Source organism: Bradyrhizobium sp. 142, from assembly GCF_023074015.1.
Taxonomy (GTDB): domain Bacteria; phylum Pseudomonadota; class Alphaproteobacteria; order Rhizobiales; family Xanthobacteraceae; genus Bradyrhizobium.
Map to the genome: position 1 here is coordinate 57,463 of NZ_JADPKQ010000051.1, position 49,372 is coordinate 106,834.

Sequence of the window (49,372 nt, forward strand, 5' to 3'; positions counted from 1 at the left end):
TAACGCCGACCCGATCTCGATCTGGCTCGCCAACCAGAAGACCATGGATCCGAAGCTCCCGGCCGTGATCAAGATGGTTGGCGAGGAGTTCGACAAGATCAGGCCGGGAGTCGCCATCCGCTCGGCCCATGTCGGCATCGGCGCGTCCAACACCTACGTCTTCATGGCCGACGTGCTGCCGCGCGCGATCAAGAAGTATGGCGGGGTCGATCCCGACGCGCTGCGCAAGGCCGCGCTCGATATCGACATTCCCGAGGGCGGCACGATGCTCGGCTTCGGCGTCAAGTTCTACGGCGAGGGCACGCCAATGGCGGGCCAAAACGAGCGCTCGTTCCCGGTCGTGATCCAGTATCTCGACGACAAGTCCCATGTGGTGTGGCCCAAGAGCCAGGCGCAGCGCGAGGCCGTGCTGCCGCTGCCGAAGGGCACCACCTACAGCAACCAGTAGCGGCGGAGAGCGGCTGTGCTGGAAGTCAGCGGATTGGTGAAGCGATTCGGCGGCTTCACCGCCGTCAACAACGTGTCATTCAGGGTCGATCAGGGCGAGATCCTCGGCCTGATCGGCCCGAATGGTTCGGGCAAGAGCACGATCTTCAACATGCTCTCCGGCACGCTGGCCCCCACTTCCGGATCGATCCTGTTCGCCGGGCACGAGATCGCGGGTCTCGCGCCGCACCGAATCATCAACCGCGGCATCGGCCGCACCTTCCAGATTCCGCGGCCGTTCCGCCGCCTGACCATCTTCGAGAACGTCGCGCTCGCCGGATTCTACGGTCAGGGGCGCCACAGCCGCGCCAAAGCCGAGGAGGCCGCCGAGCGGTCGCTGGCGATGGTGGGCTTGCCGGCGGATCGCCATGCCAGTGTTGATGGCCTGGGTGCGGCCGGCCTGAAGAAGCTCGAACTGGCAAAGGCGCTTGCGACTGCGCCGAAACTATTGCTCGCCGACGAGAGTCTCGGCGGCCTCGACGACGCCGAGATGGACCAGGCGGCCGATATGCTGCGCAACATCCGCGACGAGCTCGGCATCACCATCATCTGGGTCGAGCACATCATGGGCGTGTTGATGCGCGTCGTCGATCGCGTCATGGTGCTCGACCACGGCGAGAAGATCTCCGAGGGGCTGCCGAGCGCGGTCGCCGGCGATCCGCGCGTCATCGAGGTCTATCTCGGCACCGATGCCGAGACGACGCAAGCTGCGGCCGCCGAAGCGCGCCGCCGCGCCGGAGGCTAGCGATGCTGGAGCTTCGGTCCATCAACGCCGGTTACGGCACATTCCAGGCGCTGTTCAACGTCGATCTCGACGTGAAGGCCGGCGAGGCCGTTGGCGTCATCGGTCCGAACGGCGCCGGCAAGACAACCCTGATGCGCGTCATTTCCGGCCTGATTCGTCCATCGCGCGGGTCGATCGCCATGGAAGGCGTCGACGTCGTCGCAACACCACCGCACAAGATCGTCAGCCTGGGCATCGCGCATGTGCCGGAGAACCGCCGGTTGTTTCCGCAGCTCTCCGTCGACGACAATCTGAAGATGGGCGCCTTCATGAAGGAGGCGCGCGACCACTATGTCGAGCGGCTGGAGGTCGTGTTCGATCTGTTCCCGCGCCTGAAGGAACGCCGCCAGCAGATGGCCGGCACCATGTCCGGGGGCGAGCAGCAGATGTGCGCGATCGGCCGCGCCTTGATGTCGAATCCAAAGCTCTTGCTGCTCGACGAGCCATCCGCAGGGCTGGCGCCCGTCGTGGTGCAGCAGGTGTTCGAACTCGTCAAGCGCATCCGCGCGCGCGGGCTGACGGTGCTGATCGTCGAGCAGAACGTGCAGCAGGTGCTGCGTGTGGTCGATCGCGCTTATCTGATCGAGGCCGGCACGATCAGGGCGACCGGCACCTCGGCCGAGATGCTGGCGAGCGACACCGTCAAGGAAGCTTATCTCGGGGTATGAGGGAACGGACGCGAGCATGCAGGCATACCTGGAGATTTTCGACGTCTACCTGCTGGAGGCCGTGATCAACGGCATCCTGCTCGGTGGCGTGCTGGCGCTGCTCGCGCTCGGGCTCAATCTGATCTTCGGCGTCATCGACGTGACCTGGATCTGTTATGCCGAGCTCGTCATGATCGGCATGTACGCCATGTATTTCATGGTGCAGTACTACGGCCTCAGCTATTTCATTGCGGCGCCGTTCACCATCATGCTCGTCGCGATCCTCGGCGCCGCGCTGCACTACCTCGTGATCGCACCATTGCTGACCGCGCCGCCGATCAATCAGCTGCTCGCGACGGGTGGAGTGCTGTTCGTGCTCCAGAGCTTTGCCACCGTTGCCTTCGGCATCGACTTCCGCAATCTCGGCATCCGCCTGCCGGTGCTGGCCTTCGGCGAGATGAATTTCAGCTACGCGCGGCTGCTGTCCTTTCTGGCCGCGCTGGTCGGCATGATCGCGGTCTATCTGTTCATGACCCGCACCTTCACCGGCACCGCGATCCGCGCCATTTCCCAGGACCGGCAGATCATGGCGCTGATGGGCGTCGACACCAGGCGCATTTATCTCGTCACGTCCGCGCTCGGCGGCGCGCTCGCCGGGCTCGCAGCGTGCCTGCTGGTGCTGCAATATGACGTGCATCCCTTCGTCGGCCTCTCATTCGGCCCGATCACCTTCCTGATCTGCGTGCTCGGCGGACTCGGCAATTTCATCGGAGGCTTCATCGCCGCGTTCGTCTTTGCCGAGATCATCTCGCTCGGCGGCCTGTTCTCCGACCTCGAATGGGGCTACGTGCTCGCCTTCGCCTTCTTCATCGTCATGATGTTCATCCGGCCCGCGGGCCTGTTTGCGAGGCGCCGATGATGGGGCAGGGCCGGCTTGCGGCGTGGACGGTAGGATTGGCGGCGCTCGTCGCGCTGCCTTTCGTTTATCGCGATCCCTATCACCTGCACATCCTGGTGCTGATCCTGATCTGGTCGTTCGCCTATACATCGTGGTCGATGATGGGACGGTTCGGCCTCGTCTCGCTCGGCCATGGCGGCTTCATGGGGATCGGTGCCTATGTCACCGCGCTGCTGTGGAACCACGTGGGCTTGTCGCCCTGGATCGGCATCCCGGTCAGCATGGTTGCCGCCGGCGTGCTGGCGCTGATCGTCGGCTATCCCTGCTTCCGCTTCCGCATCACCGGGCACTATTTCGTGCTGGTGACGCTGGCGCTCTCCGGCATCGTGCTCCAGGTCATCACGGCGACGCGCGACTATACCGGCGGCTCGCTCGGCTACACGCCAAGCCGCACGTCGGGCAACAAGCTGCTGGCGCTGCAATTCGACGACAAGACGACCTGGTACCTGATCGCGCTTGGTGTATGGCTCGTGGGCATCGTTGTCTGGCACTTGATCGACCGCAGCATGAGCCGTTACGCGCTGGAAGCGATCTCGGAGGATGAGGATGCTGCGGCGGCCGCGGGCGTCAACGTCACGGCGGAGAAGCTGAAGATCACGCTGATCAGCGCGCTGATGACGGCGCTGGCGGGCGCGATCTACTGCCAGTACCAGATGTTCATCACGCCCGACACCGTCAGCGGCATCGCTGTGTCGCTCCAGATGGTGTTCGCCGCCATTGTCGGCGGCCTGTTCGTTTCGCTGGGGCCGACTGTTGGGGCGGTCATCACCATTTTGCTGGCTGAGACCTTGCGGATCGGCTTCGGCACCAGGGCGGTCGGCTGGGACAACCTCGTCTATGGCGTGTTGCTCGTCATTTTCATCATATTCCTTCCCAAGGGTATCCTTGGTAGCGTGCTCGACCGATTGAAGCCGCAACGCAAGGTGCCCCGCGCTCATGAGCAAGAAGCCGTCCAAATCGCTCGCCCAGGAGCTTGACCGTTACATCACGCCATTCCGCTACGATGGATCCGGCAAGTTTCATCTCAAGGCGCACAAGACCGACGCGAAGGGCGATCTCGACAAGGAAGAGGCGCGGGGGATTCTCGAGGCCAACAAGAAGCGCCTCGCGGAGTTTCAGGAGAAGCTGTACGCCCAGGATCGCTGGTCGCTGCTGATCGTGCTCCAGGGCATGGATGCGGGCGGCAAGGACTCCGCGATCAAGGCGATCTTCGAAGGCATCAACCCGCAGGGCTGCGAGGTCCACGCATTCAAGCAGCCGAGCAGCAACGAACTCGATCACGATTTCCTTTGGCGCCATGTGCTCGCACTGCCCGAGCGCGGCCATATCGGCATCTTCAACCGCTCCCATTACGAGGAATGCCTGGTGACACGCGTGCACCCGGAGATCCTCGCCAAGGAGAAGCTGCCGCAAAAGCTCGTGACAAAGAACATCTGGAAAGAGCGGTTCGAGGACATCTCCGCCTTCGAGCGCTATCTCGCGCGCAACGGCACCGCGGTGCTGAAGTTCTTCCTCAACCTCTCGAAGGAGGAGCAGCGCGAGCGTTTCCTCGGCCGGCTGGAAGATCCGTCCAAGCAGTGGAAGTTCTCTCTGGGCGACATCAAGGAGCGCGCGCTGTGGCCGCGCTATCAGGCGGTGTACCAGGACATCGTGCGCCACACAGCCACGCCTCATGCACCGTGGTATGTCGTGCCCGCCGACCACAAATGGTTCGCGCGCGTCGTAATCGGCTCGGTGATCGTCGCGGCGCTCGAGCGGCTCGATCTGCGCTTTCCGCGCGCCGACAAGGCCTCGCTGGAGGAGTTCAATGAAGTGCGAAAGGCGCTGGAGCGGGAAGGGAAGGCGAGCGAAAAGCAGTGATGCGGCTGCGTTCGCTTGATTGCGGGCGTTTCACCTCGTCCCGCTTGCCGGGAGATCGGATTGCGACATCCGGGTGAGGGGAACCTTCCGCGATGGCCAATCTGTCGCTGCAGGGATGGAATGTTCAAATGTGATTTCAAGGCCATTGATCCCGCTTGACAGTTTTGTGTCACGGGAGGACCATCCAGGCGGTCGCAACTATGCGACACCTAACGTCCACTACAAGAGCAAGGGGAGGTCTATGACGCCACCTCCGCAAATCCAGCCGCGTTAAGTGCGATGGAGCTCGTTCGGACTATCGCATAGCGGCAAAAACCGCGAACGGCACGCCGGGTCAAGGTTTAGAGGGCTGCATCAGTCAGGCAGAGCCCCTACCTGCCCGGCGCTGTTTTTTTGCAACGCGCTTATCGTCCGGGATGCCCTGACGTGGCAGCGGGCATGAATGCCATGATATCCGCGTTCCCTCTTCTCCTCCTCGCCGTCATTCCGGGCCGACTCCCGGAGTGAGGGAGATGTCTGTGCGCGCACCGCAACCCAATTCGCTCTTCTCCATGACACTTTGACTGAACATCCTCCCAGTTCCCGATCCGCATCGCGCGGCAAATGCCAAGAGAATGTCGCCGCATCGGCAAACTTCCGACACAGCAGCCGGGCGAATAGCCGCATCCGACATGACGCATGCGCTTCGGTGGTGACGATTCCGATTCCGCCGGCGCATCTTCTTTTTCCAAGGAATCCTCGTGTCGCATAAGCTTGCCCCGGCGCTTCTCGCTGCCATCTTCTTCCTCGCAATCTCATCTCTCTCCGGCGCCCGTGCCGAGCCGCCTGCGCCGCCCACCAGCCGTGCTACCGCGCTGTCCCCGGACGAGGCAAAGCGCGCGCTCGAAACCCTCCAGGACGATCAGAAGCGCGCGCAGATGATCGACACGTTGCGTGCGATCGCAAATGCGTCTGGTCAACCGCAGCCTGCGCCGCCGCCAGAGCAGAAATCGCCGATCCCGCTCTCGGCCGACGGGCTCGGCGCGCAGCTTCTGCTTACCGTGTCGGAGGAGATTGGCGAGATCTCGCGCGAGATCGCGGGCATGGCGCGGACGCTTACGCACTTTCCGGCCTTCTATTACTGGTTCGTGCGGACCGCCAATGATCCCGCGGCCTACAATCTCCTGATCGAGATTGCCTGGAAGCTGGCGCTGGTGTTTGGCTGCGCGCTCTGCGCGGAGTGGGTGATCTTCCGGCTGATCCGGCGTCCGGTTCTGTTCCTTGAAGCGCGCGTGCCGCAGACTGCGGGCCTGCCGCCGGAGGCGCTGCCCGTTGCCGATCCGCCGTCATCCGTAGCCGATGTCACCCCCGAGCCGGAATTGCACAAGCGCCGCAAGAGTCTGGCGCGGGCTTGGCAGGTGTTGCTCCGGCTGCCCTTCGTGCTCGGCCGTCTCGTACTCGAACTTCTGCCCGTGTTCGCCTTCGTCGGCGCGGCGATGGCGCTGCTCGGAACGGAGATCGGCGATCCCGCCACCGTCCGCCTCGTGATCCTCGCTGTCGTCAACGCCTATGTGTTCTCGCGCGGGCTGATCTGCGTCGTCCGCGCGCTGGCGGGGCCGTTCGGCCTAATTCCGGTGCGCGCTGAGACAGCGGCCTATATCGAGATCTGGGCGCGCCGTATCGTCGGCGTCGGCGTAACAGGCATCGCCTTCGCCAATGTGGCGCTGCTGCTCGGCCTGCATCGCGCCGGGTATGCGGCGCTGCTGCGTATGGTAATGCTGGTGGTGCACCTCTTCATTGCGGTCATCATCCTGCAATGCCGCCGCCAGGTCGCCGAGGCCATTCGCGCGTCCGCTGGCCAGCAGGGGATTGCGGCGCGCCTGCGCAACCGCATCGCGGGCGGCTGGCACTATCTTGCAATCGCCCTCGTCGTCGCGCTGTGGGCGGTCTGGGCGCTGAACATCCGCAACGGCTATTCGCTGCTGCTGCAATATTTCGTCGGCACCATCGTGGTGGTGCTGATTACGCGCGTCGCCATCATGGTGACGCTGAGCTTGATCGACCGCGGTTTCCGTATCAAGCCGGAGATCCTGCAGCGCTTTCCGGGCCTGGAAATCCGTGCCAACCGCTATCTGCCGCTGCTGCGCAAAATCGTCTCGGGCGTCATTGCCTTCGTCGGTTTCGTGGCCGTGCTCGAAGTCTGGGGTGTCGACGCCATCGTCTGGTTCTATGGCGGCCAGATCGGCAGCCGCCTGCTTTCGGCCGTGGTGACGATCGCGCTCGCCGCAGGCATCGCTGCCGCGATCTGGGAAGCCAGCAACGCGCTGCTGGATCGCCAGATCAATACGCTGTCGCGGGACGGACACTATGCCCGTGCCGCGCGGCTGCGCACCTTCCAGCCGATGCTGCGGACGGCGCTGCTGTGCCTGATCGCCACCATCGTCGGCCTCACGGCGCTGAGCGAGATTGGCGTCAATGTCGCTCCGCTGCTGGCTGGCGCGGGCATCGTCGGTATCGCCATTGGCTTCGGCTCGCAGAAGCTGGTGCAGGATCTCATCACCGGTCTGTTCCTGCTTTTGGAGAACACGGTGCAGGTCGGCGACAACGTCAGCGTCTCTGGACTGTCCGGGGTCGTGGAGAATGTCTCGATCCGCACCATCCGCCTGCGCGCCGGCGACGGCGCGGTGCACATCGTGCCGTTCAGCGCGGTCACCACCATCACCAATGCCAGCCGCGGCGCCGGCAACGCCTCTGTCAGCGTCAACGTCGCCTACAAGGAAGATACCGACCGCGCCGGTCAGATCCTCAAGGACATCGTCGAGGAGATGCGCCGCGAGCCTGAATTCCGTGGCGTGATCCGGGGCGACCTCGAACTCTGGGGTATCGACAAGGTCGACGGCGCCATGGTGTCGATCGTCGGCCAGATCCGCTGTACCGAGGCAGGTCGCTGGCCGGTGCAGCGCGAATTCAACCGGCGTATGAAGCTGCGCTTCCAGCAGAACGGGATCGAGGTCGCATCCCCCGTCCAGACCATCTTGATGCAGATCGCGCCGCCGGCTGATGGCGCCGCAAATACGGCGCCACGGCGTGCAGCTGGGTAGCCGCTCAAAAACATCTGGGCGCCGAAGGAGATCGTCACTAAGCTCAACGCGGCCATCGTCACGGCGCTTGCCGATCCGTCCGTCAAGCAGCGCTTTGCCGAATTGGGGCAGGAGCTTCCGCCACTGCAGAAGGCCGAGACGGAAAAATGGTGGCCAATCGTGAAGGCCACCGATATCAAGCCGGAATAACGTTGCCGCCGTTAACTTTTGCGCCGCGCGCGCCTGCGATCTGCGCGATAATCTCGCTGCGGTGCGAGATCACAATCGAAGTACGAGTTCTACGTCCTTGATCTCCAGGGAGCGCTGGCCGACAATGTTTGCCGGTTCAATAAGAAACTCCTTGGGGGATTCGTGAATAGACCTGCCCGCGTCGTTGCCCAATCGACATCATCGAATCCGCCGCACGGCATGACGCTGCTGCGCGATCCCTTGCTCAACAAGGGTACTGCCTTCACGGAAGCGGAGCGTGAGACGCTCGGCTTGCGCGGCCTGCTGCCGCCTTGCCTGCTGACGATGCAGACGCAGGTCGAGCGCGTGCTGATCAATCTGCGGATGCTGCCGACGGACCTCGAAAAATATGTCGCGCTGAATGCGCTGCATGATCGCAATGAGGCGCTGTTCTTCCGCGTCGTCGTCGACAATATCGACGAGATCCAGCCGATCATCTACACGCCGACCGTCGGACTCGCCTGCCAGAAATACGGGCTGATCTTCCAGCGGCCCCGTGGCATGTTCATCTCCTCGCGCGATCGCGGCCAGATCGCGGAAATTTTGAAGAACTGGCCTTATCCTGCAAAGCTCATCGTCGTGACCGATGGCGAACGCATCCTTGGCCTCGGCGATCTCGGCGCCAACGGCATGGGCATTCCGGTCGGAAAGCTCTCGCTCTATTCGGCCTGCGCCGGCGTGCATCCCGAGCTGTGCCTGCCGATCGTGCTCGACGTCGGCACCAACAATGAAGAGCTCTTGAACGATCCCTATTATCTCGGTCTGCGCGAGCGGCGGCTCACGGGTGAGTCCTACGACAGCTTCGTCGACGAATTCATAGTCGCCGCGCGAAAGACGTATCCGGGCGTGCTGATCCAGTTCGAGGATTTCGCCAACCACACGGCGTTCAAGCTGCTGCACAAATATCGCGACGAGGCCTGCGTCTTCAACGACGACATCCAGGGCACGGCGGCGGTGGCGCTTGCCGGCCTGTTCTCGGCGCTGCGCATCAGCGGCGGCAAGCTCCGGGATCAGCGCATCCTGTTCCTGGGCGCTGGCGAGGCGGCGACCGGCATCGCCGATCTCGTGGTCTCCGCCATGATGGCGGAGGGCGCCACCGAGGCCGAGGCGCTCCGCCGCAATTGGTTGGTGGATTCCCGTGGCCTCGTTGTGAGTGGCCGGGCGAATCTTTCCGGCCACAAGCTCCGTTATGCTCATACCGATCATGCGCCGATTGCCGATTTCCTGACTGCGATCAACACGCTGAAGCCGACGGCGATCATCGGCGTCGCCGCGGTCGGCGGCGCCTTCACGCCCGACGTGCTCAAGGCTATGGCCGCGCTCAACGAGCATCCGATCGTGTTCGCGCTCTCCAACCCGACCTCGAAGGCCGAATGCTCGGCGGAGGATGCCTACCGCTACACCGGGGGCCGCGCGCTGTTCGCCTGCGGCAGCCCGTATGACCCGGTCAAGCTCAACGGACGCACCTTTGTGCCGCGCCAGGGCAACAACTCCTACATTTTCCCCGGCGTCGGTCTCGGTGTCATTGCCAGCTGCTCGCGCCTCGTGACGAACGAGATGTTCATGGCGGCGGCCCATACGCTCGCCGATTGCGTCGGCAAGGAGGACCTTGGGCAGGGCAGCCTCTATCCGGCGTTGCCCCGCATCCGCGAAGTCTCGGTCCGCATCGCGGCCGCGGTCGCAGATGTCGCCTATCAGCGCGGGCTCGCGGATGGACCCGCGCCAAACGACATGAAGGGGCTGGTCCAATCGCAGATGTACGAGCCGCGGTACTGAGCCAGAAGCCCGGCCCGACGGCGGTTACCCAGCGCGGCGACACCATTTCAGGTAGAATCGCCGTTGCGCGGCGCGGGCGTAAATGCGACGCTCTGTAGCGTTACAAGCTCTCAATACGCAAGGTCAGATGCCATGGACGATCGTTTGCCCGAGTTGGGCGACCTCGAGCATGAGGTCATGCAATTGGTTTGGGCCCATGGTCCGGTGACAGCCGAAATCGTGCGCGAGCGGCTGTCGCGGCGTCTGAAGGAATCGACGGTACGCACGGTGCTGCGTCGGCTGGAAGAAAAGGGCTACGCCAACCACACCGTCGACGGACGAACCTACGTCTACCACGCCGCCGAGCCCCGCGCGCGCGTCGCGGCCAAGGCGGTGCAGCGCATCGTCGATTGGTTCTGCAACGGCTCGATGGAGGAAGTCCTCGTCGGCATGGTGGACAATGCGATGCTCGACCAGCAGCAGCTGCGCACGCTGGCGGATCAGGTGGCCAAGGCAAAGAAGGCGAGGGGAGTGAAGGAAGAATGATCGCAACTCTGGCGGAGGCGGCGCTACGCTCCTTCGTGCTGGGAGGCGTCGTCTGGTTCGGTCTCAACCTGTTTCGCGTGCGCAATCCGCACGTCCACATGACGGCTTGGGTCATCGTACTGCTGGTATCGCTGGCAATGCCCTTCGTGATGCATTGGCCGACGCTCACCATCGCCCGGCTGCCTCTCTCCGTGCCAGTGCCGGACGAGCTTTGGCCGGCCGATATCTCAATGCTCGAGACGCCGCAGCCGGCTTTGCCGATCACGCCCGGCGCTACCATCGAGTCGCCGGCCAGGAGTGCTGTGTCGATCGATTGGCGGCTGGCGATCACGATCGTTTATGCTGGCGTCGCCGGCCTGCTGCTGTTGCGGCTCGCCATCGGCCTCTGCCTGACCTGGCGCCTTGCGCGGGCCGCGCAGCCGATGCGCGACTCGATAATGATCGATGCCGACGTGCGCATCAGCCGCGACGTCGGCGGTCCCGTCACCTTCGGCTCAACCATTCTGGTGCCGCCGCAATTCGCGGGCTGGGACGCGAAGAAGCGCCTCGCAGTGCTCGCGCATGAGGGCGCCCATGTCGCCGATCGCGACTTCTACGTCCTGCTGCTTGCTTCCCTCAACCGCGCGGTGTTCTGGTTCAGCCCATTCTCGTGGTGGCAGCTGGCGCGCCTTGCCGAGCTTGCCGAGATCATCAGCGACGCCCAGGCGATCGAAGTCATCGACGACCGACTGTCCTATGCGGAGATCCTGCTGGACGTGGCGACCTCTGTAAACCCGCGGCCAATGGAGCTCGCAATGGCGCGGGCCTCGACGGTCCGCGCCCGCGTCGAGCGCATCATCGCAGCTGCAGCCATGCCCGCTGCGGTCGGCTGGCGCAAGCGGCTGTAGATCGCGGCTGCAATTGTGCCGGCCGTGATCGTATCGGCGGGCATGATCGCCTATCGGACGCCGGACCCGGCGCCTTTCGCTGGAGACCTCGACAAGGCGCCGGCCCCGCACTATCACCCATTCGTCAATTTCTATGCCATGGGCCCGGCCTCGGTGTTCGCGGTCTTCCGCGAGGGCGACGACCTCTACGGCCAGCTCACTGGGCAGCGCAGGCTGCGCCTGACGGTTGGCAATGACGGCACCGCGTCCTACGCGGCCTCGTCCGGCGAGATCACGTTCCCGCTTGATGCCGAGCGCCGCTGCTCCGAGCTGATCCTGCGCATGAACGGCCGCGACGTGCGTGCGGTTCGCGTCGTCGAGATGCCGACGGCGGCTGCCAAATCCGCCTCGCTCGATCAGTATGTCGGTTGGTACAGGATTGCGCCGAACCGTGTGCTGGCGGTGCGGCGCGATGGCGATCGGCTTCAGGTACAGGAAACCGTGCAGGGCCGGGCCACGCTCCTCGCCGAGGGTGCCGACGTCTTCTCGATCCATGGCGAGAATCTGCTGATCTTCCTGCGCGACGAGCAGGCCAAAGTCGCGCGCGTTCTGGTCCAGAACGCAGTTTTCGGCGCGCGCTTGGCATCGAGGATCGACTCGGCGGTGGCGCAGGCGGTCGAGGCCGACTTCGCGCGCCGCCTCGCGGAAGTGCCTGACCGATTCAGGGAGCAGGTCCCGGCTGACGGCGGCAAGGAGATGATCCTGCGCGGGATCGAAGATCTGCGCCGCGGCACGCCGAACTACGAGCGCGTGAGCGCGCCGCTGGCGGCCAAGGTCCACAGGCAGCTCAATGAAATGCGCGCGTCGTTCGTGGCGCTCGGTGCGGTGGAATCGCTCTTCTTCCGTGGCGTCGGCCCCGGCGGCTATGACATCTATGGCGCGAAGTTCGAGAACGGCACGGCCGAATTCCGCCTGATGCTCGAGCCCGACGGCAAGGCCGGCGACGTGCTGTTCCGGCCCGACGGCAATGACGAACTCGGCGGCATCGTGCCTTGTTCGGAGGAGGCGAGTGTGCGCGGCCATGCCGGCACCTCGCCGATCAGGATCATGGTCTACAACGAGCTGGCCGACGACATCCAAGTCTTCAATATCGAGGCCGATGGCAGCCGCAAGACGCAGAGCCTCGTCAGACCCAACATGACGTGGGCCTCCACGACCACCGTCAACAGTCCCTGGATGATCGCCGACAAGTCGGGACGGTGTCTCGAGATCCTGGTGCCGGGCCGGCAGACGCGCTTTCACAATGTCGAGGTGTCGAACCTTGGGGCACGGCCGGGGCGAGCCGCGCGGCGCGCCGTTCCGATCGCCAATGGCGAGGAGATGCTGCGCCGCTATATCGAAGGTGTTGGCAAAGGGCAGCCGGACTATGACCGCATGACGTCAGAGGTCGCCGACATCACGCGCCAGCAGCTTGCATTCGATCAGGCGATCCTCGCGCGGCTCGGCGCGTTGCGCGCGGTCTCCTTCCGCGGCGTCACCGCGCTCGACAGCGACATCTACATCGCCCAGTTCGCCAATGGTTCGGCGGAATGGCGCATCGGCGTCAGGAATGGCACGATCACCAAGATCGCGCTTGGGCCGAATTTCTAGACTCCTCGCCCGGGTCCGCTGTCTGGCGGGTGCGTGCTCGCCCCGTCGGTAGAGCGCGGCCGCGCTCAATCTCAGCTTGCACCAGCTCAAGTGTTACCGCATGTAGCATTACAATTCGTAACTTGCCGCTGCGCACTGCGGCGTGTCCCGTGGGCTCGGAGAATTGGGCGTTCGCCATGAACAGTTCTGCAAGGGCTGAGTCCGTGCTGGCGCTTCATCGTTTCGGGATGGGGCCGCGACCGGGATCTATCGCCGTGGTCGGCACTGATCCGCGCGGCGCGCTGATCGCCGAACTCGACCGGCCGCTCGCGTTGACTGCTGCTGCCAGCCTTCCTTCCAGTGCAAAAGCCTATCGCGCCGTGGCCGATGCCAACGCGCGGCGAACGGCACGCGCCAAGCAGGCGCAACAGCAGGCGAAGAAGCAGCAGATGGCCGCCGTTCCCGCCGCGTCGAATGACCAGGCGCAAGGGCAGGCACAAGGGCAAGCGGAGGGCCAGGGCGCCGAGAAGGACGCAGTCGAGATGGCGGCCAAGCAAGCCGCCGAAGCGGTACCCGATCCTGGACGCCCGATATACCTGCAGGAGGCCAAGCTGCGTACGGAAGCCGCGCTCGCCGCCGATATCGGCTTCGCCGAGCGGCTGGTGTGGTTCTGGTCCAACCATTTCTGCGTTTCGGCCAACCGGATTCAGAGCATGTCCGGTGCCTATGAACGCGAAGCCGTTCGCGCTCACGCGCTCGGCCGCTTCGTCGATCTCCTGCTGGCCGCCGAAGGCCATCCGGCGATGCTGGTTTATCTCGACAATCTCGGTTCGATGGGGGCGAACTCAATCGCCGGCATCAACCGCAGCAGCGGCCTCAACGAGAATTTTGCGCGCGAGATCATGGAGCTGCATACGCTTGGTGTGCGCACCGGCTCCACCCAGGACGACGTGATCAGCTTCGCCAACGTCCTGACCGGCTGGACACTGGTGCCACCGGGTGCCGATCCCCAGCATGGCGGCGAGTTCATTTTCAATCCGCGGCTGCACGAGCCCGGCGGGCGGACCGTGCTCGGCAAGCGCTACGAGCATGAGGATGTGGAGCAGGGCCGCGCCGTGCTGCGTGACCTTGCCGCGCATCCGGCGACCGCGACCCATAGCGCGACCAAGCTCGCCCGCCATTTCGTCGCCGACGAGCCGCCGCCGGCCCTCGCCGCGCAGATGGCGAAAACGTTTCGCGACACTGAGGGCGATCTCAAGCAGGTTGCGATCGCGATAGTGTCGTCGGACGAGGCGTGGCGCGGGCCACCTTCGAAACTCAAGCGTCCCGGCGAATGGGTCGTCGGCATGGCGCGTGCGACCGGCATCACACAGGTTGATCCGGTGCGCTACACCGGAGGCCAGGAGCTGCTCGGCGAGGCGCTGTGGCGTCCGCCCGCGCCCAAGGGCTATCCGGACGATGAAGCGAGCTTGATCGACGGTGTTGGCCGGCGGCTCGACGTCGCCAACAATTTTGCCGAGCGCATCACGGGCATGGCCGATCCGCAAGTCATTATCGAGGATGTCTTCGCATCCGAGATCGCGGCCGAGGTGAAGCAGTCGGTCGGACGCGCCGAGAGCCGGCAGCAGGCGCTGGCGCTGTTGTTCATGTCGGCTGATTTTCAGAGGAGGTGAGCATGGGTTTTATCGATCACCTGCCCACGCGGCGCGAGCTTCTGGTCGGCTCCGGTGCGCTGTTCGCATGGAGCCAGATGCCGCGGCTCGCGCGCGCCGAGCGGCGCGATCCGCGTCTGCTCGTCATCGTCCTGCGCGGCGCGCTCGACGGCCTCGGCGCGGTTGCGCCGGTCGGCGATCCCGACTGGATATCGCTGCGCGGCGATCGTGCGCTGGTGCTGGACGGCAAGACGCCGGCGCTGCCGCTCGATTCGTTCTTCGCGCTCAATCCGGCAATGCCGAACCTGCATCGGCTCTACAAGACCGGAAAGGCCTCGATCGTCCACGCCGCCGCGACGCCTTATCGCGAGCGCTCGCATTTCGACGGCCAGGATGTGCTGGAGAGCGGGCTCGCCAAGCCCGGCATGACAGGTTCGGGATGGCTCAATCGCGCGCTGGTCGCGCTGGAGGCGGGCGGGCGCGTCGATCCGCGCGGTAGCCGTGCGCTCGGCATCGGCTCCGTCACCCCGCTCGTCGTGCGCGGCTCGGCCCCGGTGATGACATGGGTGCAGCAGAAACTGCTGCCGGCAAGCGCGGACACGCAGAGCCGCCTGCTCGATCTCTACCAGCACACCGATCCGAAGCTCGCGACCGTGCTTCAGGCGCGCATGAAGCTCGCCTCGCTCGATGGCGGGATGCCTAGCGGGGATCCTATGTCGGACGATCCGACGCTGGCGCCGCCCGGCATCGCGCGCGTACGCGCCTACTTCGCTGAGGCTGCCGGCACCGCCGCCCGCTATCTCGCCAAGCCCGACGGCCCGCGGGTCGGCGCCATGGGCTTCGTCGGCTGGGACACGCATATCGCGGAAGGCGCGGCCTCGGGCCAGCTCTACAATTTGCTCGGAGCTCTCGACGGTGCGTTTGCTGCGATCGAGAGCAACATGGGCAAGGTCTGGCACGAGACTGTGGTTGCCGTCGTAACCGAGTTTGGCCGCACTGCGCGTATCAACGGAACGCAAGGTACGGACCACGGCACGGGTACGGTCGCCTTCCTCATCGGTGGTGCGCTCGCCGGCGGCCGCGTGATCGCGGATTGGCCGGGACTGAAGCCCGCTCAGCTCTTCGAGGATCGCGACCTCATGCCAACCACGGATCTGCGTGCGGTGCTGAAGGGCCTGCTGAGGGATCATCTGCGCGTCGAAGAGAAGGTCCTCGCCGAGGCGGTCTTCCCTGGTAGCACGGACGTCAAACCAATGGGAAGCCTCGTCGGCTGACGGCGCTTCTCGCAACCTGACCGGGTTCATGATGTGCACATTGACGCAACGGGAGCTCGACTTTCTCGTCGGCCTGAAAACCGGCTGGCTGCGGCTCTATCGGCGCGAGTTTGCGCGGCTCCTGAGAGGTGAGGTTGGGCCCGGCGAGGCTCAGCCGGATGCGCGCCTGGTCCTCTGGCGCGAAGTATCGAGCTAGTTTTACGCGACTGTCCCGATTCAGAACACGGCACTGTGGTGGAATCGTCACAGCCGCTGCGAAACGGCCGTAGCCGCACGCCTGCTTTTGTTCTGACAAGGTTCTGCCCTCATTGCCCACCGAACTTGAGGCCGTTCGGAGGGGCGCATCATGTCTCGCTTTGCACGTGCCGAAAGTGTCCGGATTTCCCTCGCAGCCTCGTGCCGCCAGCCGGCCCGCCTGCTGCTCGTAATCGTCGGCGCCGCCTCGCTGGCCGCTTGCGCGCAATCGCCGGTAGGCCGCCAGAAAGCCGATCTTGCCGGCGCCGGCCGACAGGCCGCGGTCGAGCGTCCGCACAGGCTGCGTGAGGTGGCGGCGCTGCATCCGCGGCCTGTCAGCCGGGCGCGTGTGCCTGATGGCGGTGCAAGCGCGGCGCAGACGGCCGGGCACGGTGTTGCCAGCTTCTATTCGGATACGGAGACCGCGAGCGGCGAGAAGTTCGACAAGAACGAATTGACCGCGGCGCATCCGACTCTGCCGTTCGGCACGCGCCTGCGCGTGACGGATGTTTCCTCCGGCCGCTCCGTGACCGTCAAGGTCAACGATCGCGGGCCGTATGTCCGCGGACGCGTCGTCGATGTCTCGCCTTCGGCTGCCGAAGCGCTCGGCATGGTCGACAGGGGCATCGTCAATGTCCGGCTCGACGTCGTGCAATAAGCACGGTCGATCGACGTCGACGCGCCGCGCTTAACCGGCTGTTAGCCGCTCTGACGCACCATGGTTGCCCGAAACCAATCGGGACTCCAGTTTGGGGTGCTTTTGGGGAGGCGGGGCTTGAACACGATCCAGTATCTCGAAGATCAGGCCGCGCGCGCCGAGCGGCTCGCCAAACGGATCACGGATACGCTGACGGTCGAAAAGTTGCTGACCTTCGCGGGCGAGCGCCGCCGCGAGATCGAGGTCATCGCCGGCAGGCGTCGGCACGCTTAACTTCCGCAAGCGATCATCCCGCGCCTTCGCGTCGACGAGGATGATGCGCGATCAGGTATGGCTCTCGACGAAATCGCTGAGATAGTCGGGCAGCGCTATGCCGTCGATATCGCAGCGAGCCCGAATTTCACCGGCAACCTCGGTCGAGATATCCTTCATCCAATGTTCGAGCGTGTTGAAGGAGACTACCTTGATGGGATCGTTGAAGCAGCCGGCGACGAGATCGCGGATGGTCACTTCGATGTCGCTTCGCTCAATGGGGATCTCAGTCGCCTGATCGCGACGATCGATCACGACGAACAGGGTCTGGTCCGCGCCATAGGGCACCGTCGGGTCGGGCGCGCTGGTTTCGATCATCTCAGGCACTCACGCCTTTGGCTTCCGATCTCCAATAACGAAAAAATCCGCGAGATGGTTCCTGCCTTGCTGTGAATCTGGTCGTGCGCGTGCGTGCAGATATGGCGTCTGCGGTGTAATCAGAGAAATTCTCTCAAGCGCGATAATTCGATGATGTGCTCGGGCGACAGGATATCCGTCACCAGCGGTGGCTGCGGCGCCGTGTGAATCTCATAGAGATGCCTTGTCGCCTCTGGCTTGCCCATGAATGCCGAGATGCACTCGTCGAGCGTCCCTTCGCTCACCTGGTAAGGCTCCCGGTCCGGCCTACGTTGGTTTGCGAGCGACGGCCATTTATGCAGCGCGGCGAGCGCGCCGAAGTTGACCTTGGAATCTGTAACTAACGCATTCCCCATCGTCCCGCCTCACGCAAAAAAAAGAACCCCAGCACGCGTACTTGCGTGCCGGGGCCCACACATATCGCTGCATCTCAATGCCACAACCACATAACGCGACGGCCGCGAAATAGTTCCCGGCCGTTTCGTCACTGTCAGCTCGCGGCGGCCGCTATATTGTCTCCCGGGTTGGCGTGACCCTGGCCGGTCTCTTCGTCCCGCCGTACCCCCGGCGGAAGCCCGGCAAAGCGACGCATTGCTTCAGCCATCTGCACCCGGCCCTGGACGCCAGTGATCACCACGTCCACCATTGTGAAGGACGAGTGGAAATGGCCGCGCGCCTTGAGCTGCTCGACCGGAACACCCGCGGATGCCATTGCTTCGGCATAGGCGATGCCCTCGTCGCGCAACGGATCGAACTCGCAGGTGACGACGAAGGCCGGCGGCAGGCTCGCGACCTTGCCGCGGAGCGGCGAGACACGTGGGTCGGTGCGGTCGGCCGGTGAGCAGTAGAGGTCCCAGAACCAGTACATCAGCGAGCGCGTCAGGAAATACCCGGTCTCATTCTCGTTGTAGGAGCCACGATCGAAGGTGCAGTCGGTGACCGGGCAGACCAGGAGCTGGCCGGCGATCTCCGGCCCGCCGCGGTCGCGCGCGAGCTGGCAGGTGACGGCGGCGATGTTGCCGCCGGCGCTCCAGCCCGCGACCAGTAGAGGGCCAGGCTTGCCGCCGAGCTCGACCGCATGCTCGGCGATCCAGCGCGTTGCCGTGTAGCCATCCTCGGCCGCCGCCGGGAAGCGATATTCGGGCGCATGGCGGTAGCCGACGCTGACGAAGATCATATCGGTGCGCCGCGCCATGTCGCGGCAGAACGGATCGTCGGACTGTTCGTCGCCAAGCACCCAACCGCCGCCATGGAAATAGACCACGACCGGATGTGGTCCCGGCGTCGTCGGCCGGTACAGGCGATAGGGCAGGGGTCCGTCGCTGCCGGGCAAAGTGCCATCGACGACGGCGCCGACCGGCCGTCCCGCAGGGCGGCTCTTGTTGAATTCGTTGACGAAGGCGCGCGCGCCCAGCGCACCCATTGACTCGATCGGCGGCAGGTTCAGTTGCGCGAGCAGGTTCAGCACCAACCGCACATCCGGTTGCAGGCGCACCACCTCGCCGTCATTGCACTGTGCGGTGACATCGGGGCCGGTGAGCTTGAAGCCGAGCATGCCGCGGCCCACGACCTCGTCGCAGATGCTGCGATAGGGGCCGACGCCGCCGGTATAGGGCATCAGCGCGTGCACCTTGCCGGGCACGTTGGCGCCCGTGTACCAGGTGTTGGCGAGCCGGTGCAGCGTCAGCGTCGCGCAGTCGGCCATGTGCCGGCCCCAGCCGGCCTGCGCCGTCTCGGTGGCCTCGATCGTGGTGAAGCCGGCGTCACGCAGTGCGGCAAGCCGGTCGACGACCCAGTCGACATGCTGCTCGATCGATACCGCCATGTTCGACAGCACCGACGGGCTGCCGGGACCGGTGATCATGAAGAAGTTCGGAAAGCCCGCGACGGTGAGACCGAGATAGGTCTGCGGCCCTTGCGCCCAGACGTCGGAGAGTGACTTGCCGGCGCGCCCCGTGATCGGATGCACGGCCCGGATCGCGCCGGTCATGGCATCGAAACCCGTGGCGAACACGATGACGTCGACGTCGAAGCTGCGCTTGCCGGTGGTGATGCCGCTTGGGGTGATCGCCTTGATCGGCTCCTGCCGCAGATTGACCAGCGTGACGTTCGGCCGGTTGTAGGTGGCATAATAGTTGGTGTCGAGGCACGGCCGCTTGGCGCCGAACGGATGGTCGTGCGGCATCAGCGCCGCGGCCGTTTCCGGATCCTTCACCACCATGCTGATCTTCTCGCGGATCAGCTCGCAGATCAGTGCGTTGCCGTCGACATCGACGCCCTGATCGGCCCAGAGCTGGGTCAGGATATAGACCAGATCGCCCTTGCCCCAAGCCTCTTCGAACCGCGCGCGACGTTCGGCATCGCTCAGTTGCCAGCTCACGGCCGTCTGCTGAGGATAGGGCACGCCCGTCATCGACCGGCGCGCCTGCTCGCGATAGGCCGCACGGTCGCCTTGCAACAGGCTCATGCGATTGGACGGCGCAGGACCATTTTGCGCGGGCAACGCGAAATTCGGCGTGCGCTGGAATACGGTCAGATGCGCCGCCTGTTCGGCGATCAGCGGGATCGACTGGATGCCGGACGAACCGGTGCCGATCACTGCGACGCGCTTGTCGGCGAGATTGACGCCGTCATGCGGCCAGCGCCCGGTGAAATAGATCTCGCCCGTAAAATCCTTGACGCCGTCGATCTCCGGCGGCTTTGGCGCGGAAAGGCAACCCGTTGCCATGATGTAATAGCGGCAGGAGACCGGCGCGCCGTTGTCGGTGGCAAGCTGCCAGCGCCCGGTCGCTTCATCCCATGTGGCTTCCGTCACCTTGGTCTTGAAGCGGATGTCGCGGCGCAGATCATAACGGTCGGCGACGAAACCGAGGTAGCGCAGGATCTCGGGCTGGGTCGCGTATTTTTCCGACCAGGTCCAGGCCGTCTCGAGCTCCGGATCGAAGGTGTAGCTGTAGTCGATAGTCTGGATGTCGCAGCGCGCGCCGGGATAGCGGTTCCAGTACCATGTGCCGCCAACGTCGCCGGCCTCTTCGAGAGCGACCGCCGTGAAGCCGGCCTTGCGCAGGCGATGCAGAATGTAGAGGCCGGCAAATCCGGCGCCGACGACGGCAACGTCAACCTGCTGGCCGGTTCCACGCGCCGCCTCAGAGCTACGTGCAGCAACCATTGCGTCAGGCATGGCATTCCTCCCGTATGTTTTGTTTTGCCGGGCAGGCTATCGCCGCAGGCGCGGCTTGTCATCAAAGCAAGTGCAATCTTCGGTAGCCGTTTGCGGCGCCCGTGGGGCGGCGCGAAGGTTGCGCCGATGCACGCATCGCGATGCACAATGGCCGTGATTTTCCGGGCTAATCAGGCCCGACCCGTCTGTGTATGCTGGCGTTTCCTTGCTGCCGTTTCCTTGCCACGCGTACCGACCGGGCGTCATGACAGAGTTGAGTGAGCGAACCAAAGCGAACATGGACGTCGTGCTGGAGGAGACATGCCGCCAGTTGCCGCATGGCGGCGATCACGACAGCCGCAGGTTCATCGCCCAACGCCTGATCGAGGCGGCGCAATCCGGCCATTCCACACTCGGTGAGCTCGGCATCGTCGCGCGTCACGCGCTGGCGGAGCTGACCGGCAAGTCCGGTTGAGCACGGCCGGCAAGGCTTGCCTCGCCACCGGCCGCGGACGTAACCTCCCAAGGAACCTTTCCGGGCATCGAGATCCCCGAGATGCGGCCCTTGCTTGCGCTTGTTGCGGCCTCCGCATGCCTCTGCTGCGCCGGCCCGGCCTTGGCACAGCCGGTCGGCCAGTTTCCGTTTGCCCTCACGCGGGAGGGACAGCTGCTCGGCGCCGTCGAGGGCGAGGTCGCGTCCTTCAAGGGGCTTGCCTACGCCGCGCCCCCGATCGGACCGCTGCGCTGGCGTTCACCGCAGGCAACGCCCGAAAACTCGGAGATGCGTACCGCGTACGATTATGGTGCGCCCTGTCTTCAGCCGTTGATGCCGAGCGCGAGTGAGGATTGTCTCACGCTGAACGTGTTTCGTCCCTTCGGTGTCGATGGGCCGCTGCCGGTCATGGTGTTCATCCATGGTGGCGGCTTCGTCAGAGGCACCGCCAACGATCTGCTGTTCGACGGCGCAAAGCTTGCGCAGGCCGGCCTCATCGTGGTCACCCTGAATTATCGCCTGGGCGCGCTCGGCTGGCTTGCCCATCCTGCCTTGTCGGACGTCGGGTCCGGCAATTACGGCTTGATGGACCAGATCGCAGCGCTGCATTGGATCCATGACAACATCGCGGCCTTCGGCGGCGATCCGAACAATGTCACCCTGTTCGGCAATGGTTCAGGCGCCACATCGATCGCGCTACTGATACTGTGCGCGCAATCGCGCGATCTGTTTCAGAAAGCCATTCTGCAATCCGTGCCCGGCCGGGCGCAGCTGCGCTCTGCGCAAGAGGCACAGTCGGCCGGGCGGCAATTCGTGACGGCGCTTGGGCAGGAGACGGATTTGCGCACAGCTAAGCCTGCGAGGCTGCTTGCCGCCGAAAAACGTCTGCTCGAAAAATCGTGGCGCAGCTTCACACCTTCGGTGGATGGAAGTCTGGTGACGGAGAACGTTGCCGCGGGATTTGCGGCGGGACACCAGAGCCGCATTCCCCTGATCATCGGCTCGAATGACGACGAGACGCGCTTTGACGGTGAGCTCGAGATCAAGCAAGAGCTTGCGTCCTCGGGCGAGAGCATCGACGCGCTGCGCGAGCTCTATCCCGACGTCGCGCGGCCGTCGGACCTTGCGGCAAGGTTCTACACCGACAAGGTCTTCTCCGAGCCGGTGAGACTGCTGGCCCGGCTTCACGCCGCAACCGGCGCGCCGACCTTCCGCTATCGCTTCGCCTATGTGCCCGAAGCGCGGCGTGGAAGTTCGGACGAAGGGCACGGCCGGGAATTGCAGTTCATCTTCGGCGTCGAGGGCGTGCCGGGCGCCGGCATCTTTTCGCGGCGGGATCGCGAGGTCGCAAGCCGCATCCGCGCCTACTGGATCAACTTCGCCAGGACGGGTGATCCCAACGGTGCCGACCTGCCGCATTGGGATGCGGTTGCGGATCGCGATCGCCTGCTGCTGATCGCCAACGATCGCATCGTGAGCGGCGACGATCCGTGGTCGGAGCGACTCGACCGGCTCGCGGGTGAGAGCAAGAAATGAGTTGGATTTACGCCGCGAGTTCGACGCGGGGCGCCGGCGTCAGCCGGTCTTCCTCCAGATAGTCCATCGCGCCGTCCTTTTCGACGGCATAGAACCACTGGCCGTCCTTTGATCTGAAGGCGGCGCGGACGACGCCGCGGCGGCCCTTATCACTGTTGACCACGTCCCCCAGCGCAAACTTCTTCATCTCACGTCTCGCTCGTCTTCTGGCCGACTGCTTCGGCCACGGCCGCGATTGTGGAAGGCAAATCGTTAACGGCTTGCTAACCATGCTGGTTTGCCTATGCTCGCCGCCGACCGCGCGGCAGCTACGCGCAAATTGCCAACGAAACGAGTCCCATGACGCGATTGCCGACCTTCTTTCTGTCGCATGGCGGCGGCCCCTGGCCGTTCATGGAGGATAGGCGCGTGCAATATGCCAAGACCGCGGAGGCGTTCGGCCGGCTGCCGCAGCTCCTGCCGGCGAAGCCGAAGGCCGTACTCGTCATCACCGGCCATTGGGAGGCCGAGGCGTTCACGGTATCGACGTCCGCGCATCCGCCGATGGTGTACGATTATTACGGTTTCCCCGAGCACACCTATCAACTCAAATATCCGGCGCCTGGCAGGCCCGAACTCGCGGCGGAGGTGAAGGCGCTGCTCATGCGCGCCGGCCTCGATGGCCGGGAGGATGCCAATCAGGGCTTTGATCACGGCACATTCGTGCCGCTCGGCCTGATGTATCCGAATGCCGACATGCCGATCGTGCTGCTGTCGCTGAAGTCGAGCTACGATCCGGGCGAACACATCAAGGCCGGGCAGGCGATCGCCTCGCTTCGCGATGAAGGCATTCTGATCATCGGCAGCGGGCTCACCTATCACAACATGCGCGGCTTCGAGCGGGCGGAGTCCAAGCCCGTGTCCTACGATTTCGAAGCCTATCTGAACGAAGCCATCAGCCATAAGGATGCGGCGCGCCGCAACGCGATGTTGATCGACTGGGAGAACGCGCCGAGCGCGCGCCTTGCCCATCCGCGCGAGGACCATCTGCTGCCGCTGATGGTGGCCGCTGGCGCCGCCGGCAGCGATGTCGGACGTCGCGTTTTCGTCGACGAGGTCGCGAACGTTGCGATGGCGTCGTACGTGTTTGGTGGTTGATCTTCTTCACGCCCGCGCGTCAGGGCCATCCCCAAAAGGGCGAAAACAACCCATGCACAGTAGAACGGCAAATAGAATGGCTTAGCACAATGCTTTTGCCGGGCAGGATGATCGTGCGCCATTTCGGGCACGTTTGACACGTCGGGCAAAACACCGGCAAAATGCAACCATGGCGAAATTCGGAGAGCGGTTTGGCGTAGCTTGATCCGCCCCACCGAGCTTCGAGCTCACCGGTATTTCAGCTTCATGCACAGGATGCCGCCGGCGAGCACCATGGTGATCGCATTGGCGGCGACCAGCGGAGCGTCGCCGGAGAGCAGCCCGTAGACCAGCCAGAGCGCCAGGCCCAGCACCATGACCAGGAACATGCCGAGCGAAATGTCCTCGGTCGAGCGGGTCTTCCAGACCTTAATGAATTGCGGCGCGTAGGCCGCAGTGGTGCAGGTTGCGGCGGCAAAGCCGAGCAGCTTGATTGCGAAGGGGTCCATGCCGGCTCTATAGCACTGGATTCGGCGAGGTCATGCCGTGTGACGGGCCGCCATGAGGCCTCGATACAGGGCCGCATAGTCGCCCGCCCGGTTGCGCCACGACACGTCCGTCGACAGCCCACTCAACTGCAGCCGGCGCCAGGTCACCTTGTCGTGGAAGGTGAGGTTGGCCTTGCGTAGCGTGCGCGCGAAAGCGTCCGCCGTTACCGGGCCGAACTTGAAGCCGGTAGCATCGCGGCCCGATCTGTCGGCCTCGCCGATATCGACGATGGTATCCTCGAGGCCTCCGACGCGGGCTACGATCGGCACGGCGCCATAGCGCAGCGCGCAGAGCTGGGTCAGTCCGCACGGCTCGAACCGCGACGGCACCAGCAGCGCATCCGAGCCGGCCTGGAGCAGGTGCGCCAGAATCTCGTCATAGCCGATCACGACCCCGATCCGTCCCGGATTCGCGCGCGCCGCCGCCCGATAGCGATCCTGGAGATCACGATCACCGCTGCCGAGCAGTGCGAGCTGCATGCCTTCCCCGAGGATGGTCGGAATGGCATCGAGCAAGAGATCAAGCCCCTTCTGCCAGGACAGCCGGCTGATGACGCCGAGCAGCGGGGCTTCGTCCGAGGAATCGAGATTGAACTGTTGCTGAAGCACCGCCTTGTTCGCGGCTCGGAACGTAAGGTCCTCCGCGCCGAAGCGATAGGCAATGTGCGGATCGGTCTGCGGATTCCAGACTGAAACGTCGATGCCGTTGAGGATGCCGCTCAGCACGCTCGCGCGTGCGCGCAAGAGGCCGCCGAAGCCCATCCCGCCTTCATCGGTCTGGATTTCCTGCGCGTAAGTCGGCGACACGGTGGTGATGCGGTCGGCGAATTGCAGGCTCGCCTTCAAAAAGCTGATCCCGCCGAAATATTCGAGACCGTTGACGTTGAAGGCATCCCAAGGCAAGCCGATTGCGCCGATCAGCTCGCGCGCGAACTTGCCCTGATAGGCCATGTTGTGAATGGTCATCACGGTGCCCGGTCGCGGCCGATTGTCATAGTGCAGATAGGCCGGTGCGAGTCCCGCCTGCCAGTCATGGGCATGCACGATGTCGGGTACGAAAGCGGGGATGAGGCCGTGGCCAATGTCGGCCGCCACGCGCGACAACGCGGCGAAGCGCACGCCATTGTCCGGCCAGTCGATGCCTTCCTGGGTGACGTAAGGATTGCCCGGTCGTGCATAGAGATGCGGCACGTCGAGCACGAACAGATCGAGCCCGCTATGCGAGCCTGCGAGCAGGCGGCCCGGTCCGCCAAAATAATCCGGCCAGCGCCGGATTTCATCGGCGTCCGAGAGCTGCCGCATCACGTCGGGATAGCCCGGCATCAGCGTGCGCATCTCGACGCCGTGGGCCTTCAGCGCGATCGGCAGCGCGCCGGCGACATCTGCGAGGCCGCCGGTCTTGACGATGGGGTAGACTTCGGAAGCGACCGCGAGGACGCGAACAGGCGTCATGTATTGAGCCTGTCGATCATCGGCTGGGTGATCAGCGAGATGCCCTGCTCGGTGGTGCGGAAGCGCTTGGCGTCGAGCTCGGGATCCTCGCCGATGACGAGCCCCTCCGGGATCTCCACGCCGCGGTCGATCACGACGTTCTTGAGGCGCGCGCCGCGGCCGACATTCACGTACGGCATGATCACTGCGTTCTCGACAGTGGCGTAGGAGTTGACGCGCACACCGGTGAACAGCAGCGAGCGGCGCAGCGAAGCGCCGGAGATGATGCAGCCGCCCGAGACCAGCGAGCTCACGGCCTGGCCGCGCCGGCTTTCCTCGTCGTGGACGAACTTGGCGGGCGGGGTTATCTCGGAGTAGGACCAGATCGGCCAGGCGCGGTCGAACAAATCCAGCTCCGGCACCACGTCGGTGAGGTCGATATTGGCCGCCCAATATGCATCGACCGTGCCGACGTCGCGCCAGTAGGAGCCGTTGTCGTTACCGGATCGCACGCAGGAGCTGGAGAATTGGTGCGCGATGGCGCGGCCGTTCTTCACGATGTAGGGGATGATGTCCTTGCCGAAATCATGGTTCGAGTTCGGATCGCTAGCGTCGCGTTTGAGTTCCTCGAACAGGAATTTCGCGTCGAACACGTAGATGCCCATGCTGGCGAGCGAGACGTCCGGCCTGCCCGGCATCGGCGGCGGATCGGCGGGCTTCTCGAGGAATGACTGGATCCAGCCGTTCTCGTCGACATGGATGATGCCGAAGCCCGAGGATTCCGCGCGCGGCATTTCGAGGCAGCCGACCGTGACGTCGGCGCCGCTGTCGACGTGCTGACGCAGCATCAGCTCGTAGTCCATCTTGTAGATGTGGTCGCCGGCGAGCACCACGATGAAGCGGCAGGCATGCGACTCGATGATGTCGATGTTCTGGTAGATCGCATCGGCCGTGCCGACATACCACATGTTCTCCGACACGCGCTGGCTGGCCGGGAGAATGTCAAAGCTCTCGTTGCGCTCGGGGCGGAAGAAGTTCCAGCCCATCTGCAGATGCCGGATCAGGCTGTGGGCCTTGTACTGGGTGGCAACCGCGATGCGGCGGATGCCCGAGTTCACCGCGTTCGACAGTGCGAAATCGATGATGCGGGATTTGCCGCCGAAATAGACTGCAGGCTTGGCGCGGCGGTCGGTCAGCTCCAGGAGCCGGCTGCCGCGGCCGCCGGCCAGGACGAATGCCAACGCTTGGCGGGCAAGGGGCTCAGGTCTCGCGGCATTCATGTCATCCTCCCACTCACGTCTGGCTCGGGCCGAGGCTATTTGTCGCGAGAAACCCGTTCGGCGCGCGGCATTGGAACCGATAGTAATGCTACGAATAGTAAATCGGGAAGATGGTTGTTGGTTGCGCACGCGGGAAGCTTAATGCTTTGCGGGTGTCCCCGCGCCTCATGCCGGTGTCATTTCGGCGAAGAGACGCGTCGATCCCGCTGCATGCCCGCCCAACCGGTAACCCAACGATCGAGCCGTGGACAGGTGCCTTGTGCGCTGCACGCAGATTCGAGGCTTTGACTTAGCGCTGGGATGCCTGATCATGGGCTTTGCGATCTTTTTTCGAATGAAACGTCAGACAGGGAGCAAGACGATGACGATCTGGAAAGCGGCAATTACCTGTTCGCTGGCCGGCGCGGTCATGGCCGGCCAAATCGAGCGGGCAGCGGCGGCCCCGATGCCCACCAATGTCGCGACCATGAAAGCCGCGGCCGGCGATGACGTCACGCAGGTGCGTTGGCGCGGTGGAGGTTGGGGCTGGGGCCTGGGCCTGGGCGGCCTTGCGGCCGGCGCGATCATCGGCAGCGCCATCGCCGGCGCGCCTTATGGCTATTACGGCGGACCGTATTACGGTGGCCCCTACGGCTATGGTTACGGCTATGCGCCGGCATATTATGGATACGGGCCGGCCTATGCATATCCGGGCTACGGCTACCGCCGGTACTACCGGCCCTATCGCCCCTATTATGGATACTATCGGCCGTATCCCAGCCCGTACTATCGCGCCTATTGGTGAGCGCGCGGCTCCAGCATGATCCGGAAAGTGTGCAGCAGTTTTCCGAAAAGGTCATGCGCGAATCACAACCAAAAACGCGATGACGATTCACCCCAATCTCATCGCGCCTTAGAGCGAGAACCACACGATCAGGCTCATGCAGGCGAAATGCGCGAGCACGATCGCGGCGAGATGAAGTGGGCCGGCCTTGAGGCGAAGCTCGCGCATCTCGCCGCCCTTTGCCCTACCGGATTTGCCTATTGCCGCGAACACAGTGCGCTTCCTCTCCCGCTTGCGGGCAGGGCGATCGCATATGAGTGCACGATGCGGCGACATCGGCGGTGGGCTCCCTCTCCCGCTTGCGGGGAGGGTTGGGGTGGGGGTTCTCCGCGTCGGGATTGTTGAGATTGAGCAGGATATCCCCCCGTGGCGAGAGCCCTCACCCGTCGCGCTCTGCGAGCGCGTCGGCCTCTCCCGCAAGCGGGAGAGGCGGAGCAAGCCGCGGACAATCCTCGTCAAATCCATATACGATCGCCCTGCGCTTGCGGGGGGTGGGGTGGGGGTGTCTCCGCGGCCGAGACCCCCCAGAGGAGAAAGCCCTCACCCGGCGCGCTGCGCTCAATCTCTCCCGCTTGCGGGAGAGATTGAGCGAGCCCGCGGCTCGGTCCGAACGTTATCTCGTCTAGTTCGACCCGGCGGCCGCGGCCGTGAAGGTGCGGTCGACGGCCTGGCTGACGTCGAGCTTCTTCGGCAGGATGCTGTAGCGCGTCGAGCGGTCGGATGCATCCTGCACCTCCTTCACCACGTTCGCGTCGATCACGATCGGGCTGGTGCGCTGCGCCGTGTAGGCCGAGAGCAGGACGTCTTCGGGCAGCTTGGTCAGCTCGGCCGTGTTCTTCGCGTACTCGCCCAAGTGATCCAGCGACCACAGCCGCGCCTTGTTCAGCCGCTGCACGAGGTCCTGCACCGCCCCGCGCTTGGTGGCGATGGCGTTGTCGGAGGCGACGATGAAGGTGATGGTGGGCGTGAGGCCTTCGCCGTCGGCGATCACGCGGGCCTTGTCCTTGAGCGTCGCGAACGAGACGTAGGGCTCCCACACCGCCCAGGCGTCGATCGAGCCTGCGACCAGCGCGATCTTGGCATCGACCGGGCCGAGCGGGGCGAAGATCGCGTCCTCGAGCTTGATCTGTGCCTTCTCCAGCGTCGCATCGATCAGGAACTGGCCCCAGCCGCCGCGGGTGCCGGCGAGGCGCTTGCCCTTGAGGTCGGCCGCCGACTTGATCGACGAATCCTGGCGCACCAGGATCGCTTGCGTCTTCGCCTCCGATCTCGTGCCGCCGATCGCTTTGATCGGCGCGCCGGCCGCGTAGACTGAGAGGAACGAGAGGTCGCCGGTATAGCCGACGTCGAGCGCCCCGGCGTTGAGCGCTTCCAGGATCGGTGCCGCAGCGGGGAATTCCGACCATTCGATCTTGTACGGCAGGTCCTTCGCATAGCCTGAAATCTCGAGCAGCGAGCGGTTGCCGCCCTTCTGGTCGCCGACGCGGAGCACGACCGTGTCGGCCGCGAACGACGCGGCGGCCGTCGACAAGGTGATGGCTGCAGCGAACAGCGATGCCGCGAGCCGGCGCGTGATGGGATGGTCGTGGGAGTTGATGCTCATGTGCTTTGTCTTGCTTGATCTGTCTTGTTGCTTTGCTCACGACGCGTGAGCGAACGATGCAGCGAGACGATCAAGTCTATGGGCACGCAAAGTGCAGTCAATGAAATGGCTGACCGTATTGCGCGCGCGATGAGCAAGGACCTTTCAACGAATCCGTGCTTTCGAGAAAGCCCGGCGCGAGCAGCCGGCAATGCGCAAGAATGATGCAGATGCTGGAGTCGCCGCGAGGATCGCGAGTCGACGCACCCGGTGGAAATCGTTTCATCGTTCCCGTGCGTGCCGATGGAGAGAATGACTTCGCTCCGCGCAACATTCGAAATTCCATTTCATTGACGACATGACGAGCGCGCCGCATGATTTGCGCATCGCATCAACGCGGCGCGTGATCGCCGACGGACAGATTTTCTCTCAACGCAGCTCCGCACGGAACATGCGCAACGCCGGGTGTTGCGCAGTCGGCGAAGCCGTGCCAGCGCAGGAGCAAGAAGCGGATGAACAACGAGACCAAGCGCGGCGGATCGAGCCTCGATCGGCGCCATCTGCTCCAGGCGGGGCTCGCGGCGGCTTTCGCCGCGCCGCTTGGCGCGTTGGGCGCACAGGCCTTCGTGCCGCGCGAGATCGCGCCCGGTGTCGACTTCTCGGAATTTCCGCTGTGTCAGACGGCGGCAGATAGCCCCGCGCTCACCGGTGCACCGCGCAAGCTGAAGCTGTCGTGGAACGCCGGCGCGGTCTGCCTTGCGCCGGTGCCCATCGCCATCGAGCACGGCTTCTTCAGGAAGCACAATCTCGACGTCGAACTGGTCAACTATTCGGGTTCGACCGACCAGCTGCTCGAGGCAATCGCCACCGGCAAGAGCGACGCGGGACTCGGCATGGCGCTGCGCTGGTTGAAGCCGCTGGAGCAGGGCTTTGACGTCAAGATCGCCGCCGGCACCCATGGCGGTTGCATGCGCGTCTTGTCGCGCACCGACTCCGGCGTCAGCAAGCTCGCCGATCTCAAGGGCAAGACCGTCGCGGTCGGCGATCTCGCCGGCCCCGACAAGAACTTCTTCTCGATCCAGCTCGCTAAGCTCGGCATCGATCCCAACAAGGACGTCGACTGGCGCGCCTATCCCGGCAACCTCCTCAACGTCGCGGTGGAGAAGGGCGAGGTCCAAGCTTTCCTCTCGTCCGATCCGCTCGGTTATCTCTGGCTCAAGGACAGCCAGTACAAGGAAGTTGCCTCCAATCTCGACGGCGAGTATCGCGAAAAAAGCTGCTGCATCCTTGGCCTGCGCGGCAGCCTGGTGCGCGAGGAGCCGCAGGTCGCGCGCGCCATCACGCAGGCGCTGCTCGATGCTGCGATGTTCACCTCGCAGAATTCGGTCGTGGCGGCGAAGTCGTTCCAGCCCTACGCTCCGAAGGCAGCCACGCTCGCCGATATCGAGGGCATGGTGCGCTACCACACGCACCACCATCACCCCGTGGGCGAGGTGCTGAAGCGCGAGCTCAAGGCCTATGCCGACGATCTGAAGAGCGTACAGGTCTTCAAGCAGAGCACCGACACCGCCAAATTCGCGGAGCGCATCTATGTCGACGTATTCGCTGTCTGACGGCCTCGCCACCGGCGCGCCGCGGGTCTCGCGCACACCGCTGCTTGCGATCTGGGTGCGGGAATCCGGCGTCGGCATCCTCGCTTGCGTCGTCTGGATTGCGTTCGGCCTCTCCTGCCTGTGGTGGGAGGACGTCGGCGACTGGTCGCGGACGCACTCCCTCGGGATTGCCGCCTTCATCGTCGCCGCGGTCGCCCTGTTCGGAACCGTCGGCGCCGATTATCTCGGATCGGCGGGTCGCGGCTTGCGCAAGCGCGCGCCGTGGCTGGTGGCGCTCGGTGCGTTCTTGACATTATGGGAGGTGGCGACTGCAAAATTCGCCTGGCTGCCGCTGCCGTTCTTCCCGCCGCCGCAGTCGATCATCGAAGTCTATACCGATGACCTGCCAAAGCTGCTCGACAGCGTGTTTGCCTCGGTCAAGCTTCAGCTCGGCGGCTATCTGATCGGCGCCACGATCGGCTTTCTGACCGGTGTCTCGATCGGCTGGTCGCGCGCGGTCGGCTATTGGGTGCATCCGGTGCTGCGCTTCATCGGTCCGCTGCCGGCGACCGCGTGGCTGCCGATCGCCTTCTTTGCCTTTCCGTCGAGCTGGAGCGCTTCGACGTTCCTGATTGCGCTGGCAACCGGATTCCCTGTCACCGTGCTGACCTGGTCGGGAGTCGCGAGCGTCAGCAACGCCTATTACGATGTCGCGCGCACGCTGGGGGCAAAGCCGGCCTTCCTGGTGCTGAAGGTCGCAATCCCTGCGGCATTGCCGCATGTGTTCGTCGGGCTGTTCATGGGCCTAGGCTCGTCCTTTGCCGTGCTGGTCGTCGCCGAGATGATCGGCGTCAAGGCCGGGCTCGGCTGGTACCTGCAATGGGCTCAGGGCTGGGCCGCCTACGCCAACATGTATGCTGCGCTGATCGTGATGTCGCTGCTCTGCTCCGGCGCGATTACGCTGCTGTTTGCGATCCGCGATCGCCTGCTGGTGTGGCAGAAGGGGACCGTGAAATGGTAGCCGCAGCACTCGCCGAATCCATCACACACCCGGCCGCAGGCGCCGCGCTCGACATCGAGCAGGTCAGCCACGCCTTCGACATCGACGGTGCCGAGCTGCCGGTGCTCGACGACGTCACCATCTCCGTCGAGCCCGGCGAGTTCGTCGCGCTGCTCGGCCCCTCCGGCTGCGGCAAATCGACCTTGCTGCGTCTCGTCGCGGGCCTCGACAAACCCAGGTCCGGAACGCTGCGCGAGGACGAGAGCCGCATCAAAAGTCCGCATCCCTCGCGCGTCGTCGTGTTCCAGGACCCGACGCTGTTTCCCTGGCGCTCGGTCTGGGACAATGTCGCGCTGGGGCTGGAAGCGCAGGGCATCCTTACGAGTCAGCGCCACCGCGTCGATGCCGCGCTCGATCTCGTTGGCCTCGCGTCTTTTCGCAATGCCTATCCGCATCAGCTCTCCGGCGGCATGGCGCAGCGCGTCGCACTCGCCCGCGCGCTGGTCAACGATCCCAAAATCCTGATCCTGGACGAGCCGCTCGGCAAGCTCGACTCGCTCACTCGCATCACCATGCAGGCCGAGCTGCTCTCGCTCTGGCAGCGCAAGGGCTTTACCACGCTGCTGGTAACGCATGATGCCGAAGAGGCCCTGGTGCTCGCCAACCGCGTCATCGTCTTCAGCGACCGTCCGGCGCGGGTCAAGGCCGACATCCGGGTCGACCGACCCTATCCGCGTCATCGCGGCGATCCTTATCTTGCGGACCTGCGTCGCCAGATTCTTGGTCTCTTGGGGCTGGATGCCACATGGTAACTTCCGCAGCCAAGGGGCGCATGGCCCACAGCGAGCCCGACTACATTGCGCGAGCCAAGGCGCTGGCCGGAACATTTGCGGCGCGTGCGGCCGAACACGACCGCACCGCGAGCTTTCCGTTCGAGAACTTTCGCGAGCTCTCCGAGGCGGGCCTGCTGTCGCTGACGGTGCCCGCGGCCTATGGCGGAGCCGGTGCCGGCGCAAGACACACCGCGCGCGTCATCGGCATCGTCGGCAAGGCCGATCCGTCGACCGCGCTGGTGCTGTCGATGCACTACATCAACCATCTGGTGATGGCGCGGAGCCAGACTTGGCCGGCGCGGCTGTCGCGCAAGCTCGCGCGCGAGACTGTAGAGGGCCTTGCACTGGTCAACGCGCTGCGCGTCGAGCCGGAGCTCGGCTCGCCGGCGCGCGGCGGCCTGCCGGCGACTATGGCACGGCGCACCGAGACCGGATGGCGCCTCACCGGCCACAAGATCTATTCGACGGGGTCGCCGATCCTGAAATGGTATCTGGTCTGGGCGCGGACCGACGAGGTCGAGCCGCGGATCGGACAGTTCCTGGTGCCTGCGGGACTGCCGGGGACGCGCATCGTCGAGACCTGGGACCATCACGGCCTGCGCGCGAGCGGCAGCCACGACGTCATCTTCGACGATGTCGTCATCCCGCTCGATTCCGAAGTCGATGTCCGCAAGCCTGCGGACTGGCGGGTGCCCGACGTCACGCAGGCGATCGTCCATACGGTCTTCGTCGCCGCGATCTATGACGGTGTCGCGCGCGCGGCGCGTGACTGGCTGATCGCGTTCCTGAAGCAGCGCGCCCCCGCCAGCCTCGGCGCGCCGCTGGCGACCTTGCCTCGGGCCCAGGAAATCCTCGGCGCCATCGAGGCCCGGCTCGCGGTGAATGCACGGCTGATCAACTCCTTCGCGGGCGATTTCGATGACGGCTTCGAACTTTCTGCCACGGAGTCCAACGTCGTCAAGCTGACCGTGACCAACAATGCCGTTGCGGTGGTCGAGGACGCGCTGTCGCTGACCGGCAATCACGGCCTGTCCCGTGCCAACCCGCTGGAGCGGCATTATCGCGACGTGCTGTGCGGACGCGTGCACACACCGCAGGACGATTCCACACGCATCGGCCTCGGCCGTGCTGCGTTGGGACTTTAGGTTTCCGCCAAACATCAGGGAGACGATCATGTCGATCGAGTTCATCGGCTTTATCAGCAACAACAATTCGTCCGAGACTGTGGTCCGCGAGGGTCCGATCCTCAATCCCACCCACATCGAGACGGTGGCGAAGGCGCATGAGAATGCCGGGTTTGATCGTGCGCTGCTGGCGTTCCACTCCACCGCACCGGACGCCCTCCAGGTCGCTCAGCATGTTCTGGGCGTCACGGGCCGGCTCAACGTGCTGATCGCGCAGCGGCCCGGCTTCACCGCACCGACGCTGCTGGCGCGGCAGTTCGCCGTGCTCGACCAGTTCTCGCGCGGCCGCGTCGCACTCCACGTCATCACCGGCGGCAACGCCACGGAGCTGCGGCAGGACGGCAACACGCTCGACGACAAGGACGAGCGTTATGCCCGCACCTCCGAATTCCTCGACGTGCTCAAGCTGGAATGGACCAGCGACAAGCCGTTCACCTACAAGGGCAAGTACTACCAGATCGAGAACGCCTTCTCGCAGGTGAAGCCGCATCGTCCGGAAGGCATCCGCGTCTATTTCGGCGGCGCCTCGGATGCGGCGATCGAGGTCGCCGGCAAGCACGCCGATACGTTTGCGCTGTGGGGTGAATCCTACGCGCAGGTGCGCGACGTCACCTCCCGCGTCCACAACGCCGCAATCAGGCAAGGGCGGCCGACGCCGCGCTTCAGCCTCTCGGTGCGGCCGATCATTGCGTCGACCGAGAAGCAGGCCTGGGAAAAGGCGGAAGAAATATTGGCGCGCGCCACCGCGCTCCAGGACAAGACCGGCTACCGCAAGCCGGCCGACGGCCATGCCACGGCCGGTGCGCGGCGCCTGCTCGCGCTCGCCGATCAGGGCAGCCGCATCGATAAGCGACTCTGGACCGAGATCGCAAAGCTCACCGGCGCCAACAGCAACACCACTGCACTGGTCGGCACGCCCGAGCAGGTCGCGGAAGCCTTCGGCGACTATTACGACCTCGGCATCTCCCACTTCCTGATCCGCGGCTTCGATCCCCTGATCGACGCCATCGAATATGGCCGCGAGCTGATACCGCTAACGCGCGAGCTCATTGCCAACCGTCAGGCCGTTCGCGGCGAGGCCGCGGAATGATCCGCTTCGTGCTGGTCTAATCTTTGCGCGCGAGAGCCAGTTTTGCAGAACGGCGCCGACGCGATCGAAGACGGAGTTGTAGCGTGCGCTTTCCCCTCCCCTTGTGGGAGAGGGTGGCTCGCCGCGTAGCGGCGAGACGGGTGAGGGGTCTCTCTCTGCGTGCTCATCGCTCACAATCGAGTTCGTGGATAGAGACCCTCCGGCGCTTCGCGCCACCTTCTCCCACAAGGGGAGAAGGAGAGTAGCGTAGGCTGGGCCATCCTCGAAACGTTCGTACTGCAGTTCTTGACACTGGCAACACCCCTATTGCTATTTGCATCGTCGCCCTTGCAGCCCCACGCACCTCGTCAAAAATCAACCAGCGACCACATTGGGAGACTGGCCATGGGCCTGCAAGAAACTAAAATCGAATCGCTTCCCTTCGTCACCGCTGAACTCAACTACCTCGCACCAACGTCAGGCAAGCCGCGCACCTACGCCTTCGATCCGCCGCCGGGCGAGCCGAAGAGCACATCGTTGCCGGAGCCGCACCAGGTTCCGATCTTCGATGCACGGCTGATCGCCAACAATTTCTCGCTTGATCGCGAGGGCTTCGCGCTGGTGCGCCATCCGAACCAGGTCAAGGACTTCTACAACGATGCCGAGGTGAGGGCAGTCTACTATCCCGCTGTGGAAGCCTTTCTGCGGGCGACGCTGAAAGCCGACCGGGTTTTCATCTTCGATCACACCGTGCGCCGGCGTGTCGAGGGCGCCCCTGATATTCGCGGCGGCGGCCCTCGCCAGCCTGCGGCACGCGTCCATGTCGACCAGACCGCGACCTCCGGCGCGAACCGCGTCCGCGAGCATCTGCCTGACGAAGCCGAAGAGCTGCTCAAGGGCCGCGTTCAGGTGATTAATCTGTGGCGGCCGATCCGCGGGCCCTTGCGCGATTCTCCGCTTGCCATGGCCGACGGCAGCACGGTCGCGCCGGATGATCTTATCGCCTCCGACCTGATCTATCCCAATCGTCGCGGCGAGACATACTCGGTGAAATACAATCCGAAACATCGCTGGTTCTATTTCCCCGAGATGACGCCGGACGAGGCGCTCCTCCTCAAGTGCTATGATTCCGCAACCGACGGCCGCACCCGCTTCGGGCCGCACACAGCTTTCGTCGACCCGACCACGCCGGCCGATGCGGCGCCACGTGAAAGCATCGAGGTCCGCACGCTGGTCTTTCACAAACAGTAACAATGTGTGATGGCACTGCCGGGCAATGCCCGGCAGTGGTTTGGGAACCCAGGGGAACCAACGAACGTTTGCGCCTCGGGCAGGGCCAACCCGGAGCGATGCCGTGCGAGCGCAGACGACGCTATTCTCTTGCCTTGCCACTTTTTCGTTTTCTGCTGCTTCCGTTGCACACGCCGAGAGCGGACTCGCCTCATACTACGGCTACGGCAAAGCCGGCAAAGGCGAGTTGACCTGCGCGCACCGAACGCGCCCCTTCGGCAGCCTGCTGAGGGTGTCCTATGGCAGCCGCTCGATCCAATGCCGCGTCAATGATCGCGGCCCCTTCATTCGCGGCCGTATCGTCGATCTCTCCGTCCCCGCCGCTCGCGCGCTCGGCATGATGAGCGCCGGCGTGGTCCGCGTCTCGGTGGAATAGGCCCGCGATCACGCTATAGTGCCGCCAAGCAAGGTGAGGGGCGCTATGGCAAGGATCAGGGTTGGGCTCATAGGCTGCGGCTTCGTCTCGGAGTTGCACATGTATGCGTTCCGGCGCGTCTACGGCGTGGATGTCGAGGTCGGGGCGGTCGCCGCGCGCGGCGACCATGTCGTCGCATTCGCCAGCCGCCACCAGATCCCGCGCGTCTACCGAAGCTTTGCGGAAGCGATCGCCGACCGCGAGCTTGACGTCATCGACATCTGCACGCCGCCCAATCTCCACGCCGAGATGATCGTAGCCAGCATGCAGGCCGGCAAGCACGTCATCTGCGAAAAGCCCTTTGCCGGCTATTTCGGCCGCGAAGGCGATGCTCAGCCGATCGGCAAGCACGTGCCGAAGGCGCTGATGTATGAGCGCGTGCTGGAGGAGATGGACGCAACGCGCGCGGCGATCGAACGTACCGGAAAACTCTTCATGTATGCCGAGGACTGGATCTACGCGCCCGCGGTGACCAAGACCGCTGAGATCATCAAGGCCACGAAAGACAAGATCCTGTTCATGAAGGGAGAGGAGAGCCATTCCGGCTCGCATGCGGCGCACGCCGCGCAGTGGGCCATGACCGGTGGCGGCTCGCTGATCCGCATGGGCTGTCATCCGCTCTCGGCCGTGCTCTATCTGAAGCAGGTCGAGGCCAAGGCGCGCGGCGAGACCATCCGCGTCGCCAGCGTCACCGCCGATGTCGGCAACGTCACCGCGTGCCTGAAGCCCGAGGAGCGCACCTACATCAAGGCCAATCCGATCGACGTCGAGGATTGGGGCACGCTGACCGCGACGTTCTCCGACGGCACCAAGGCCACCGTGTTCTCCGGCGACATGATCATGGGCGGAGTGCGCAATCTGATCGAGACCTACACCTCCGGCGGTTCGCTGTTCGCCAACATCACGCCGAACACGCACCTGATGAGCTACCAGACCAGCGAGGAGAAGCTCGCCAGCGTCTACATCACCGAAAAGGTCGATCGCAAAACGGGCTGGCAATATGTCTGTCTCGAGGAGGAATGGACGCGGGGCTATCTGCAGGAAATCCAGGACTTCATGGAATGCACCGTGACCGGCCGGCAGCCGCTGTCGGACCTCGCGCTGGCGTACGAGACGATCAAGGTGAACTACGCGGGCTATTGGGCCGCGGAGGAGGGGCGGCGGGTGGTGTTGTAGGCGTGGCAAAGTCGCTAAAATTGGCCGCAGGCGCGCTGCCAATCCTTCTCCCATTGTGGGAGAAGGTGGCGCGAAGCGCCGGATGAGGGGTTGTCTCCGCGAATTCGAGGGTGAGAAATTCACGTGTGGAGAGAGACCTCTCACCCGTCTCGCCGCTATCGCGGCGAGCCACCCTCTCCCACAAGGGGAGAGGGGAAGACGGCGCCGATGCGCTACGATCTGTTTCAGCACATTCAGTGCTACATCCCGTAGGTCGATCCCTTCGGCAGCGGAAACACCGGATCCCGCGTGCGGATGTTGGTCGGCCATACCACCGAGATGTGCTCACCGGCATTCTGCATCACGACTGGCGTCGAGCGCTCGTTCTGGCCGGAGAGCGGCGTGCCCGGCGGGAAGAACTTGACGCCGTAGCCCTGAATGGTGCCGCCGGCGGGAATATCGACGTCGAGCGCGGCTTTGCGGATCGCCTCGGGCTCGAAGCTACCGTATTTCTCTTTCGCGACTGGCAGCACGTTGTTGAGCAGCACCCAGGTTTGGTTGAAGCCCATCGAGCAGTGCGGCGGCACGTCAGTGGCGTTCATCTTGGCCTGGTAGCGCGAAACCATGGTCTTGATCAGATCGCCGATGCCAGGTGCGAGCTTTGATGGATCGAGCAGCTGCGCGGGCACCGGATCGATGTTGCAGAAATTGTCGATGTCGGGGCCGAAGGTCGCGCGCAGCTTGTCGAGCTGGCTGTAGCCGGCGCCGGCGCCGAACAGCATCTTGAAGCGCAGGCCGCTCTCGCGTGCCTGGCGCAGGAACAGGGTGATGTCCGGGTTGTAGCCGGCATGGGAGATCACATCGACCTTGGCGCGCTTGAGCTTGGTTACGAGCACCGAGAGATCGGGCGCGGAGGCTGAATAGCCTTCGCGCATCACCACCTGGATGCCGGCCTGCTTGGCATAGGCCTCGTCGGCGGCGGCAACGCCGACGCCATAGGGGCCGTCCTCGTGGATCAGCGCGACCTTGACGTCCTTCGGCTCCATGCCGAGCTTGGCTTTCGCATGCTCGTTGATGAAGCTTGCAAAGGCCTGGCCGTACTGGTCGGAATGGATCTGTGCGCGAAACACGTATTGCAGGTTCTTGTCCTTGAACACGGCAGTCGACACCGCGGTCGTGATCCAGAGGATCTTCTTCTGCTGCTCCACCCTGGCGGCGAGCGGCACGGCGTGCGAGCTCGCATAGACGCCATTGAGGATGTCGATCTTCTCCTGGTTGATCAGGCGTTCGGCCTCGTTGATCGCGACATCGGGCTTGCTCTGGGAGTCGGCCGCAACCGGCACGATCCTGGTCTTGCCGCCGATACCGCCCTTCTCGTTGACGAGATCGATGGCGATCTGCGCGCCGACCGAGGAGGCGACCGAGCCGCCGGCGGCGAACGGACCGGTCAGATCGTAGATCAGCCCGATCCGCAATGTCTCGGCTTGCGCTTGTGCTCGTGTCCAATCGAGGCTGAGTGCGGCGGCAGCAGCCGCCGAGCTCTTCAGCAGGGTCCTGCGTGAAGTCGGCATCCTATCCTCCCTCTGAACCGCCTTTTGTGACTGGCTTTTATTTTTGCGAAGTATTCAGAGCGGGCGGTAGAAAGTCAACATCGCCCAAGGTCGATAGCCGCGGCCGCGCCACACGACGCATCTGCGAAAGACAAGCAAAAGGCCCATCGCTCCGCGCGGAGCGATGGGCCGATGTTGACGCGGGGCTGATTACTGCGACAGCTTCACGAAGCTGGGAAACTTGAGCTTTCCTTCCGCGATCTTTTCGGGCCAGACCACGATCTGCTTGGAGTCCTGCCACTGGAAGACCAGGCCGGTGACCGCACCGGGACCGGACTTGATGCCGTGGGTGAACTCGTCGTTCTTGCCGTAGAACTGGATCCGGCCGATCGTGCCCTCGAAGTCGGTCTTCTCCATCTCTGCGACCATCTTGTCGGGATCGGTCGAGCCCGCGCGCTTGATCGCGTCGGTGATGATGTAGACTTCGTCATAGGCGGTATAACCGGTATAGGCCGGCGGGGTACCGAACTTGGCTTTGAAGGCTGCCGCGAACGGCTTTGTCTTGGGTGTCACAGCAACGTCGGGCGTCGCCACCGCCAGCGATGGCACGCCGTCGGCAGCGCCGTTGGTGTCTTTCCAGAAGCTCGGGCTCAGCGCCTGCGCGCTGATGCCGAACATCGGGACCGGCACCTGCTGGTTATTCCACTGCACCGTCGGCTGCACACCGACATGCGAGATGCCGGTCACGATCACGTCCGGCTTCTTGCCCTCGATGTTGTTGAAGATGGGGGTGAAGTCGGTGGTATCAGGTGAGAAGCGCACGTGCTCGACGACCTTGAGGCCGGCCTTGGGCAGGCAGGCCTCGTAGCCGACGTCGAGCGGCTTGGTCCAGGCCGCGTCCTCGCTCATGATCGCGACCGTCTTGAACTTCAGCTTGTCGACCAGCAGATCCTTGGCCGCATCGCAGACGAGCTGCGCCTGCGCCGCCGAGGTCAGATAGCCGTGGAAGGTGTACTTGTGCTTCTCGTAATCGTTGTGGATCGCCTTGGTGATCTCGTTCGAGGCGGCACCCGGCGTGATCAGCGGCATCTTCAGCCGCGCCGCCCAGGGCTCGAGCGCGAGCACGACCTCGCTGATATAGCTCGCGATCACGGCGGAGACCTTGTCCTCACTTACCGCGCGCTGGAACGCGCGCACCGAGTCGGCCGACGAGCTCTTGTTGTCGTAGGTAACGATCTCGATCTTGCGGCCGAGGATGCCGCCCTTGGCGTTGATCTCATCGGCGGCGATCTGCGCGCCGCCCGGCGTCGCGGCACCGGCGATCGACTGCACCTCGGCGATGACGCCGATCTTGATCGGATCGTTCGACTGCGCGTAGGCGGGCGCTGCGAGGCAGAGTGCCAGCGCTGAGGCGAGCAAGCCGCTGCTCAGAATCGTTCGTGGTCGCATGGTCGTTTTCCCTTTCTGTTGATTTATTGTTGTTGTGAATGCGACTTCAGAGATATCCGGCGCCGGCTTCGCTCGCGAAGCGGCCGGGATCGCCCTCCCAGACGATCCGCGCGTGCTCAAGCACATAGACGCGGTCGGCATGCGGCAGCGCAAAGGTCACGTTCTGCTCGCCGAGCAGCACCGTGATCGACGTAGTCTGCCGCAGCTTCGTTAGCGCCTTGGACAATTGTTCGAGGATGACGGGCGCGAGGCCCAGCGTCGGCTCGTCCAGGATCAGGATCTGCGGCTGCATCATCAGCGCGCGGCCGATCGCCAGCATCTGCTGCTCGCCGCCGGAGAGTGTCTGCGCCAGTTGTCCTTGCCGCTCCTTCAGGATCGGGAACAGCTCGAACAGCCAGGCCAGCTGCGCCGCGCGATTGCCGTCGGAAAGGTGCTGGCCGCCGAGATCGAGATTTTCACGCACACTCATCTCGCCGAACAGCTCGCGCGATTCCGGGCATTGCACGAGACCACTACGGGCGATCTTCGCCGCACTCGTGCCGCGCAGCGTTTCGCCGCTGCGAATGATCTCGCCGCTGTAAGGCAAGAACCCGGAGATGGTGTTGAACAGCGTGGTCTTGCCCGCGCCGTTCAGGCCGACGATGGAGACGAACTCGCCTTCGTGCACGTGGATCGAGACATCCTCCAGCGCCTGCGCCTTGCCGTAATGGACGCTGACGTTCTCGACCTGCAGCAGCGGCACCTTGTCCCTGAAGCTGGTCTCGGGCCGGGCATGAATTTCGAGAGCCCCGCCGAGATAGACCTTCCGCACGGTCTCGTTCTTCATGACCTCGTCGGCCTTGCCGGTGACGATCTCCTCGCCGAGATACATCGCGAGCACACGATCGACGAGCGCCGCGACGCTCTTGACGTTGTGATCGACCAGCATCACCGCACGGCCTTCGTCGCGAAAGCTGCGGATCAGGTCGGAGAAGACGTCGACCTCGGCGCGCGTGAGGCCGGCGAAGGGCTCGTCGACCAGCACCACCTTGGGATCGCGGGCGATGGCTTTCGCGAGCTCGAGCCGGCGCAGATCCGCGAACGGCAGCGTGGGCGGGCGGCGGTGCATGACGGCACCTAACCCGACGCGGTCGGCGATCCACTTGGCGCGCTCGACCAGCGCCTTGTCGGGGAATAGCATGAACAGGCTGTCCGGCAGCAGCGCCACCATGATGTTCTCCAGCACGGTCTGCCGGTTCAGTGGCCGCGAATGCTGGAACACCATGCCGAATCCTTTTCGCGCGATCTTGTGCGCGGGCAGGCCGGCCACATTCTCGCCCTCGAAGATCACTTCGCCGGCGCTCGGGCGCTCGATCCCCATCACGCTCTTCATCGCGGTCGACTTGCCCGAGCCGTTCGGCCCGATCAGGCCGAAGATCTCGCCGCCATTGACCTCGAAGCCCAGGTTCTTGACCGCCGTCAATCCGCCGAAGCGCTTTGTGAGACCGCGGACTTCGAGCACCGCCCTGTTTGCAATCCTCATATCCATCACGAACGAGCCTCGCGCGAGAGGGCCGCTCCGAGGAAGCCGCCGGGGAAGAACAGCACGACAAGGAGCGCGACCGCCGAGACGATGAAGGTCGCGAGCTCGCCGGTGGGCCGCAAGAATTCGCCGGCGACGATCAGGAAGATTGCGCCGAGCGCCGCGCCAAGCACGGTGCGCCGGCCGCCGAGCACGGCCGAGACGATCACGTTCACGCCGACCGCGACGTCGACGACGGTGCCGACCGAGGCAGTGCCGAAGTAGAACACCAAAAGTGCGCCGGATAATCCCGAAAAGAACGCGCTGACGATGAAGGCGGCGAGCTTGTGCTTGACGATGTTGAAGCCGAGCGCGCCAGCCTGCACCGGGTCCTGGCCGCTCGCCTGGAGCACGAGCCCGATCGGCGATTGCGACAGGCCGTAGAGAATGGCCGCCGAGATCGTCATGAAGCCGAGCGCAATCCAGTAATTGACCCCGGCGTCGATCGAGATGACGTCGGGGATAGTCAGCCCGATCTCGCCGCCGGTGAGGTCGGCGAACACCACGATGAAATTCTGCAGCATCAGCACCGCGACCAGCGTGGTTAGGCCAAAATAGGGCCCGCGCACTCGCAGCGCCGGCAGCGCCAGCACGAGGCCGGCGATGACTGAAGCGAGCGCGCCAAGCACGATGCAGAGATAGACCGACCAGGCGAACTGGGCATTCAGGATGCCGGCGGTGTAGGCGCCGACCCCGATCAGGAAGGTCGGGCCGAAATTGACCTCGCCCGCAAAGCCGAACAGCAGGTCCCAGGCCATCGCGAACACGCCGAAATAGAAGGCGACCGTCAGAAGCCCGAGCACGTAGCCGGAGACGTAGAGCGGCAAGGTCGTGGCGATCGCGACGAGCGCGAGCGAGATGAAGAACAGGCGTGACGTGAAGAAGGTGGACATCTCAGCGCCTCCCCAGAAGGCCCTGGGGCCGGATGTACATGACGACCACGAGCAGCAAGAGCGCCGGAATGGTGCGGTAGGCCGGCGAGACCAGATAGGCGGTGAGGGTCTCGAGATAGCCGACCACGAAGGCCGCGATCAGCGAGCCGGAGACGCTGCCGAGCCCGCCGAGCACGACGATCGAGAACGCGCTCGCCGTCAGCGGCCCCACGCTGTACGAACTGACGCCCAGAAACATCCCGAGCAGCACGCCGGCAATGCCGGCCAGGATGCCGTAGATCGCCCACACCACGATATAGATGTTGGTGAGCTCGAGCCCGAGCAGAGTGACGCCGCGCGGGTTCATCGAGGCCGCCAGCACCGCCTTGCCGGTGCGGGTGCGGTTCACCAGCAGCCACAGCAGCGCGATGACGAGGCAACACACGATCGCAGTAAAAATCTCGTTCTTCGGCGTGCGGACGCCGAGGATCTCGACGACGCCCTCGACGATCGGCAGCACTGTCTTGGCGTTATTCGTGAAGAAATAGGCGATCAGCTCCTGGATCATGATGCCCCACAAGAGCGTGCCGGTGAGGACGAAGATCTCCTTTTCCTCGTTCGGAATGCGCCGGGAGTCCTGAATGGGCTTCACCACCGCGAAGTAGGTGGCAAAGGCGATGACGAGGGCGACCGCGACCCCGATCAGCGCGCCGGCATAGGTGCCGACATTCAGGATGCTGGCGGCGGCCCAGGCCGCCACCGCCGCCGCCACCATGATCGCACCGTGGGAGAGGTTGAGCACGCCGGAGACGCCGAAGATCAACGTGAACCCGGTGGCACCGAGAGCGTAGAGGGCGCTGATGGCAAAGCCATCGATCAGGATTTGAAATGCTTGCATCTGCGATTGGCCAGAGGGCAGTTTCGCTGCCGGATTGAGAGAAGGTGCCGCGTGGGCCGGACGTGGAAGCTCCCGGGAGGTGAGCCCGGGAGCGGTTCCGACTAGTTCGTGCTGAGCTTGACAAAGCTCGGGAACTTGATGTCGGTCCTGGCGACGTCCTTCGGCCAGACCGCGATCTGCTTGCCGTCCTGCCATTGCAGCATCAGCCCAGTGATCAGGCCTTTGCCGTATTTGATCGAGTGGGTGAACTGATCGTCCTTGCCGTAGAACTGGACGCGGCCGATGGTGCCTTCCCAGTCGGTCTTCTCCAGCGCATCGACCAGCTTGTTGGCGCCGGTCGAGCCCGCCCGCTTTACGGCATCGGCGATGTAGTAGACCCCGTCATAGGCGGTGTAGCCCGCATAGGACGGGTAGTTGCCGAACGTCTTCTTGAAGTTCTCCGCGAACGGCACCGACTTTGGCGTGACCGCGACGCCGGGACCGGAGACGCCCTGGTAGAGCACGCCCTCGGCGGCCTGGTTGGTGTCCTTGCCGAAGGTCTCGTTGGTCGCTTGCGAGGAGATGCCGAACATCGGGATCGGCACCTGCTGGTTCTTCCACTGCACCGTCGGCTGCACGCCGACATGCGAGATGCCGGTGATGATGACATCAGGCTTGCTGCCCTCGATCTTGTTGAAGATCGGCGTGAAGTCTGTCGTGTCGGGTGAGAAGCGGATGTGGTCGAGCACCTTCAGCCCGATCTTGGGCAGGCATTCTTCGTAGCCAATATCGAGCGGTTTGGTCCAGGCGGCGTCCTCGCTCATGATGACGGCCGACTTCATATGCATCTTGTCGACAAGCAGATCCTTCGCCGCGTCGCAAACCGACAGCGCCAGCGCCGCCGAGGTCAGATAGCCGTGAAAGGTGTATTTATTCTTCTCGTAATCGGCGTGAACGCTCTTGCTGATCTCGTTGGAGGCTGCACCCGGCGTGACGAACGGCGTCTTCAGTCGCGAGGCCCAGGGCTCCAGCGCCAGCACGACTTCGCTGATATAGCTTGCGATGACCGCGTTGACCTTGTCCTCGTTCACCGCGCGCTGGAATGCTCGCACCGAGTCCGCCGATGAGGAGTGATTGTCGTAGGAGATGATCTCGATCTTGCGGCCGTCGCCGCCGCCGCTCGCATTGATCTCGTCGGCGGCGAGTTGGGCGGCCTGAGGAATCGATGCGCCGGCAATCGCCTGCGCTTCCGCGATCACGCCGATCCTGATCGGATCTGCCGCAAGTGCCGCGCCCGATGCAGTCATCGGTGCACCGATCGTTACCGCACCGAGGAATATTCGCAATGCACCAGAGAGTATGATTTTCATGTTGTTCTTCTCCCTTGAACAAGCCTCTTATGAGCTATTGGCCGCGACTATAACGGCGATGATATTCTCGGCAAGTGAAACCGCGTTCAGGATTGCGAGGGACGGACCAAGGTCTAGCGCTGCGCAAATAGAGAGAGCAGGGCCAGGCATGCAGATTTCGGCGGCGGGCATGCATCTGAGCCGCGGGCGCCGATAGGCTCCGCCGGCTCAGTTGCTGTTAACGCGTCGCCGCCCGAGAAGGTCCTAAGAGACGAGAAGGTTCTAAGAGACGGGAAGGTCCTAAGAGATATGGCTCAACTGGTTCAATGCCGCCTGGTCAACGAGCCGCTTGCCGATCCTGGCCTGTTGGTCGACTTCAGGTTCGGACGGCGCGCCATGCTGTTCGACATCGGCGATCTCTCGGCGCTGTCGAGCCGCGAACTGCAGCGCATCAGCGACGTCTTCGTCAGCCATCGGCACATGGATCACTTCGCGGGCTTCGACCAGTTGCTGCGGGTCCGGCATCAGCAACCCGGCCGCGTGCGCGTGATCGGCCCGCCCGGTCTCGTCGACGGCGTCGCCGGAAAGCTTGCGAGTTATAGCTGGAATCTGCTCGGCGCAAATTCGCAGGACTTCGCGATCGAAGCGGCCGAGTTTCACGACGGCCGGCTCGGTGACTGGACCATCTTTCCAGCAAGGCAGCAGTTTCGCGCGGCGCGGTACGAGAAAGCGGTCTTGCCGCCGGGGCTGGTGTTCCGGGACGGCGATCTCTCTATCGAGGCGGTGACGCTTGATCACGGCATTCCCTGCCTCGGTTTTGCGTTGCAGGAGACGGTGCGGGTCAACGTCTGGACCGTCGGATTGGCGCAGCTTGGTCTCGACGTCGGCCCCTGGCTCAACGCGGCCAAGCGCGCGGTCCGCAGTGGTGCGGGGGAGGATGCGTCGATTGCCGTGGATGCCGGCCGCATTATCAAACTCGGTGAACTCACGCGGCACGCGCTCAAAGTCGCGCCCGGACAGCGCGTAGCATACGTGACCGACGTCGCCTTCACCCCCGCCAACGCGGAGAACATTATCGCGCTCGCGCGAGGTGCCGATCATCTCTTCATCGAGGCGGCCTTTGCCGGCGACGATGCGGATATTGCACAGCAACGCCGGCACCTGACGGCCGCGCAGGCCGGCCATCTCGCCCGCACCGCCGGCGTGAAGCGGATGACGACGTTTCACTACTCGCCGCGTTACCTCGACACGCCCGACCGGCTGCGCGCCGAAGCGGATGCCGCATTTGCCGGCGAATCCGCGCAGTCGCCTTGACCATCGCTGTCGCCGGCCCGCGCCCTTAGGCGATGAAATCCCCGGCATGTAAGCAAATGTCGCGTGCACAAAACGATCGGGCGCCGGCAGTTCAGGCCGGCGCCCCTTCGCTTATGGATCGCGTGGTCGGCTTCAGCCGGGCCCTGCGCCCTGTGTCGCCGTGTAGACCGCGTAGAGTGACTGGCTCGCGGCCATGAACAGGCGGTTGCGCTTGGGACCGCCAAAGCAGATGTTGCCGCAGACTTCGGGCAGGCGGATGCGGCCGAGCAGCTTGCCGTCAGGCGACCACACCGTCACGCCGTTATAGCCGACGGCGCGGCCGGCATTGCTGGAGGCCCAGATATTGCCGTTGACGTCGCAGCGCACGCCGTCCGGCCCGCACTTCACACCGTCGATCGTGCAATCGCTAAACCGTTTTGGATTGCTGAGCTTGTTATCGCTCCCGACGTCGAACACGAAGATCTCGCCCTTGCCGCCGGGCCCGGTGTCGCCTGGTCCCTTGCCGGTCGAGGCGACGTAGAGCTTCTTGAAATCGGGCGAGAAGCACAGGCCGTTGGGATCGGGCACCTGCTCCTCGGTGACGACGAGATCGACACGGCCGGAGGGATCGATGCGGTAGCAGTTGGTCGGCAGCTCGCGCTTGCCGGGCACGAAACCAGCCGGCTGTCCGATCCGCGGATTGAGCTTGCCACCGGAATTGCTTGGGCCGCCCGCGGTGTCGGGCTCGCCCTCGTAGAGCTGGCCGCCATAGGGCGGATCGGTGAACCAGTAACTGCCGTCGGGATGCGCGACGACGTCGTTCGGGGAGTTCAGCCGTTTGCCCTGATAGGAGTCCGCAAGCACCGTGGCGGTGCCGTCATGCTCGTAACGTGTCACCCGCCGGGTCAGGTGCTCGCAGGAGAGCTGGCGGCCCTGGAAGTCGAACGAGTTGCCGTTGGAGTTGTTGGATGGCGCGCGAAACACGCTGACGCGTCCGTCGTCCTCGCTCCATCGCATCTGCCGGTTGTTGGGTATGTCGCTCCACAACAGATACCGTCCCTGCGCGCTCCATGCCGGACCTTCGGCCCACAGCACACCGGTATAGAGGCGCTTGATCGCGGTATTGGGCTGGGCGAGGTCGTTGAAGGACGGATCGACGGCGATGATGTCGGGATCCCAGAAATAGGTGGTCGGCGCGCCGCCCGGGCCGAAATCGCGCGGCGGGGTGGTGATTGTCGTCGGCGGCGCGGCCGGTCCGGTCTGGGCCAGCGCCTGGCCCGCGCCCGCCATGGTGGCGCCGGCGCAGAGGGCCAGCCCCTGGACCAGCGTTCGTCGTGAAAGCGCAGCGTCCTGGTCACGCTGCTTTTGGCGTGTCATCGCGTCCTCCCGGTCATGTTCGCTGGCCGGTTGATCCGGCGAGCAGCTGTGAAGGTTAGTCCGGTCTGCGTCCGGTTGCGAGCACCGGTTTGCATCCTTTGCGCGCCTCCGAGCCACAAACCCGGAACTCGATGCACACCGGCCACAGAAGTCGCGACGCGACAATTCGTTCCACCTTGCAGGTCAACCGGAGCCCGTTTTGTCCCCTGTCAAGCCTTGACCTCGCACGCGATGTTGGCAGAACTCGCTCCTGGGGCAAATGACGGAGTTCGTTGTGCTAGCCGCTGTCGTACTGGTCTTGGTGCTCGCCATCGCGTTCGCCGCGGGTTATTTCACGCGCGATTTCGTGTCTCGCAAGCGGCGTGCTGAAGCCCGCCGCTGGCGTGAGTATACGCAGCCGGATTGGCTCCCCGCCGCCGCGCCTGCCAACACCAACGAGGTCGTGCCCCCGGCCACAGGCGAGCTCGGCCAGATGCTGAACCGCTGGGAGACGCGGGCCCGCGCGCGCCGCGCGGGATAGCCGTCGGCTCACGCGCCCGTCATCTTTCATCGCCATTCCAGGGCGTGCGATGCGCGAACTATGATGCACAATTGCGCATCTGAGAATCCAGAACTCGGCCGGAATGCGTCGCGAGAAGGCGAGGGTGTGTCTGATGTTCGAGATGTAATGTTGATACCGCGCACGAACCTACGACCATCACCCTGAGAGGTGCCGAGGCGTAGCGGAGGCCTCGAAGGGCGACAGCCCAGCTGCATCCCGGCCGTCATCCTTCGAGGCTCCCCACGCGACGCTTTGCGTCGCATGGCTCGCGCCTCAGATCCTATGGGTGGCGGGTGGTCAGGAGAGGTAGGATTAGATTGCAACATCCAGCCTCGGAGGACCAAGATGATCAAGCTCGATCGCACTGAGACACCCGCCGCAGCGGAGCATGCCACGGTTTATCTGGTTTTTGAACTGAGCCAAGCGAAATGGAACTCGGCGTGTTGCTGCCGGGATCGCAGAAGCTGAGCCGCTATACGATCGGTGGCGGCGACCTGGCCGCCTTGACGGCCCGGCTTGCCGACATGCGCAAGAAGGCGGCCGCAGATGGCCGTGCCGGTACGTGTTTTGTCGTGCTACGAGGCGGGTCTCGACGGCCACTGGCTGCATCGATGGCTGATGGGACAAAGTGTCATCAACCATGAAATCGATCCCTCCAGCATCGAGGTGA

Annotated in this window: 47 protein-coding genes and 1 pseudogene (1 of these 48 cut by a window edge); 32 read left to right on the top strand and 16 right to left on the bottom strand. The window is 64.3% G+C overall.

Annotation, left to right across the window (positions count from 1 at the left end; genetic code table 11):
• The 17 genes and pseudogenes from IVA82_RS05380 to IVA82_RS05460 all read left to right on the top strand — a co-directional run.
• Positions 1-448, top strand: partial view of an ABC transporter substrate-binding protein gene (locus IVA82_RS05380; RefSeq protein ID WP_247385195.1) — the 3' portion only. 863 nt of this gene lie to the left of the window's left edge; the window shows 448 of its 1,311 coding nt (coding positions 864-1,311); the start codon falls outside the window, past its left edge; it ends in the stop codon at positions 446-448.
• A 15-nt stretch (positions 449-463) separates the two neighbouring features.
• Positions 464-1,231: an ABC transporter ATP-binding protein gene (locus IVA82_RS05385; protein ID WP_247385198.1), complete on the top strand. Its 768-nt coding sequence runs from the start codon at positions 464-466 to the stop codon at positions 1,229-1,231.
• 2 nt (positions 1,232-1,233) lie between these two features.
• Positions 1,234-1,938 carry an ABC transporter ATP-binding protein gene (locus IVA82_RS05390; RefSeq protein WP_247385200.1) on the top strand — a complete coding sequence of 235 codons (705 nt, stop codon included), beginning with the start codon at positions 1,234-1,236 and terminating at the stop codon, positions 1,936-1,938.
• Positions 1,939-1,954: 16 nt separating this feature from the next.
• Positions 1,955-2,836, top strand: a complete 882-nt coding sequence (locus IVA82_RS05395) for a branched-chain amino acid ABC transporter permease (protein WP_247385201.1) — start codon at positions 1,955-1,957, stop codon at positions 2,834-2,836.
• On the top strand, positions 2,833-3,852 hold the full coding sequence (locus IVA82_RS05400; RefSeq protein ID WP_247385202.1) for a branched-chain amino acid ABC transporter permease: 1,020 nt from the start codon (positions 2,833-2,835) through the stop codon (positions 3,850-3,852). Before IVA82_RS05395 ends, IVA82_RS05400 begins: the two co-directional genes overlap by 4 nt.
• Positions 3,812-4,735, top strand: a complete 924-nt coding sequence (locus IVA82_RS05405; protein ID WP_247385204.1) for a polyphosphate kinase 2 family protein — start codon at positions 3,812-3,814, stop codon at positions 4,733-4,735. Before IVA82_RS05400 ends, IVA82_RS05405 begins: the two co-directional genes overlap by 41 nt.
• A 740-nt stretch (positions 4,736-5,475) precedes the next feature.
• On the top strand, positions 5,476-7,815 hold the full coding sequence (locus tag IVA82_RS05410; protein ID WP_247385205.1) for a mechanosensitive ion channel domain-containing protein: 2,340 nt from the start codon (positions 5,476-5,478) through the stop codon (positions 7,813-7,815).
• A 21-nt stretch (positions 7,816-7,836) separates the two neighbouring features.
• Positions 7,837-8,004 (top strand): annotated as a pseudogene (locus IVA82_RS05415) (tripartite tricarboxylate transporter substrate binding protein BugD); the annotation flags it as partial.
• 162 nt (positions 8,005-8,166) lie between these two features.
• Positions 8,167-9,819, top strand: a complete 1,653-nt coding sequence (locus IVA82_RS05420) for an NAD-dependent malic enzyme (RefSeq protein ID WP_346658730.1) — start codon at positions 8,167-8,169, stop codon at positions 9,817-9,819.
• Positions 9,820-9,951: 132 nt separating this feature from the next.
• On the top strand, positions 9,952-10,344 hold the full coding sequence (locus IVA82_RS05425; RefSeq protein ID WP_346658731.1) for a BlaI/MecI/CopY family transcriptional regulator: 393 nt from the start codon (positions 9,952-9,954) through the stop codon (positions 10,342-10,344).
• On the top strand, positions 10,341-11,231 hold the full coding sequence (locus tag IVA82_RS05430) for a M56 family metallopeptidase (RefSeq protein ID WP_247385208.1): 891 nt from the start codon (positions 10,341-10,343) through the stop codon (positions 11,229-11,231). Before IVA82_RS05425 ends, IVA82_RS05430 begins: the two co-directional genes overlap by 4 nt.
• A 24-nt stretch (positions 11,232-11,255) precedes the next feature.
• The gene (locus IVA82_RS05435; protein WP_247385209.1) at positions 11,256-12,860 is read left to right on the top strand and encodes a hypothetical protein; all 1,605 of its coding nucleotides are present in this window, start codon (positions 11,256-11,258) and stop codon (positions 12,858-12,860) included.
• A gap of 176 nt (positions 12,861-13,036) precedes the next feature.
• Positions 13,037-14,512, top strand: coding sequence for a DUF1800 domain-containing protein (locus tag IVA82_RS05440; RefSeq protein WP_247385210.1), 1,476 nt, complete (start codon positions 13,037-13,039; stop codon positions 14,510-14,512).
• 2 nt (positions 14,513-14,514) lie between these two features.
• Positions 14,515-15,765: a DUF1501 domain-containing protein gene (locus tag IVA82_RS05445; protein WP_247385211.1), complete on the top strand. Its 1,251-nt coding sequence runs from the start codon at positions 14,515-14,517 to the stop codon at positions 15,763-15,765.
• 40 nt (positions 15,766-15,805) lie between these two features.
• Entirely contained in the window at positions 15,806-15,961 is a 156-nt protein-coding gene (locus tag IVA82_RS05450; protein ID WP_247493186.1) for a hypothetical protein, read from the top strand.
• 150 nt (positions 15,962-16,111) lie between these two features.
• Positions 16,112-16,657: a septal ring lytic transglycosylase RlpA family protein gene (locus tag IVA82_RS05455; RefSeq protein WP_247385213.1), complete on the top strand. Its 546-nt coding sequence runs from the start codon at positions 16,112-16,114 to the stop codon at positions 16,655-16,657.
• A gap of 117 nt (positions 16,658-16,774) precedes the next feature.
• Positions 16,775-16,930 (top strand): hypothetical protein, encoded by a 156-nt coding sequence (locus IVA82_RS05460; protein ID WP_247385214.1) that lies wholly within the window; start codon positions 16,775-16,777, stop codon positions 16,928-16,930.
• 51 nt (positions 16,931-16,981) lie between these two features.
• Here the strand turns inward: IVA82_RS05460 and IVA82_RS05465 are convergent, their stop codons facing one another.
• From IVA82_RS05465 to IVA82_RS05475, 3 genes are all read right to left on the bottom strand, one after another.
• On the bottom strand, positions 16,982-17,287 hold the full coding sequence (locus IVA82_RS05465) for a hypothetical protein (RefSeq protein WP_247385215.1): 306 nt from the start codon (positions 17,285-17,287) through the stop codon (positions 16,982-16,984).
• Between the two features lie 119 nt (positions 17,288-17,406).
• Positions 17,407-17,682, bottom strand: coding sequence for a hypothetical protein (locus IVA82_RS05470; RefSeq protein ID WP_247385216.1), 276 nt, complete (start codon positions 17,680-17,682; stop codon positions 17,407-17,409).
• Positions 17,683-17,816: 134 nt separating this feature from the next.
• Positions 17,817-20,507, bottom strand: a complete 2,691-nt coding sequence (locus IVA82_RS05475) for an alpha/beta hydrolase fold domain-containing protein (protein WP_247385217.1) — start codon at positions 20,505-20,507, stop codon at positions 17,817-17,819.
• A 244-nt stretch (positions 20,508-20,751) separates the two neighbouring features.
• On the opposite strand from IVA82_RS05475, the gene IVA82_RS05480 reads away from it, so the two are divergent.
• Both IVA82_RS05480 and IVA82_RS05485 read left to right on the top strand, forming a co-directional pair.
• Positions 20,752-20,961 (top strand): hypothetical protein, encoded by a 210-nt coding sequence (locus tag IVA82_RS05480; RefSeq protein ID WP_247385218.1) that lies wholly within the window; start codon positions 20,752-20,754, stop codon positions 20,959-20,961.
• 81 nt (positions 20,962-21,042) lie between these two features.
• Complete coding sequence (locus IVA82_RS05485) at positions 21,043-22,515, top strand: carboxylesterase family protein (RefSeq protein ID WP_247385219.1); 1,473 nt, start codon at positions 21,043-21,045, stop codon at positions 22,513-22,515.
• A gap of 7 nt (positions 22,516-22,522) precedes the next feature.
• On the opposite strand, the gene IVA82_RS05490 is transcribed toward IVA82_RS05485, so the two are convergent.
• Positions 22,523-22,702 carry a hypothetical protein gene (locus IVA82_RS05490; protein WP_247385220.1) on the bottom strand — a complete coding sequence of 60 codons (180 nt, stop codon included), beginning with the start codon at positions 22,700-22,702 and terminating at the stop codon, positions 22,523-22,525.
• Positions 22,703-22,854: 152 nt separating this feature from the next.
• Between IVA82_RS05490 and IVA82_RS05495 the strand changes: the two genes are divergently transcribed.
• Positions 22,855-23,652 (top strand): class III extradiol ring-cleavage dioxygenase, encoded by a 798-nt coding sequence (locus IVA82_RS05495; protein ID WP_247385222.1) that lies wholly within the window; start codon positions 22,855-22,857, stop codon positions 23,650-23,652.
• Between the two features lie 227 nt (positions 23,653-23,879).
• On the opposite strand, the gene IVA82_RS05500 is transcribed toward IVA82_RS05495, so the two are convergent.
• From IVA82_RS05500 to glgC, 3 genes are read right to left on the bottom strand one after another with little or no spacing between them, the layout of a single operon-like run.
• Positions 23,880-24,140 carry a SemiSWEET transporter gene (locus IVA82_RS05500; RefSeq protein WP_247385223.1) on the bottom strand — a complete coding sequence of 87 codons (261 nt, stop codon included), beginning with the start codon at positions 24,138-24,140 and terminating at the stop codon, positions 23,880-23,882.
• Positions 24,141-24,170: 30 nt separating this feature from the next.
• Entirely contained in the window at positions 24,171-25,631 is a 1,461-nt protein-coding gene (gene glgA, locus IVA82_RS05505) for a glycogen synthase GlgA (RefSeq protein WP_247385225.1), read from the bottom strand.
• On the bottom strand, positions 25,628-26,890 hold the full coding sequence (gene glgC / locus IVA82_RS05510; protein ID WP_247385227.1) for a glucose-1-phosphate adenylyltransferase: 1,263 nt from the start codon (positions 26,888-26,890) through the stop codon (positions 25,628-25,630). Before glgC ends, glgA begins: the two co-directional genes overlap by 4 nt.
• Positions 26,891-27,251: 361 nt before the next feature.
• Here glgC and IVA82_RS05515 point away from each other — a divergent pair, with 361 nt between their 5' ends.
• Positions 27,252-27,674 (top strand): hypothetical protein, encoded by a 423-nt coding sequence (locus IVA82_RS05515; protein ID WP_247385228.1) that lies wholly within the window; start codon positions 27,252-27,254, stop codon positions 27,672-27,674.
• 108 nt (positions 27,675-27,782) lie between these two features.
• Here IVA82_RS05515 and IVA82_RS05520 read toward each other — a convergent pair whose 3' ends face one another.
• Positions 27,783-27,926 (bottom strand): hypothetical protein, encoded by a 144-nt coding sequence (locus tag IVA82_RS05520; protein WP_247385229.1) that lies wholly within the window; start codon positions 27,924-27,926, stop codon positions 27,783-27,785.
• Between the two features lie 409 nt (positions 27,927-28,335).
• The gene (locus IVA82_RS05525; protein ID WP_247385230.1) at positions 28,336-29,316 is read right to left on the bottom strand and encodes an ABC transporter substrate-binding protein; all 981 of its coding nucleotides are present in this window, start codon (positions 29,314-29,316) and stop codon (positions 28,336-28,338) included.
• 491 nt (positions 29,317-29,807) lie between these two features.
• On the opposite strand from IVA82_RS05525, the gene IVA82_RS05530 reads away from it, so the two are divergent.
• The 8 genes from IVA82_RS05530 to IVA82_RS05565 all read left to right on the top strand — a co-directional run bounded on the left by IVA82_RS05530 (position 29,808) and on the right by IVA82_RS05565 (position 37,854).
• A complete protein-coding gene (locus IVA82_RS05530) occupies positions 29,808-30,908 on the top strand; it encodes an ABC transporter substrate-binding protein (RefSeq protein ID WP_247385231.1) in 1,101 nt (366 codons plus the stop codon).
• Positions 30,886-31,908, top strand: coding sequence for an ABC transporter permease subunit (locus tag IVA82_RS05535; protein ID WP_247385232.1), 1,023 nt, complete (start codon positions 30,886-30,888; stop codon positions 31,906-31,908). The genes IVA82_RS05530 and IVA82_RS05535 overlap by 23 nt, the downstream gene beginning before the upstream one ends.
• Complete coding sequence (locus tag IVA82_RS05540) at positions 31,902-32,699, top strand: ABC transporter ATP-binding protein (protein WP_247385233.1); 798 nt, start codon at positions 31,902-31,904, stop codon at positions 32,697-32,699. The genes IVA82_RS05535 and IVA82_RS05540 overlap by 7 nt, the downstream gene beginning before the upstream one ends.
• Positions 32,693-33,865 carry an acyl-CoA dehydrogenase family protein gene (locus IVA82_RS05545; protein WP_247385234.1) on the top strand — a complete coding sequence of 391 codons (1,173 nt, stop codon included), beginning with the start codon at positions 32,693-32,695 and terminating at the stop codon, positions 33,863-33,865. Before IVA82_RS05540 ends, IVA82_RS05545 begins: the two co-directional genes overlap by 7 nt.
• 28 nt (positions 33,866-33,893) lie before the next feature.
• Positions 33,894-34,994, top strand: a complete 1,101-nt coding sequence (locus IVA82_RS05550) for an LLM class flavin-dependent oxidoreductase (RefSeq protein ID WP_247385235.1) — start codon at positions 33,894-33,896, stop codon at positions 34,992-34,994.
• Positions 34,995-35,378: 384 nt separating this feature from the next.
• A complete protein-coding gene (locus tag IVA82_RS05555; RefSeq protein ID WP_247385236.1) occupies positions 35,379-36,224 on the top strand; it encodes a CmcJ/NvfI family oxidoreductase in 846 nt (281 codons plus the stop codon).
• Positions 36,225-36,327: 103 nt separating this feature from the next.
• Complete coding sequence (locus IVA82_RS05560; RefSeq protein WP_247385237.1) at positions 36,328-36,639, top strand: septal ring lytic transglycosylase RlpA family protein; 312 nt, start codon at positions 36,328-36,330, stop codon at positions 36,637-36,639.
• Between the two features lie 45 nt (positions 36,640-36,684).
• Positions 36,685-37,854 carry a Gfo/Idh/MocA family oxidoreductase gene (locus IVA82_RS05565; protein WP_247385238.1) on the top strand — a complete coding sequence of 390 codons (1,170 nt, stop codon included), beginning with the start codon at positions 36,685-36,687 and terminating at the stop codon, positions 37,852-37,854.
• A 239-nt stretch (positions 37,855-38,093) separates the two neighbouring features.
• On the opposite strand, the gene IVA82_RS05570 is transcribed toward IVA82_RS05565, so the two are convergent.
• The 6 genes from IVA82_RS05570 to IVA82_RS05595 all read right to left on the bottom strand — a co-directional run bounded on the left by IVA82_RS05570 (position 38,094) and on the right by IVA82_RS05595 (position 45,512).
• A complete protein-coding gene (locus tag IVA82_RS05570; protein WP_247385239.1) occupies positions 38,094-39,404 on the bottom strand; it encodes an ABC transporter substrate-binding protein in 1,311 nt (436 codons plus the stop codon).
• Positions 39,405-39,593: 189 nt separating this feature from the next.
• Positions 39,594-40,832, bottom strand: a complete 1,239-nt coding sequence (locus IVA82_RS05575) for an ABC transporter substrate-binding protein (RefSeq protein WP_247385240.1) — start codon at positions 40,830-40,832, stop codon at positions 39,594-39,596.
• A gap of 46 nt (positions 40,833-40,878) precedes the next feature.
• Positions 40,879-42,360 (bottom strand): ATP-binding cassette domain-containing protein, encoded by a 1,482-nt coding sequence (locus IVA82_RS05580; protein WP_247385241.1) that lies wholly within the window; start codon positions 42,358-42,360, stop codon positions 40,879-40,881.
• Positions 42,360-43,286, bottom strand: coding sequence for a branched-chain amino acid ABC transporter permease (locus tag IVA82_RS05585; RefSeq protein ID WP_247385242.1), 927 nt, complete (start codon positions 43,284-43,286; stop codon positions 42,360-42,362). Before IVA82_RS05585 ends, IVA82_RS05580 begins: the two co-directional genes overlap by 1 nt.
• A 1-nt stretch (position 43,287) precedes the next feature.
• The gene (locus IVA82_RS05590; RefSeq protein ID WP_247385243.1) at positions 43,288-44,163 is read right to left on the bottom strand and encodes a branched-chain amino acid ABC transporter permease; all 876 of its coding nucleotides are present in this window, start codon (positions 44,161-44,163) and stop codon (positions 43,288-43,290) included.
• A gap of 101 nt (positions 44,164-44,264) precedes the next feature.
• A complete protein-coding gene (locus tag IVA82_RS05595; protein ID WP_247385244.1) occupies positions 44,265-45,512 on the bottom strand; it encodes an ABC transporter substrate-binding protein in 1,248 nt (415 codons plus the stop codon).
• Positions 45,513-45,800: 288 nt separating this feature from the next.
• Here IVA82_RS05595 and IVA82_RS05600 point away from each other — a divergent pair, with 288 nt between their 5' ends.
• Positions 45,801-46,805: an MBL fold metallo-hydrolase gene (locus IVA82_RS05600; RefSeq protein WP_247385245.1), complete on the top strand. Its 1,005-nt coding sequence runs from the start codon at positions 45,801-45,803 to the stop codon at positions 46,803-46,805.
• Between the two features lie 132 nt (positions 46,806-46,937).
• On the opposite strand, the gene IVA82_RS05605 is transcribed toward IVA82_RS05600, so the two are convergent.
• Positions 46,938-48,161 carry an SMP-30/gluconolactonase/LRE family protein gene (locus tag IVA82_RS05605; protein WP_247385246.1) on the bottom strand — a complete coding sequence of 408 codons (1,224 nt, stop codon included), beginning with the start codon at positions 48,159-48,161 and terminating at the stop codon, positions 46,938-46,940.
• 274 nt (positions 48,162-48,435) lie between these two features.
• On the opposite strand from IVA82_RS05605, the gene IVA82_RS05610 reads away from it, so the two are divergent.
• Positions 48,436-48,681, top strand: coding sequence for a hypothetical protein (locus tag IVA82_RS05610; protein ID WP_247385247.1), 246 nt, complete (start codon positions 48,436-48,438; stop codon positions 48,679-48,681).
• A 366-nt stretch (positions 48,682-49,047) separates the two neighbouring features.
• A complete protein-coding gene (locus tag IVA82_RS48480; RefSeq protein ID WP_256469619.1) occupies positions 49,048-49,170 on the top strand; it encodes a hypothetical protein in 123 nt (40 codons plus the stop codon).
• Positions 49,171-49,372 lie beyond the last annotated feature (202 nt).

Bases quoted from the DNA above. Each gene is read 5' to 3' on its own strand.
- IVA82_RS05390 (WP_247385200.1), top strand. From the start codon at position 1,234: ATGCTGGAGCTTCGGTCCATCAACGCCGGTTACGGCACATTCCAGGCG.
- IVA82_RS05395 (WP_247385201.1), top strand. From the start codon at position 1,955: ATGCAGGCATACCTGGAGATTTTCGACGTCTACCTGCTGGAGGCCGTG.
- IVA82_RS05400 (WP_247385202.1), top strand. From the start codon at position 2,833: ATGATGGGGCAGGGCCGGCTTGCGGCGTGGACGGTAGGATTGGCGGCG.
- IVA82_RS05405 (WP_247385204.1), top strand. From the start codon at position 3,812: ATGAGCAAGAAGCCGTCCAAATCGCTCGCCCAGGAGCTTGACCGTTAC.
- IVA82_RS05425 (WP_346658731.1), top strand. From the start codon at position 9,952: ATGGACGATCGTTTGCCCGAGTTGGGCGACCTCGAGCATGAGGTCATG.
- IVA82_RS05430 (WP_247385208.1), top strand. From the start codon at position 10,341: ATGATCGCAACTCTGGCGGAGGCGGCGCTACGCTCCTTCGTGCTGGGA.
- IVA82_RS05440 (WP_247385210.1), top strand. From the start codon at position 13,037: ATGAACAGTTCTGCAAGGGCTGAGTCCGTGCTGGCGCTTCATCGTTTC.
- IVA82_RS05445 (WP_247385211.1), top strand. From the start codon at position 14,515: ATGGGTTTTATCGATCACCTGCCCACGCGGCGCGAGCTTCTGGTCGGC.
- IVA82_RS05455 (WP_247385213.1), top strand. From the start codon at position 16,112: ATGTCTCGCTTTGCACGTGCCGAAAGTGTCCGGATTTCCCTCGCAGCC.
- IVA82_RS05465 (WP_247385215.1), bottom strand. From the start codon at position 17,287: ATGATCGAAACCAGCGCGCCCGACCCGACGGTGCCCTATGGCGCGGAC.
- IVA82_RS05470 (WP_247385216.1), bottom strand. From the start codon at position 17,682: ATGGGGAATGCGTTAGTTACAGATTCCAAGGTCAACTTCGGCGCGCTC.
- IVA82_RS05475 (WP_247385217.1), bottom strand. From the start codon at position 20,507: ATGCCTGACGCAATGGTTGCTGCACGTAGCTCTGAGGCGGCGCGTGGA.
- IVA82_RS05480 (WP_247385218.1), top strand. From the start codon at position 20,752: ATGACAGAGTTGAGTGAGCGAACCAAAGCGAACATGGACGTCGTGCTG.
- IVA82_RS05485 (WP_247385219.1), top strand. From the start codon at position 21,043: ATGCGGCCCTTGCTTGCGCTTGTTGCGGCCTCCGCATGCCTCTGCTGC.
- IVA82_RS05490 (WP_247385220.1), bottom strand. From the start codon at position 22,702: ATGAAGAAGTTTGCGCTGGGGGACGTGGTCAACAGTGATAAGGGCCGC.
- IVA82_RS05495 (WP_247385222.1), top strand. From the start codon at position 22,855: ATGACGCGATTGCCGACCTTCTTTCTGTCGCATGGCGGCGGCCCCTGG.
- IVA82_RS05500 (WP_247385223.1), bottom strand. From the start codon at position 24,140: ATGGACCCCTTCGCAATCAAGCTGCTCGGCTTTGCCGCCGCAACCTGC.
- glgA (WP_247385225.1), bottom strand. From the start codon at position 25,631: ATGACGCCTGTTCGCGTCCTCGCGGTCGCTTCCGAAGTCTACCCCATC.
- glgC (WP_247385227.1), bottom strand. From the start codon at position 26,890: ATGAATGCCGCGAGACCTGAGCCCCTTGCCCGCCAAGCGTTGGCATTC.
- IVA82_RS05515 (WP_247385228.1), top strand. From the start codon at position 27,252: ATGACGATCTGGAAAGCGGCAATTACCTGTTCGCTGGCCGGCGCGGTC.
- IVA82_RS05525 (WP_247385230.1), bottom strand. From the start codon at position 29,316: ATGAGCATCAACTCCCACGACCATCCCATCACGCGCCGGCTCGCGGCA.
- IVA82_RS05530 (WP_247385231.1), top strand. From the start codon at position 29,808: ATGAACAACGAGACCAAGCGCGGCGGATCGAGCCTCGATCGGCGCCAT.
- IVA82_RS05535 (WP_247385232.1), top strand. From the start codon at position 30,886: ATGTCGACGTATTCGCTGTCTGACGGCCTCGCCACCGGCGCGCCGCGG.
- IVA82_RS05540 (WP_247385233.1), top strand. From the start codon at position 31,902: ATGGTAGCCGCAGCACTCGCCGAATCCATCACACACCCGGCCGCAGGC.
- IVA82_RS05545 (WP_247385234.1), top strand. From the start codon at position 32,693: ATGGTAACTTCCGCAGCCAAGGGGCGCATGGCCCACAGCGAGCCCGAC.
- IVA82_RS05550 (WP_247385235.1), top strand. From the start codon at position 33,894: ATGTCGATCGAGTTCATCGGCTTTATCAGCAACAACAATTCGTCCGAG.
- IVA82_RS05555 (WP_247385236.1), top strand. From the start codon at position 35,379: ATGGGCCTGCAAGAAACTAAAATCGAATCGCTTCCCTTCGTCACCGCT.
- IVA82_RS05565 (WP_247385238.1), top strand. From the start codon at position 36,685: ATGGCAAGGATCAGGGTTGGGCTCATAGGCTGCGGCTTCGTCTCGGAG.
- IVA82_RS05570 (WP_247385239.1), bottom strand. From the start codon at position 39,404: ATGCCGACTTCACGCAGGACCCTGCTGAAGAGCTCGGCGGCTGCTGCC.
- IVA82_RS05575 (WP_247385240.1), bottom strand. From the start codon at position 40,832: ATGCGACCACGAACGATTCTGAGCAGCGGCTTGCTCGCCTCAGCGCTG.
- IVA82_RS05580 (WP_247385241.1), bottom strand. From the start codon at position 42,360: ATGGATATGAGGATTGCAAACAGGGCGGTGCTCGAAGTCCGCGGTCTC.
- IVA82_RS05585 (WP_247385242.1), bottom strand. From the start codon at position 43,286: ATGTCCACCTTCTTCACGTCACGCCTGTTCTTCATCTCGCTCGCGCTC.
- IVA82_RS05590 (WP_247385243.1), bottom strand. From the start codon at position 44,163: ATGCAAGCATTTCAAATCCTGATCGATGGCTTTGCCATCAGCGCCCTC.
- IVA82_RS05595 (WP_247385244.1), bottom strand. From the start codon at position 45,512: ATGAAAATCATACTCTCTGGTGCATTGCGAATATTCCTCGGTGCGGTA.
- IVA82_RS05600 (WP_247385245.1), top strand. From the start codon at position 45,801: ATGGCTCAACTGGTTCAATGCCGCCTGGTCAACGAGCCGCTTGCCGAT.
- IVA82_RS05605 (WP_247385246.1), bottom strand. From the start codon at position 48,161: ATGACACGCCAAAAGCAGCGTGACCAGGACGCTGCGCTTTCACGACGA.
- IVA82_RS48480 (WP_256469619.1), top strand. From the start codon at position 49,048: ATGATCAAGCTCGATCGCACTGAGACACCCGCCGCAGCGGAGCATGCC.